This is a genomic window from Desemzia sp. FAM 23988 (assembly GCF_045528365.1).
Taxonomy (GTDB): Bacteria; Bacillota; Bacilli; order Lactobacillales; family Carnobacteriaceae; genus Desemzia.
The window spans coordinates 1-57671 of record NZ_JBGQQS010000016.1 but is presented as its reverse complement, the minus strand read 5'-3'; the positions used below and the strand labels follow the sequence as shown (position 1 = coordinate 57671).

Sequence of the window (57671 nt, the reverse complement as noted above, 5' to 3'; positions counted from 1 at the left end):
AGCACAAAATACAACTGTCCCGCAAATGAAAATGTTCCTGACCCGTTTAGGTTTTGGGTCAAAAATGATTGTCAACGGCGATGTAACGCAAATAGATTTGCCGCGAGGAACGATGAGCGGTTTAGTACATGCTGAAAGAGTTTTGAAATCCGTTAAAGGCATCCATTTTTCTTACTTTGATGCTTCAGATGTCGTACGCCATCCTGTGGTTGCAAGCATTATAGCGGCATACAGTGAAGAGAAAAATGAATCTTTATTAAATCAAGACAACAAGAAATAACCACAACTGGAGGAGAATACACATGATGAGAGCGTTCACTGCACTGCGAAAAAAAGTAGGGAAGTTTTTTGTGCCTTTAATCATGCTGTTATTTTCCTCTATTTTATTTCTATTGATGTATAGCGGTATTCAACCGGCCATATTGGATATCCAGTTGTACCAAGTAGCCGATAATACCATTCGAGCAAATGCAACAGTAGAAGATACTGCACAAACAGAAGCCAATCAGAAGGTTGCAGAAGATAATGTAGCACCGGTCTACAGTTTTAATTCAGAAATACAAAAAGTCCAATTGTCAAAAGTACAGATTCTATTTGTGACGATTGAAGAAGTGCAAAAAGAAGCCAACAAAATGTATACTCAAGAAGTGGAAAGCTCCCAAGCTGCTAATCCTGAAGATACAGATGGAGAGACACCAAATACTCCAACTGTAGAACCGCTAACTGCAGAAGAAAAATACGCTTTGTTTGAAAATAAAACAAACAATTTAGAACAAGAAACGCAAGAATTCATCTCAGCATTGCCGCAATGGGCGATTACTTCATTGTTAGAGGCTCCGGCGGGTACGTTGAAGACATTAAATGACTCTTTGACAACAGTCGTTTCTGATAAAATGGCTGCACCGATTCGTTTGGAAGAGATGAACCAAGTGATAGAAGATGCGCAGGATAGTCTTCAATACGTGGAATTAGATAATACATACCAAAGAATTGCTAATTTGATATTAGAACATGCAATTATAGAAAATAATATTTATAATGAGCAAGCTACCGAACAAGCTCGTCAAGAAGCAGTTAGAAATGTTCAGCCGGTTATGATTTTGCAAGGACAAGTGATTGTTCAAGAAGGTCATGTAGTAGACAGTGCAGACATGCACCAATTGGAACTATTAGGCATGCTGGATGATGAACCTTCATACCATATGCTTTACAGCTTGCTGGTGCTATTGATAGCCCAATTATTAGGAATCTATGTAATCAGCAAAATAGAATCCCTTGCCTCTCAAGATTTTTCTAAGGTATTAGTACTATATAGCTTGGTGATTATCGCCAGTGTAGCGATCATGAAAGGATTGCAGCTGTTGCAATTAGCCGGTATCAACAATATCGCCTTTCTATACCCGGCAGCATTAGCACCTCTACTGATAAATGCCTTTTTGTCCCCTAGATTCGGCTATTTAGCAAATACCTTTTTACCCGCCTTTTCGATTTTTATTTACACGGGTTACAGAGGAACCACTACTGCATTGGTCATCGCTCTGATCTACGTATTGAGTGGATTGTTTGGAGCTTTGATAAGACAAGGAAAAGAACAAAGAATAGAGGGGAACTTACTTTGGTCAATGATTGTTGGAAATGGTATAGTGATGTTGTCCATGGTTTTTTACCTTAACCAGCCTATCTTTACCCTGCAGACCTTACTGATGGTGACGTATTCTGTATTAAGCGGCGTACTGGCATATGCATTAGCAACGATCTTGATTCCTTACATTGACGTCTATTATACAGATAATGCTGTTTTGACACTGACAGAATTATCCAATCCGAATCAACCATTGTTGAAATTGTTGCTGACGAAGACGCCTGGAACTTATCACCATAGTTTGATGGTGGCCAATCTCAGCTCAAATGCTGTCAGTGCTATAGGAGGAGATTCTCTATTTGCTCGAGTAGCTTCCTATTACCATGATGTAGGGAAGTTGACGCATCCGTTGTTTTTTGTGGAGAATCTGCCAAGTGGGATGGACAATCCACACAACTTGTTGACACCTTACGAAAGCAAGGAAATCATTTTTGGGCATGTTTCTGAAGGAATCAAAATATTGAAAGAGGCCAAACTGCCACAGTCCATTATTGATATTTGTGCGCAGCATCATGGGACGACTTTAATGAAATATTTTTACGCTCAGGCTAAAAAGGAAAACAGTGAGGTCAACGAAAGCGACTTTAGGTATCCAGGTCCTAAACCTCAAACAAAAGAAGCAGCCGTGATCAATATTGCAGATAGTGCAGAAGCAGCCTGTCGTTCCATGTCCAGACCAACTAAACAGTCAATCGAAGAATTTGTTCATGAATTGATCGTGGATCGAATAAAAGATGGACAATTTGATGAATGTGACATTACAATGAAAGAACTAAGGATCGTTGAAGCGGCTTTAGTAGACAATCTAGTGGGGACCTTCCATAGCAGGATCGAATACCCTAAAACAGAACCAACAAAATAAGGTCCAATAAACATTTTAAAGGAGTGGTGGTTATTCTATGGAATTAGATTTATTTGATGAAACCAATACCGTTGAAGAAGAACATAAAGAGTTGGTCAGTACGATTTTAGAATTTGCTGCAAAAAAACTTGCATTACCGGACAATACAGAAGTGTCTGTTACGTTCGTCACGAACCCCCGGATACAAGAGATCAATCGTGAATACCGAGATAAAGATCAACCTACAGATGTCATCAGCTTTGCATTGGAAGACGAAGTAGACGACGAACCGGAATTCTTTTTAGGAGATTTTGAAGGAATGATTCCTAAAAACATTGGAGACATTATTATTTCCATTGATCGAACGAAGGAACAAGCTGTTGAATATGGCCATTCATTCCAAAGAGAGTTAGGCTTCCTAGCGTTACATGGTTTTTTACATTTAAATGGGTATGACCATATGAATGAAGAAGATGAAAAAGAAATGTTTGGACTGCAAAAACAAATTTTAGAGGAGTATGGTCTTGGACGAGAATAAAAAAAGTACAAAAAACCGAAGATACCTTGATTCTTTTAAATATGCTTTTATGGGAGTCGTAACTGTATTTCGAGAAGAACGGAACATGCGGACGCATGTAACATTGGGTTTTTTAGTTCTTTTATTTAGTCTGTTTTGTAAACTTTCATCTGCAGAATGGTTTTGGATGTTTTTATGTGTCTTTTTAGTTTTTGTCATGGAAATATGGAATACAGTGATTGAAAATGTGGTAGACTTAGTTACCGATCATCAATATCATCCCATTGCAAAAAAAGCTAAAGACATGGCGGCGTCAGCAGTACTAGTGACTTCTTTATTTTCAGTTGTTGTTGGTAGCTATATTTTGTTGCCCAAGATACTGAGCTGGTTCTTTTAATAGAGTGAACAGATGTGTTGAAAATACTTATTCCCAAGGAGATAAAATTAAATGAAACCAAACGATACAGTTGTAGAAACTTTAATCGATAATGCAACAGCCATGTTAGATCGTGCCTACGTACCTTATTCAAACTTTCCAGTAGGGGCTGCACTTGTCACAAAAGATGGAGAATTTTTTTCAGGCTGCAATATTGAGAATGCCTCTTATGGATTAGCCAATTGTGCTGAACGAACAGCTATCTTTAAAGCTGTTTCAGAAGGAAAAAAAGAGTTTGATTATTTAGTAGTAACTGGAGATACTGATGGACCAATTTCGCCATGTGGGGCCTGTCGTCAAGTGATGGCAGAATTTTGTGAACCAGATATGCCGGTATTGCTGACCAATAAAAAAGGCAAACAATTAGCAACAACAGTTAAAGAGCTTCTGCCTGGAGCATTTCGATCGGAGGATATGGTTTAATATGGTTAAGAAAAATTATAAATCAGGGTTTGTATCTATTGTAGGACGCCCAAATGTAGGGAAATCAACATTTTTAAATCAAGTGGTAGGTCAAAAAATTGCGATTATGAGTGATAAAGCGCAAACGACAAGAAATAAAATCCAAGGGATCTATACCACTAAAGAAGAACAAATTATTTTTATCGATACCCCTGGGATTCATAAGCCAAGACATCGCTTAGGTGACTTCATGGTTGATTCAGCCTTGAGTTCTTTTAAAGGTGTAGAGGTCATTTTGTTTATGGTCAATGCGACAGAAAAACGCGGCCCAGGAGATAACTTCATCATTGATAAATTGCAAGAGAGCAAAACGCCTGTCTTTTTAGTCATCAATAAAATCGATGAAGTTCACCCAGATAAATTATTAACGATCATTGAAGATTACAGAACAACAATGGATTACGCTGAAATCGTGCCAATCTCTGCTAAAGAAGGAAACAATGTTCCGACTTTGTTGAAAGAAGTGACCAGCTACTTGCCTGAAGGACCTCAATTTTATCCTGAAGATCAAGTGACGGATCACCCTGAGTACTTTATCATTTCAGAATTGATTCGTGAAAAAGTCTTGCAATTGACTCGTGAAGAAGTACCGCATTCAGTAGCTGTTGTCGTGGAAAAGATCGAGCGCAGCGAAACCGATAAAGTTCAAGTTCACGCAGCAATCATCGTGGAACGTTCTACTCAAAAAGGAATCATTATCGGAAAAGGCGGTAAAATGCTGAAAGATATCGGGATTCGAGCTAGAAAAGATATTGAAATATTGCTGGGAGATAAAATTTATCTAGACTTATGGGTCAAAGTTCAAAAAGATTGGCGTGACCGTCAAACCAACTTGCAAGACTTTGGGTATCGTTCTGAAGATTACTAAAAATAGATGTCTATTTTATAACGTTGGTAAAAAAATGATTCTGAAATTTTCTAGAAAATAGTGGTTAAGAATTCTCATTTATGAGCCTAAACTTTCTACCCATGTTATAAGATGAAAGATTCTAAAATTCAGTTAAAAAGGAGTGGAGAAGTTGTCTCAAATTGAAGAATTTGAAGGCATTGTGCTATCTGTCAAAAAACATCGCGAAACAGATCACTTAGTTAAACTATTTACCGATCGTTTCGGTAAATTGATGTTTTTTAGCAGAGGGACAGGCAAGCGAAATAGTAAAATGAAAACTGCCATTCTCCCTTTTACAAAAGCCACTTATATTGGTGATGTTCGAGATACTGGTTTATGCTTTCTAAATGATGCCAAAGATCAAGAACAATACAAAAGTATGCAAACGGATATTTTCTTGAACGCGTATGCAACTTATTTATTGAGTTTGGTTGATGTAGCTTTAGAAGACAGGAAACCGGATGGTACGTTATACCACAAGCTATCAGCTAGTTTGAGAGAAATAGATGAAGGGTCAGACCCGGAAATCATTATGAATATTTTTGAGATTCAGTTGCTGCCTTATTTTGGGGTAGCACCTGAATTAAGAGGCTGCAGAGTGTGCGGCAATACAGATGGTCCATTTGATTATTCGTTGAATTATGGGGGATTGTTGTGTCAGCAACATTGGCATATGGACCAGCATCGGTACCATGCAAGTCAACGAAGCATCTACTTTATTCGTTTATTTTCAAGGATTTCATTAGACCAAATCGGCAATATCAGTGTAAAAGAAGAAACAAAAAAAGAAGTTCAATTTTTAATTGATCAAATCTATGATGATTCAGTAGGACTCAAGCTGAAAAGCAAAAGCTTTATCCAAAAAATGGGGAGTTGGAGCACTGTGCTCAAAGACTCGCGCAATCCTGAAAAAAATGATAGAAAAGATTGACAACCTCTCTAAAAAGAGGCTATTATAATAAAGAATTGAAGAAACAGCGATGAAGGAAAAAGTAAAAATTTGAATCTCTTATCTAAGCGAATTTGGGATAGTGTGAGCCAAATAAAGAGTGAATTTTGAAAGGCATCTGGAGCTGAAACCAACAAAGATGCTAGTAGCGGTTTAAACGATGCTAGAATTAGGGTGGAACCGCGGTTAATATATAATCGTCCCTATGCTTAACCAAGTCGTTGAGCATAGGGGCTTTTTTCTATTTCAAGACAAAAATGAGGAGTGGAAACAGATGAAAAAAGACAGTTTAACCTTTCAAGAAATCATTTTAACACTGCAAAAATATTGGTCTGATCAAGGCTGTATGTTAATGCAAGCGTATGATACAGAAAAAGGTGCCGGAACGATGAGCCCGTATACTTTTTTACGCGCAATAGGACCAGAACCATGGAATGCAGCTTATGTAGAACCTTCAAGAAGACCAGCTGATGGCCGTTACGGAGAAAACCCTAACCGTTTATTCCAACACCATCAATTCCAAGTTGTGATGAAGCCGTCACCTGAAAACATCCAAGAATTGTATTTGAAAAGTTTGAAATTATTAGGCATTAATCCGTTAGAACACGATATCCGTTTTGTAGAAGACAACTGGGAAAATCCTTCTATGGGGTGTGCCGGTTTAGGATGGGAAGTATGGTTAGACGGAATGGAAATCACTCAGTTCACTTATTTCCAACAAGTAGGCGGTTTGGAATGTAAACCTGTCACCAGTGAGATTACTTATGGTTTAGAACGCCTTGCTTCTTACATCCAAGAAGTGGATAGTGTATACGATATCGAATGGACAACAGGTGTAAAATATGGAGAGATCTTTATTCAACCAGAATACGAACATTCTCAATATGCTTTCAATCATAGCAACCAAGAAATGCTATTGAATTTCTTTGATGAGTATGAAAAAGAAGCCAAAAAACAAATTGAAGCAGGTTTGGTTCATCCAGCATACGATTACGTTCTAAAATGCAGCCACGCCTTCAATTTGCTGGATGCTAGAGGAGCAGTATCGGTTACCGAAAGAGCCGGCTACTTAGCGCGCATTCGTAATATGGCACGAGCAATCGCAAAAGCTTTTGTAAATGAACGCGAAAAACTAGGATTCCCATTATTAAAGAATGAAGAAATTCAATTGGAGGAGGCTGAATAATATGAGTCATAATGTATTGCTTGAAATCGGACTAGAAGAAATGCCCGCAAATGTAATCACTCAAAGTCGCATCCAATTGATGCAACGAATCGAAAAATTCTTGACTGAAAATCGTTTAGCTTTTGGTGAAGTCAAGTCATATGCTACTCCACGTCGCTTAGCTGTATTGATACATGAAGTTGTTGAAAAGCAAGAAGACGAAGAAGTAACCGCTAAAGGACCGGCAAAAAAAATCGCTTTAGATGAAAACGGAGATTGGTCCAAAGCTGCACAAGGATTCGTTCGAGGACAAGGCCTGACAACAGATGACATTTATTTAAAAGAAATCAAAGGTATCGAATACGTGCACGTGGATAAATTTATTCCTGGAAAAGCAGCTATGGACATTTTGGTGCATTTATCAGAAGTCATCACAGCTATGACATTCCCGGTCAGTATGCACTGGGCAGACTATTCATTAAAATACATCCGCCCGATTCATTGGATCGCTGCTTTAGCAGATGATCAAGTGATTCCGTTTAAAGTGTTGGATATCGAAACATCGAACACCAGCCGTGGTCACCGCTTCTTAGGAACCGATGTGGAATTTAAAGATGCATTAGATTATGAAGATGCACTTAAAAAAGAATTTGTCATTGCAAACAATGATGAAAGAAGTGCGCTGATTGTTGAACAAATTAATCAATTAGCAGTTGAACACCATTGGACTGTTCCGATGGATGAGGACCTTTTGGAAGAAGTAACCAATATTGTCGAATACCCGACAGCTTTTTATGGAACATTTGACGAAACTTACTTATCTTTACCAAATGAAGTGCTGATCACTTCTATGAAAGATCACCAACGCTATTTTTATGTGTTGGATGCAGAAAACAACTTGATGCCTTATTTCATTTCTGTTCGCAACGGAAATGCCGATCACATTGAGAACGTGGCTAAAGGAAATGAAAAAGTATTAGTCGCACGTTTGGATGACGCTAATTTCTTCTTTGAGGAAGATAAAAAATTGTCGATCGCTAGCTGTTTAGAAAAATTGAAATCTGTTACGTTCCATGAAAAAATAGGATCTATGTTCAGCAAAATGCAGCGTGTAGGATTATTTGCAGAAGTTATTGGTAAGCAAGTTGGGTTAACTGAACAAGAATTGACGGATTTAAATAGAGCAGCGGCTATCTATAAATTTGATTTAGTGACCAATATGGTAGATGAGTTCCCTGAATTGCAAGGAATTATGGGTGAGAAATATGCGGTGTTGTTTGGCGAAAACGCAGCAGTTGCCCAAGCAATCCGTGAACATTACCAACCGATCTCTAGTGAAGGAGAATTGCCTGTCAGCAACATTGGGGCAGTATTGGCTATTGCGGATAAATTAGATAGTGTGATGAGTTTGTTTGCTGCTGGAGTTATTCCAACAGGTTCAAATGATCCATTTGGTTTAAGAAGACAAGCTTACGGGATGATTCGTATTGTGGTAGATAAACAATGGACGTTCCCTGTTCGTACGATTTGGAACACGATTTTAACTCAATTAGAAGGAAGCACTTCATTGCTGTTAGAAGGATTCAAAAAAACGGATACAGAAGCACTTGTTTTTATCAAAGGAAGAGTGCGTCAATTGTTGAACGGTCTTCATTTGAGCCATGATGTCATTGATGCGGCATTGGATTCTACTCAAGATGACATCATTCAAATTATTGAAACAGCTCAAGTTTTAGCGAGCGAAAGTGCGAAAAAAGATTTCAAACCAACAATTGAAGCAATCTCCAGAGCATTGAATTTAGCCAGCAAAGCCAATGCAGAGGCTGTCATTAAACCGGAACGTTTTGAAACAACTTCTGAAAAGAACTTGTATGACAATGTTCTGTTGCTTAAAGACCGTTATGCCGAGTTGACGATCGCAGAAAAATACACAGCGTTAGCTGACTTAGCACCGATCATCAATGCTTTCTTTGATGAAAACATGGTCATGGCAGAAGATGCAGAGGTTAGAGACAACCGTTTGTCTATTCTTCACCGAATAGCGGACTTCACGTTATCTTTTGCCAGCTTAGATAAACTCGTGATAAAATAATGTTTCATTGTTACTCCATTAGGGATCTTCTTTCTTAGTGGAGTTCTTTTTTAAATGAAACAAGATTTTACACAGCATAGTGAGAAGGGGGGTTCTTTTGATGGAAGAATTAAAAATGAAACGGGTTTATGAAAAGTCAGCTCCTGATGACGGTTACCGTATTTTAGTGGATCGCATTTGGCCGAGGGGGGTAAAAAAAGCATACGCCGATATCGATGAATGGTGCAAAGAAATCACCCCCACGACTGAAGCCAGAAAAGCTTTTGGTCATGATCCTGACAAATTTGAGCCTTTCAAAATGCGATACCTTCAAGAACTAGAGGAGAATCCTCAGGCACCAGAATTTATTCAAAAAGTTCACGATTTACTTCGTCACCAGCCGGTAACGTTAGTGTATGCTGCAAAAAATGAAACATACAACCATGTAGTGATTTTGAAAGAATTCATTGAAAAAAAGGGATAGAAATAGGGGATACATTAGGGGGAAAACATGCTAAAACGCTTTTTTAATTATTATCGACCATACAAAAAATTGTTTACACTGGATTTTAGTTCAGCTGTAGTAGTCGCCGTATTGGAATTGGCTTTTCCATTAGTAGTCAGTGAAGTGACCGATACATTATTGCCTTCTGAAAATTGGCGTCTGATCGTTGCCTCGTCCATTGGTTTACTGCTTTTATATGTCATTACAACATTATTGCAGTATGTGGTCACTTATTATGGCCATAAATTAGGAACGAACATTGAAACAGATATGCGCAGAGATCTGTATTCTCATTTGCAACGGCAATCTTTTCGTTATTTCGACAACCGAGAGACCGGTCAGCTGATCACTCGATTGACTTCGGATCTATTTGAGATTGCTGAAGTAGCTCACCATGGTCCGGAAGATATTTTTATCACGATCTTTACCTTATCGGGTGCTTTTTACATGATGATGCAGATACATACGGATCTAGCAATCGCCACATTTATTTTAGTGCCATTTATCGCTATTGCATTAGCCTTTTTCAATAAAAAAATGACAAAAGTCAATACACGTATTTACAAGAATATGGGAGATTTTAGTGCCGGTATTGAGGCAGCTGTTGGAGGAATCCGTGTCGTTCAAGCTTTTGCAAATGAAGAATATGAAAGCAAACGCTTTGAAGGATTGAACCAGGCTTACCGACAATCGAAGCTGTTATTTTTTAAAATGCTGGGAATCAGCCACTCCTACAATTATTTATTGATTCGATTGATCAGTTTGTTTGCTTTGTTTTTTGGAGCTTATTATACAATCCAAGGAGAAATCAGTTACGGAGATTTTATCGGATTTATTTTATTGGCTAATGTATTTGTGCGTCCCATTGAAAAAGTCAATACGATGATAGAAAGCTACCCTAAAGGTATCGCTGGATTCAAGCGTTTTGCTGAAGAACTGGATCTGGAACCAGAGATCCACGACAAGCCTACTGCTGTTGAAACGTCTGGCTTAACGGGTAATGTTGAATATAAAGATGTGACTTTTAGTTATGAAGGGAATGCACCTGTTTTAGAGGCAATCGACTTGTCGATCCAAGCGGGTGAGACAGTAGCTTTTGTTGGTCCAAGTGGAGCAGGAAAGACAACGATCTGTAATCTCCTGCCTCGTTTTTACGAAATTGATTCCGGTAAAATCACCATCGATGGTTACGATATCCAAGAAGTGAAACTCCAATCCTTACGCGATCAAATCGGTGTCGTTCAGCAAGACGTATTCTTATTTCCAGGAACGATTCGTGAAAATATCCGTTATGGGAAACTAGATGCGACAGAAGAAGAAATACAACAGGCTGTTCAATTAGCTCATTTGGAAAAAGTCGTAGATAGTATGCCAGAAGGCTTAGACAGTATAGTGGGAGAGCGCGGAGTCAAACTTTCAGGAGGACAAAAGCAACGGTTGTCGATAGCGCGAATGTTTTTAAAAAATCCGCCTATTTTGATCCTTGATGAAGCGACTTCTGCATTAGATACGGAAACAGAGCAAGTGATTCAAGATTCACTGGAGTCATTAGCTAAAGGACGTACAACTTTGATTATTGCACACCGACTGGCAACTATTAAAAATGCTACTCGCATTGTGGTAGTGAATGAAGAGGGCATTGCAGAACAAGGAGACCATGACGAATTGATAAAATTAAATGGCGCCTACAAGAAATTGTATGACGCTCAATTTTCTTCATAGATTGGTGTTTAGAAAATAAAAGATTAGAACTCCCATTGTGATTTAGGGAGTTCTTTTTGTATAATGGAAGTATCAATTTAAAATGAACAAAGGGCGGATAATATGGATGCTAGTCAACGAAGAGAATCAATCATTGCAACATTAAAAAAAGAGCATACTCCTTTTAGTGCTTCCAAGTTGGCTAAACAATTTGGTGTCAGCAGACAAGTGGTTGTAGGTGATGTATCTTTATTACGTGCTGCGGGTGTGGACATTATTGCAACACCGAGAGGATATTTGCTCGACTCGGCAGCCAGGTCACAGAATCCCCATAAACAATTTATAGGGAAAATAGCCTGCCAACATACAGTGGACCAGACACAAGATGAATTGTATACAGTAGTGGACAATGGGGGAGAATTATTGGATGTGATCGTTGAGCATCCGATTTATGGCGAATTGGCTGGGAGATTAAATATCGCTTCACGGAAAGATGCAGACCGTTTTATGAGACGCATGTCGGAAACCGAAACAGGATTGCTTTCTGATCTAACGAATGGCATTCATTTGCATACCATCGCTTGTGAAGACCGAGAAACCTTTGAGAGCATCAAGCGCTTGTTACAAGAATTGAATATTGTATACCGCGGGTGATTTAGTATTGACATTTCAATCATAACTTATATAATTACCTTACAGGTGTCAAGACACATGTAAAAAAGTTGTATGAGGAGTATACACATGAAAACAAGAAAAAATATTTATCAATTGACATTATCTGCTATTTTAATTGCTATCGGGATTCTTATTCCCATGATCAGTCCTTTAAAACTGATTTTAGAACCAGCTTCATTCACATTAGCTAGTCACGTCCCGATTTTTATTGCGATGTTTATTTCACCTAGTGTAGCTGTTGCAGTGGCGCTTGGGACCACAGCAGGATTCTTTTTAGGAGGGTTTCCGATTGTGGTTACTTTAAGAGCCCTGACACATGTGATATTCGTGGCTATTGGATCGCAAATGCTGAAAAAAAGGCTCTCATTGATTCAGGAAAAGGGGCAATCTTTCTTATTTTCTTTCTTGATTGGAATCATCCATGCCGTAAGCGAAATCGCTGTCGTATCCTTGTTTTACTTTTCAGGGGGAATGACAGGCGGTTACTATGCTCAAGGGTTTATGACTTCAGTATTGCTGCTGGTAGGGGTAGGGACTGTCGTGCATAGTATGATCGACTTTTCCATTGCTCAAGTAATTTGGCTCGGATTGGAAAAAAGAACCAACGTTTCTAAAAAAATCTCTCACATTCAGTAGAATCAGTTAGGCTAAATAAACACAAATCAAAACAGTTGTCTCATAAGGACTACCCGAAGTGTTTTTTCTGTAGACACTTTGGTAGTTCAATTTGAGTTTTATCAGGTTTCATGCTACAATACATAATGTATTGTTGTGTATAATAATAGCTATGAAAAATTGAGTCGCACTTAATTATGGGTGCGACTCTTAGATACTTTTACTGTTTGTTTGACAAATAGATGTCTTGAATGGATCGAGGTGAATGATGTGGCAGTAAGAATTCCTGAAGAGACGATCAATGAGATTCGGCAAAAAACCAATATTACTGATGTGGTCAGTCAATACGTCCAATTAAAAAAGCAAGGAAAAAACTTATTTGGCTTTTGTCCATTTCATGAGGAACGAACACCTTCATTTTCAGTGACAGAAGAAAAGCAGATTTTCCATTGTTTTAGCTGTGGGCGAGGAGGAAATGTCTATTCTTTCTTAATGGAAGTAGATGGCTTATCTTTCCCGGAAGCAGTTGTCAAAACGGCTGAGTTGAGCAATATTCCTCTAGACGATGAATTGCTTCAACAACAAAGTCAGTATCATTCGGCTGGAGATTCAAAAAATGATCAACTCATTCAAATGCATGAAGAGAGTACAGAATTATTTCATCATATTTTATTAAATACTACAGCAGGTGAAGAAGCGTTAAACTATTTATTGGAACGTGGTCTAACCACTGAGACTATAGAAACCTTTAAGATCGGTTTTTTGCCAAAGGAACGAACGGTATTATTGCAGTATTTAAAAGGGAAAAATTATACAGATCAACAGTTGGAAGAATCCGGATTATTTATCACCCGTGAGAATGGCGACAAAATGGACCGTTTTTCCAATCGGATTTTATTTCCCGTTGAAAACCAGCAAGGGAAAGTGGTGGCTTTCTCAGGAAGGCTTTTTAAAGCTACGGAAAATCCTCATTTTACGGAACCTAAATATTTAAACAGTCCTGAAACAGCTTTATTCAACAAGCGCAGAGTATTGTTCAATTACAAGCGAGCCCGTTCTACGATTCGGAAAGAAAAAGAAGCGATTTTGTTTGAAGGTTTTATGGATGTTATTTCTGCTTATCAAGCAGGAGTCACCAATGCCATCGCTACAATGGGGACCAGTTTAACCAATGAACAGATCCATATGTTGGATCGGATCACGGATAAAATCATCATCGCTTATGATGGAGATAACGCTGGAATAGAAGCTACTAAACGAGCGGCAGTTCTCTTGAGTGAAGAAACTCATTTTGATGTGGAAATCATTAGTTTTCCAGAGGGATTGGATCCGGATGATTACATCAAGCAAAAAAGTTCTGAAGCCTTTGTGGAATTTATACGTCATGGGCGAGACACGTTGTTCAATTTTAAAATGCGGTATTATCGTCGTTCTCTTAATTTGAATAATGAGACCGAACGTTTAGGGTATATAGACAAGTTGTTAAAGGAACTATTGACGATTCCTTCAGCTATTGAGCGAGAAGTCTATTTAAAACAATTAGCTGAAGAATTCGATATCACTCTGGAGACACTTAAAGAACAGTTTCAACAAACTTTCTACACTTATCAAAGCAAAAAATCGCAGCACGCCCAATCGGAGCAACAGGACCCACCGCCAAGAAGGCAGCCTAATATCCCTTCGCAATTCCAAAAGCAGAGACGCATTATTGGGCCTGTGGAGCGCGCAGAACGATTATTGTTGAACCGGCTCCTTCATTTTGAAGCTGCCTGGGTCCAATTAAAAAGCGCAGCTGAGGACTTTCATTTCGTGCACGATGAGTATCAAATGTTATATGTGTTGTATGAAAGTTTTAAGGAACACACAGAAAACCAGGGAACTGTAGAAGCTTTTATGGACTTCGTCAAAGAACCTGAATTAAAAAATCAGTTAGTAGAACTGGAATTAATGTCTGTCAGTGATGAAATGAGTAATCAGGAAATCATTGATTGTGTAGACGTTATTACACGAAAATCTGAATTACACGATCAATTGAAAGAAAAACAGCAACAAATAAAAGAAGCTTCCCGACAAGGAAATCAAGACCAAATGCGCATATTGATGAAGGAAGTGGTCGATTTGTCTCGATTGTTGAAGAGCAAGTAGGTTGATTGAGTAAGGTTAGAGGATTTAAACCATTCAGTTGGAAAAGGGGAGGCATTTTTTGATGGCAGATAAACAAACTACAAGCAAACAAACGTATGAACAAGCTGTAAAAGCCTTGATCAAAGAGTACAAGATAAAAGGTACGATCAAATACGACGAATTATCCGATAAAATTGCAACACCTTATACGTTGGAAGCAAAAGACATGGATAAATTGATTCAACGTATTGAAGATGCAGGAATCGGTGTTGTCGGAGAAGATGGAAATCCTACTGAACGTCAATTGATCAAAGAGGAAGAAGAAGAAAAACCAGAAGATTTAACTGCTCCTCCCGGTGTGAAAATCAATGATCCTGTACGTATGTATTTGAAAGAAATCGGACGTGTGGATCTATTATCGGCTGATGAAGAAGTATCCTTGGCTAAGCGTATTGAAGAAGGAGACCCAGAGGCTAAACAAAGTTTGGCTGAAGCCAACTTGCGTTTGGTAGTTAGTATTGCAAAACGTTATGTAGGTCGTGGAATGCAATTCTTGGACTTGATTCAAGAAGGTAACATGGGCTTGATGAAAGCTGTTGAGAAGTTCGACTATACTAAAGGGTTTAAATTCTCTACGTATGCAACTTGGTGGATCAGACAAGCGATTACTCGCGCGATTGCTGACCAAGCCAGAACGATCCGTATCCCGGTTCATATGGTTGAAACCATCAACAAATTAGTGCGTATCCAACGACAATTATTGCAAGACTTAGGAAGAGATCCTACACCCGAAGAGATCGGTGCTGAAATGGACTTGCCGACTGAAAAAGTACGTGAAATCTTGAAAATTTCTCAAGAGCCTGTTTCGCTTGAAACACCAATTGGAGAAGAAGACGATTCTCACTTAGGCGATTTCATCGAAGACCACGATGCTACAAGTCCAGAAGACAATGCTTCTTATGAGTTATTGAAAGAACAATTGGAAGACGTATTAGATACTTTAACGGACCGTGAAGAAAATGTCTTGCGTCTGCGTTTTGGTTTAGATGATGGACGTACAAGAACATTGGAAGAAGTTGGTAAAGTATTTGGTGTGACCCGTGAACGGATCCGTCAAATCGAAGCGAAAGCTCTACGCAAACTTCGCCACCCAAGCAGATCGAAACAATTGAAAGATTTCTTGGAATAAAAGAATTAAACTTACAGACACTTGCCATTTGGGGAGTGTCTTTTTTTACGTTGTTGGTAGAGAAATTCCTTCCGGAATCGGGGTTGCTTGGTGAGAGTCATGGGAGCGCTTGGAGCCGCGGTCTCCAAGCTTGCAAGCTTTGTCATGGCTGTTGCTGCTTCAGCAGCTTTACAGACATGATACACTTGGGCGTATGCCCACAGCGCTTTCACATTGCATCTTAGACATGGCTACCAGCAACCCCGCTTCCTTCAGGAATTTCTAAGGATGAGTCTCTATGGGATTCTGTTTTCAAAGAAGTGTCATTATACTATCAGTCATGAATAAGTTATACTGTTTATGAACGTATGCGTCTTACCAAAGGGGCTGTTATGTTCAGTTCAAGGTATCAACTATAACACCTCGCGTTGGTTTAATAAGAAAATGAACAAGTCCTCCTGAATAAGAGATAAACAAAGCAAATTAGAAAAGCTTTCTTTCTCAAAATACGGGGAATGAAAATGAATAAGAATAGTGAAACCATCAAAAAACGTTTGTCCGAAAATGTAGAATTTAAACAAGTTTTTTGAAGAAGAACAGATAAAACTAGATTTAGCAGATCTTATGTTTGAGTTGAGAACGCAAACGGGTTTAAATCAGACAAACTTTGCAAAGAAGGTAAAAAATCACGTTCTACGATTGCTAGAATTGAAAGTGCTAGAGTGGAAACGTCACTTTCTACTATTGAAGATATAGCTCGTTCTTTGGATAAGAAAGTTGAAGTTAAAATTGTCGATAAAGGTAATGCATAAAATTTCAAAAGTAAACTAGTAGACATTTTTGCTCTTAAATGTTATTAAAATCATGAAGAATAAGAGTTCTTGATTTCACTATTAACATAATAAAAAACTCCTAGACTACTATTTTTGGTATTCTAGGAGTTTTGCTATATATAGTTATGTGAATGAGCTAAAATAATAGGAGAAAAGTTCAATGTTCTTGGAACAAAAAAAATATATATAAAGAAATGAGGAGACTTAATGAAAATAGTAGTACTTGCAGGGGGTATAAGCGAAGAAAGAAATGTCTCACTGTCTTCTGGCAGCCAAATAGCGAATGCTTTAATGAAAAAAGAGCATGAAGTATTGTTGATAGACCTAGCTCAAGATAATGAGGAAACTAGTGACTTTGATAGTGCTTATTCTTTAAATCATCAGGATGAATATTTATTTCAGGTATCTGAAGAAACGCCTAGTGTTTTTATGAAAAATACTCAAAAAGATACAGTGGGGAAAAATGTTCTCAACATCTGCAAAACAGCTGATATAGTTTTTATAGCTCTTCATGGTGGGATTGGTGAGAACGGTCAAATTCAAGCCTTATTTGATATTCATGGTATACGATATACTGGATCAGGATACAAGAGTAGTCTTCTCGCGATGGATAAAGTCATCTCGAAAGAACTGATGGCTTTTCATCATATTCCAACACCAAAATGGACAGTTATAAAAAAAATAAAGGATGCGAGCACGGTGACATTACCAGCAGTTGTGAAGCCAAACGATAGTGGATCGAGTATTGGAGTAGAGATTGTGTCTGATAAAAAAGAATTAAGCACGGCATTAAAATCAGCTTTTAACTATTCTCAAACTGTATTAGTAGAAGAAAGAATTATTGGTCGGGAGTTTTCGGTGGGAATCGTAGGGGAAAAAGCGTTGCCCGTTATAGAAGTGATACCTAAAGCTGGATTTTATGATTACAAAAATAAATACCAAGCCGGTTTTACAGAAGAAATTACGCCAGCACATTTAAATGAAGAATCAACAAAAACGATGCAAAAATTAGCTCTTCAAGTTCATCATCTTTTAGGACTAACGATCTATTCGAGAATTGATTTTATGATGGATGATAATGAAAATATCTATTTCATAGAAGCCAATTCACTTCCAGGCATGACACCTACCAGCTTGATTCCTCAAGAATCTGCAGCCGTGGGCATCAGCTATATAGATTTATGTGAAATGATTGTAAAAAATTCTTTAGCGAAATAGTTCTGTGTTTTTTGAAAGAAAATGAATGAAATAAATTGCTTATAGCATTCCCTTAGTGAGTTTGTATCTCAGTAAGGGAATGCTATTTTTTTAGAAATAATAACATGAATTATACAAAGTGCTCTATTTTATATGATACAATGATTAAAATAAGATGAATTTTGAATGATATAGAGATGCGGTATATGTCAGACTTAAATCGCAATTGCAGAAAGGAACTTAAACATGTTTACAAAAGAAGAAATCTATAAAGACATCCAAAAAATTATGAAGGAAGATTATGCGGGGTACATAGACAGCAAGCACCTAAATCATCCTGACCGATACACCATAACTAATGATATGAGTGATCAAGAATTTGAAGAAACCATTGAAGATTATTTATTGGATTTTAATGATGGTCATTTATGGTTTGGGGCTAGAAATACAGAAAGGCCTTATATCGGTTTTTCTGTAAGACGCTATAAGGATGCTTTGTACGTGACAAGTTCACCTGAAGAAAAGCGTCTTATGGAGAGGGATAAAATAACGCTGATTGATGGAATTAGTATCCCAGAACTAGCCATTACTTATGCAAAACGTTTAGAGGACAATGTACCTGAACGACAAAGATGGAATGCTGTTCTGACCAAAGCTACAACGATACAAGTTGAAAGAAATCATACATCATTTGTTGTAACTCTTGCTAGTTATGATAGACCACCTAGAGTACATGAATATTCTTTTAAACAAGTAGAACCAAATACTGCCTACATAAAACTCACGGATTTTGCACAAGAAGCTCCAATCCAAAAAATTATTCAAGACAATAAGGCAGCTTTGAAGACGAGCGAAAACTTGGTAATTGATGTCCGTGTGAATCATGGTGGAAATGACTTTTTTTATTTTTCTTTATTGGCTTATATGTTTGATAAAAAAGTAACCTTTACAGACTTGTTTGCAGAGGATGAAAACATGCTGACGAATTATACAGAACGAAATTATCAGCTATGGGTTCCAGAGCTAAAAGCCTATTTAATGCAAGAATTGGATGATGATACAAGAGATAGGGTAGAAGATGAAATAGAATTGTTTGAACAAAACAGACATAAAGGGTTAGTGGATGTTCCTGAAGATTCTGATGTCATAATTGAAGGGCGTTCGACTCCAGCAAACGTGTATGTCTTATCCGATTATTCTTGTGCCAGTTCAGGAGATACTTTTGTATCAAATGCTAAGAAATCTCCAAAGGTTACTGTTGTAGGGCGAGCGACTATGGGAATCATAGACTATATGAATGTGGTCACTGTAGATTACGGGGACTTTGAATTTGTTTATAGTATCTCCAAAATGAATCAAAAATATGCCACAAATGGGAGAGGAATTGCACCTGATATTTACATTCCATGGACACCGGAACATTTGACAGAAGATAAAGACTTGGCTTATGTACTTGAGTTGATTAAGAACAAAAATAAGGAAGTAGATGAAAATTGATGATTGATAATTTAGTGATTCGGCCAATTGAACAAAAAGATTTACCTCGCCTTTGGGAGCTGAGTTTTAAAGAAGAAGCGCCTGAATGGAAGAAATGGGACGCGCCTTATTACCCTCACCGTGCGATGGAATACGAAGAATTCTTACCGATGGGTGAAAAGTGGATGGGCCAAGATGATATGTGGGTTGTAGTACTGGAAGGAAACTTGATAGGAATCGTGATTTACTATTGGGAACACAAACCTTCTCTTTGGTTGGAAATGGGGATCATATTGTATTCTGGCAATCAGTGGGAAAAAGGCATCGGCACAGAAGTGATGCGTCGTTGGATAGATCGTTTGTTCGCGACCATGCCGCTAGTACGTGTCGGATACACTACTTGGTCTGGCAATAAACGCATGATTCGAGTAGGTGAAAAATTAGGCATGCAAATGGAAGCCCGAATACGTAAAGTCCGTTATTACGATGGAAAATATTACGACTCCATTCGCATGGGAATGTTAAGAGAAGAGTGGGAAGACTTGCTCGATACAAAATAATGGTGCCGGAAACAGCTGTGAGGAGGATTTTATGATTTTACATACAGATGTAAAGGGAAAAGGAGAACCCTTAGTGCTTTTCCATTCATTTGGCAATACTGGTTCTTCCATGTACGAAGAGGTGACACAGTTTTTTGTCGATAAAAACTATCAAGTCATACGCCCAGATTTAAGAGGTCATGGGGGATCAGAAGGAGAAATACAGCATTACTTTAGTTATGCTGCAGACGATGTGAAAGATACTCTAGATTCTTTTGGCATTGAAAAATGTCACATTGCAGGTGTTTCTTATGGTGGGATTGAAGTACTGTTGTTTGCGCAAAAGTATCCTGAATACGTGAAGTCACTAACGGTATCAGGTGTTTTTCCAATCAAACCAGAAGATTGGGACGAAAGTGAACAAGAAGAAGCTGACGGGCTAAAAAGTATCCGAGCCAATAAAGAAGTTGCTTTCGTATTAGATGAGATGCATGGCACTGGCGATTGGAGAAGACTATTTCAATCTGTGATTGATAATGAAGAGGCTTATCCATTTGATCAAATAAGAGATGTTTCAATTATAAGCGTCCCAATGTTGTGCATTTCTGGTGGTTCTTCTGAAAAAGAAATAGCTAACGCTCTAAATTTCAAGGAACTCAATCCTGAAATTCACATGTCGATCATTCCTTTTGCGGGGCATTTAGTTTCCGAAGACCAACCATTGATCTATTCACAGACACTTCATTGTTTTATTTGTGAAGTAGAGCGATTAGTGTCTCAAAACCATATTTACTAGGAGCTGCTGTACTGATGGATATCAAAATCAGAGTTAAAGACGATTCAACTATAACGGACGAAGAGTTACAAGATATTGAGATGTTGTTTAACAATGAATATACCGATAAGGACGACATTTGGGAAAGAGAGTCCCCATATGGTTTCTCTCCAGCAGATATGCGGATTATGGCTTATGAAAATAGCAAACTTGTTGGGCATATTGGTGCAGAAAAAAGATGGGTATCTGTTGGAGAAGGTAAAGTGAAAATTGCTGGTATCGGCGGGGTATTAGTGGATAAAGAGTATCGTAGTTTTGGAATAGCAACGCAACTAATGCACAGAATAATAGCGGATATGCAAAAGAATGAGTATGCTCATTTTGGGTACTTAGGTTGTAGGGAAGAAGTTGTCCAGTTCTATAGTTCATGCGGATTTGAAAGAATTGAACGGATTGAAACGGTGAAGAAAAACTTTTCCAATGAGGATATGACGAGAAGCGGTTTTCCTATTCTTATCTGCTCGATTACAAAAGATACGAGTGCATTTCCGACAGGGAATATTAACTTACATGGCACAGCATGGTAAGAATACAGATAAATGTTAGGATGCAAAAAAGATAAAGTGCTTAATTTTAATAAACCAAATATTCTGAAAACAAAAGTCTTAAGAGAAGTAAAGAGTTGAAATTTTCTGTGAGGAGGAATTTTTGTGAGTGTTAAAAGAGCGTCCTATTCTCTACTGATTACAGTATTACTGTTTGTAGGCATATTCGCTGTTTATCTAGAGAGTCCATTTAATCTAGGAATTTATTTTATGGGAATAGGAGTCTTGTGTTTGTTGATATTTTGTTCAATAACTCTAATCTTATTTGCAAAGAAAAATATCTTCATCAAATTAAACACCATTAGATTAGTAAGCTTATTGATTTTGACAGGTTACATATTCACTATTTTAATACTGGTATATATTTTTTGGATTTGGGCTGTTTTTATTGTGCCTTGGAGTTAGGAGGGAAATTAATTGTCAAAAAATATATTGTTAAAAGATGTCACTTTTCAGCACGACAAAATGACAGAGCCCATTTTTGATGGAATGAATATCAGTATCAATGAGGAGTGGAAGTTAGGGCTTCTCGGGAAAAATGGAAGCGGAAAAACAACTCTGCTGGACCTTTTACTAGGAAATTTGGATTACCGAGGAATTATTGAAACACCTTTGGAATTTACTTACTTCCCAAATTACCCAGAAAATGCAGGAAGTGAATTCACGATTGATCTATTGTTGAGCAGGAACCCAACTGTGGAGCAGTGGGAGATAGAAAAAGAGCTGCATGCTTTAGAATTATCCTATGACCTGTTGTATCAACCATTTGCTACTTTAAGTGGTGGAGAACAGGCGAAAATGATGTTACTGGAATTATTTTTAGATGAGCATAAATTTCCTTTGATTGATGAGCCGACCAATAACTTAGATTTGCATGGGCGAAATCTAGTTGCTCAATACCTAAATAAACAGAAAGGGTATATCGTCGTGAGTCATGATGAAGCCTTTCTGAATCAATTTGTAGACCATGTTTTGTCTATCAATAAACAAACGATCGAGTTGATTGCCGGAGATGTAGAAACATGGCGAACAGAGTTAACAAACGCAAATAATTTAGCTTTGGAAAGAAATGGCCAGCTGAAAAAAGAAATCACTCGCTTAAAAGACACTTCTAAACGGATGGCTGATTGGGGTAGCCAGAAAGAAAATGCGTCTAAAGATGCTTCTTCACGTAGATTAGCTGCTAAGCAAATGAAAAAATCAAAAGCGGTCCAAAAACGACGAGACAATAAAATAGACGAAAAATCTCAACTCATAGACAATGTTCAGAATATCAGGGAACTGGAAATGCATGTCTTGGTTCCTAAAAAGAGATTGATTACCATGAAAGATTTCTCAATTCTTCGGAATGGTGAACCTTTATTCCAGCCGATTAGTTTTGAACTTCTTCCAGGAGACCGATTATTCATAAAAGGGAACAATGGTGTTGGAAAATCGACGTTATTAGACTTTATATTGAACCCTTCAGATATGGCAACCGTTGGGACATATAAGATTCAGTTGCCTCCAAAAGTCTCTATTTTAGAACAGCGACTGTTAAGAAAAGAGGATTACTTTGGCTTTTTTGATGCATTAGACGGGACTCAACAAGAAGTATTGTGGAGAATTTTAAGTGAATTGGGATTGTCGAAATCCAAATTTAACGATTCTTCCAGTAAAGAGTGGAGCGAAGGTGAACTAAAGAAAATTAATATCGCTAAAAGTTTATTGATCCCTTCAGAAGTGTACGTCTGGGATGAAGGGACTAATTATTTAGATATAGATATTGTTTCTCAGTTGATTGATGCTATTCAGTTAAATGAGCCGACTATGTTGGCTGTAGACCATAATGAAAAGTTTGTTGAAGAAGCTGCTACAAAAGTACTCATTTTAGAAAAATGAATGGTTAATCAGAAAATAAAGTGATGATAAGGATGGGTTAGAAGAAACGTCAAGTATCCATTATTTTAGAGGAGAATAGTTTATGTTTATTCCGTATGAACCAAAATTTGGTGAAGAGATAGATAACTTATTAAAACAGGCTCCTTATTATTTGATTTGGGGAGAAAAAGCTTCCTTTACATTGCTAGCTCTAGAAGAAGATAGGATTGTGGGGGTGGGCAGTCTATGGAACAATTCAATTCATCCATATAGGGATTACATAAGTATTTATATCCATCCAGATTATCGAAAAAAAGGAATCGGGAAAGAACTTTTTGACCAGTTATTTCTTGCTTCAAATACTAAAAAGTTGCAAATAACCATTCAATCTACCGACCAACAAGCTTTAGATTTTTTAAATAAGTGTGGCTTTAAATTAGCTCGTAAGTGCTATACACCAGTACTAAAAGAGGCTAAACCTACTCATTCAGAAAATAATATGTTTATTCATGGAGAAATCGCCTCGTTTGGCATGGCATCTGAAGATAATCAAAAGGATACCTTAGAAATGCAGTTGAAAAACTATATCGATTTCCACCAAATGATTAATCCTTTGAGTGAAGAAATGACAATGACCAAGTGGAAAGAAATCATATTGGAAGACTTAAGTTTCACTCATTCTAAATTATTGATAGTAGATGGAGAAGTAATGGCTTATATCTTTTTCTACAACACAGAAAATAGTAATGAAATAGAAGTGGGGTACATTGGTGGGAAAGACATCCAGCAGATTGAAAGCTATCTGCCTTTTTACAAATGGACAATAGAGCAGATGATTGCTCAATACGAGATAATGAGCATTGAAGCTGATGATGTGGATCCCTATGCTTTTGCTGCATTGAATAATTTTCAGTATGATGCTAGTTTGTCATTGGATGCTTATATTTTGTAACTAAGCGGTGGTGTGACAATGATGAAGTAACGATTCATTATCCTACCACATATAACAGACTAACAGAACAACACGTTTTTAATATAGTTTCTATTAAAAATAAAGGATACATAAATAATTAAATTTAGAAAAGGAATGAGCTATTTGGACCGATCAGAAAAAGCTGTTTTTACGAATATGTGTATGATTCAGAATGATAAAGGACAAATATTGGTTCAAGATAGAAAAAGCTTGGATTGGCCTGGTTTGACTTTTCCTGGAGGACATGTTGAAAAAAATGAATCTTTTCACGATTCTGTTATCAGAGAAGTACAAGAAGAAACTGGTCTCATTATAAAAAATCCTATAATATGCGGTATTAAGCAGTTTCAAACGTATTCAGATGAAAGATATGTCGTACTATTCTATAGAACAGATACTTTTATAGGTGAACTAACCAGTTCAGATGAAGGGGAAGTTTTTTGGATAGATGAAAATGAATTGTTGAGTTCTCAAACAGCTACAGATTTTTTTGAAATGTATGAAATTTTTATAAATCCAAATCTATCAGAATTTTATTACGAATTCTATAACAACAATTGGGAAAAGAAGCTTTTATAATTTTTCACAAAAAATATAAATTAGAAAACTCAGTATATCAAGGAAATATAGCACTTAAATAAGAATATGAGGAATGAAATGAAAATAAGAACAGCCGTGATTGAAGACGCTAAGTAAATTGCGGTTGTATAGGTGGATGCTTGGAAAATGACCTATAAAAATTTGATTCTTGATGAGTTTTTAAATTAGATTACGTATATGAGCAGAATACAGATATGGAGAAATATCCTATCTACTGAAATTGTGTAGATTGCTGAAACTAATGATGAACAAAGTATTGGTTATTCAAATGGGGGAATTGAAAGAACAGGCAAATACCCATGATACCTCGTAGAATTATTCGGAATATTATACATTTTATAAGCATATTAGGAAAAAATGATTAGGACGAGAATTGTTTAAATCTGGCTTCATGGATCTATTAGAAAATGATATTCACTCTATGACGGTTGTAGTATTTGAAGGAAAGCATTCTCAATTATTCTATAAGGCGCTTGGAGAAGTCAATATAGATAAAGATGAGTTAGAAATATTTGAGGAAAATTTAAGGTAGTTCTTTATGGATGAAAAGAGACAAGAATATTAATATAAGCTTTGATGAGCTGCCGATTATGAAATGATCCCTACATTAGACTGGAGGTAAGCAATTTGAACAGAGTAAAATTATTATTACCAAGTATAGGGTATAAAGATGAAATTATGAACTATCGGAAAGAATTTATTGAGAATCAGGACAATCTTGATGGAACAAGCTATTTAATCAATCATGCAAACTTTGAAGAATGGCTTAGTTCGGTCAATAATATTTTTCAAAAAGACACTGTAAGGAAAGGTTCAGTATCTGCGACTACATTTATAGCCGTTTCTCAAGAAGGCAGTCTCATCGGTATGATGAGTATTAGACATCAGTTAAATGACTATTTATTTCATTTTGGTGGTCATATTGGTTATAGTGTTAGAAAATCAGAAAGACAAAAAGGTTTTGCTACTGAAATGTTAGCATTGGCTTTAATTGAATGTAAAAAGCTGAAAATCAATAGAGTACTGATCACATGTGACAAAGACAATCTAGCCTCAGCAAAGACTATTCTGAATAATGGCGGAATTTTAGAAAATGAATTACTTGAAGGAAAGAAAATCAAACAAAGGTATTGGATAAATTTGGACAATGATTAACTAGTTCTACCCCATACATATTTTAATATTCGGAGTGCCAAATTAATTCTGATAAAGTTCTATGACGTAAAAAAATATAAGGAGCAAAGTCCATTTATGAATAAGGCAATATTTTGGGACCTATTAGGTACTTTAGGCGGAAATAGTCATTCTTTACTAAATATTGACTTCAAGTTCTTTGATCAAGCTATACCCGCATTACAAAAAGCTGCTCAAAAAGATTTTTTAAATATCATCATTACGAATCAAAGTCATATTTCTCATGGACGAATGACGCTTGAAGAATATAATGGTTCCTTAAAGAAGCTAGTAAACGAATTAGAAGATCACAACATTAAGATAACTGAAGTGTATACCTGTCCACATGCCAAAATAGACAACTGCAACTGCAAGAAACCTCAGCCTTTATTTGTAAATGAAGCTGTTAAAAAACATGATTTAGACCGATGAGAATGCTATATAGTTGGAGATTCTGGTAAAAATGATATGATGCTGGCAAAAAATGCCGATATGAAAAGTGTATTAGTCTTGACTGGTGTGGGAATCGAAAGCTTGAGCAAAAAGAGACACTTATGGAGCAAAGCGAAACCGACTCATATTGCAGAGGATTGTTTAGATGCTGTAGATAAAATAGTTTCCTATTCATAGTAACCTTATGAAAAAGGAAGGAACATTATAGTCAAACAATCGATAAAAAATTTAAATGAAAGGAAGAGATAGATGAATAACTTGAAGTACCGACCAACAAATTATGTAAAGGGAAAATGGCTTATTTTTATCTTTTCTATTCTTTTATTTTTAACGGCTTGTCAACAGAAAGAAGCTTCCTCCCAAATGGAAGTAGCCGAAGAAGTGCCAGAAAAAAGCCAAGTTATTGAAAATGAATATGCTTTTAGCAAACTTTTTGGATACATACGTTTTTTTCACCCAAGTGATGAAGCAAGCCAAGTGAATTGGAATGATTTTGCTGTTTATGGAGCAGATGAAGTCCTTGGTGCAACAAATAATGAAGAATTAAGAGAAACACTAGAACAATTGTATCTACCAATTGCTCCAACTGCAGTTTTTTATAATCCTTCTTCAGAGGACATCCCATCAATCGATTCTCCCGTAAGCGAACGTATTGCATGGCAACACAAAGGGTTAGGAATAGAAGATTTGATGCCCTCCATTTACAACAGTGAACGAGTGCATGCGAAAGTAGATAATGACGAACAAATATTAAGCGATAATGCCTTATTTGAGGAATATCCCGCAGAAAATGATGTAATGAATGTTCAGTTAACAGATGAACTGGCTGTTGTTGTTCCTTTGACACTGGGAATCGAAAGAATAGAAGGAGAAGCGATAAACAACATTGCGCTTGAAGACATGCGGACGATTGGATCTACCGAAGAAAGCCGGAAAGCTTTTTCTCGTCTGGAAAGTGAGCTGTCTCTTCTCTCAGAAAACCTAGAGGATAAACACGTTCAATTTGCTGCAACAACTATCACGTGGAATAATTTACAGCATTTCTCTCCAAACTCCCATGTAGTTGATACAAAATGGGAAGAACTACTCATGCCAACACTCGATGAAACTTATGAAGCTGATTCAAAAGAAGGGTATATGAATGTCTTAATGAGTTTGCTGGAAAAAACGGGAGACGGTCATGCCAACATTAGTGATACTCGTTTTCCACATACGAATTCATTTGTTTTAGAGCCAGGAGAGATATGGCCATTTCAAGCAGATGTGGTAAATGGGGAAGTTATTGTGACTGCAACGGATGCTGAGTCGCAACTTGAAGAAGGAGATCAGTTACTTACCATTGGGAGTACAGATGTAAACAGTTGGATAGAAGAGATCCAAGAAACCATTCCAGGGTCATCCCAATTAAAAGAATATCGCGCTCTTCAATACATTCGTGAGTTACCTGGAGAAAAAGTGACAATTGAACGGGACGGAACCGAACACACTTATACAGACGTTGAAAAGAGTAGAACATCAATAGATGAATTTTACCGTGAAGAACCCATAAAAGAATTGGAAGAAAACATTTGGTATGTAAATCTTAATCAACCAGTTTTAGATGAATTAAATGAAAACTTAACAACCTTACAAGCTGCAGAAGGGATTATCTTTGATTTACGCGGTTATCCGTATTCCTTTGCTGAAGCACAAGAAGTAATCCAGTTATTGACGGATGAACCATTAATAGGCCCAATATTCCGCTTTCATGCAGCAATTTATCCAGATAGAGAATCACCTATTTTAATTGATGAGCCAACTGGATTTGAAGCCAGTGAAAGAAAGTTGGACAGCGAAATCGTCTTCTTAAGTTATTCTGGGTCAATGAGTATGCCGGAATATTTCTTGAAATACGTCAAAAATAATCAATTAGGAACTATCATAGGTGAGCCAACAGCTGGATCGGACGGCAATATGTATACGTACTCTATTCCTGGAAGATTATTCGGCGGAATTACGATGGTCGAAGTCCTCAATCTTGACGAGTCACAAACCCATTTAGTTGGAGTAGAGCCGGATATTTACGTTAACAGAACTCGAGAAGGCGTTAAAAAGGGGGAAGATGAATTTATTAGTGAAGCTATTGAGTATATTCATTCAAAACGTAGTATCCCCAAGCAATAGTGTATGGAAATGGAATTACTAAGGGCTTTTTAGTTCTACAAAAGGACTATCAAAATTATAAACTACCAGTCTAGTAGTGAAAATGTATTTTATCTATCATTGAAAACTGTATCGGTACAAAAAGCTGACAGCTTGTTTCCAAATCATATTTAAGAAGGTAGAAGAAATGTTGCTAAAGATATGAATTATTAAACCGAATAAAGAAATTAACACTCTAAAAATTGATTGGAGAAAAGCATGAAACTAATCAAAAAAAGCTTATTTGCACTCGTTGTTCTATGCCTAATGATAGCTGCCTTTTTTGGCATACTATTGTTTCTTGATTCGGAGCAAGGACTTGCAGCAGTTGGAGTAGCGCTTTTACTAGCAGGTGCTGTTATCTTTTTTTCTGTAGTAGGAATTTTTCAACCACGCTGGTATCCAGTTAAAAGTCGCACTTCTAATAGCTTAGCAATTATCGCCACTTTAGTCTTTTCTGTAACAACACTCATACTAGCAGGGTTAAATATGGGATTATACCAAGTGGAAGAGTACATCACAGAAGGCAAGACATTGAGTGTACAACAAAAACTTACCTACTATAAGCAATTTACTGGTACAGAAGCCGAAGAGACCGTAAATTTGGAAGAACTCTCTAGACAAGAAATAGGAACTCTGACATTTTACTATGAAGAAGGCGAAGAAATACAAGAAACTATTGATCAAGCAGTAGAAGTTATCCAACAAAACCAGACAGAACTACAAAATTTTGTAGGGGGTGAAGCGCAAAAGCCAGTTGGTGTAGTCTTTTATTCAGCAACAGATCAAGCATTCCAAACCGAGGATACTGGTTGGGGCAAAGATGGCTTTTACTCAACTGATACTCATCTCATTCATCTGCCTCTTCCTTTAGATAAAACTGTTTTAATCCATGAGTACACACATCATTTGATTCAAACAGTGAAAGAGGAACAACAGATATTTCCTCTAGCCATACCCGTTTGGCTGGAGGAAGGTACTGCTTCTTACTTGGCTGAAAAGAACCATGAAATACTGAGCGAATTCATTTCTCAAACAGAATACATCAGTTTCCGAGAACTCGAAAGTCAAGGTGGGTGGGAAAGTTACCAGAGAGACGCTTATGATCCCTACTTCCAAAGCAGAGGTTTTGTTCAGTATTTGGTGCAAAAAGAAGGAGAGAATATCATTCAGCGGATGTTTCGGAATATCAGTACATCTTCCTCATTCGATGAAGCCTTGCAACAGGAAACCGGGAAAAACTTAGAAGAATATGAAGAAGCTTTTTTCAACGATTTTAAACTCCTTCCGACGTTGATGAAAAAAGCCGATGCACAAGATATTCAAGAGAGGAATTCAGAAAAAGCAGCAGAAACTTTGCTAACTGTAATGGAAATTGTGCCTAATATGGAGTTAGACGCTCACAGGCTGGCCCAATATTATATGTTACTAGGGAATTACGAATTGGCAGTCGAATACCGGGAAAAGAATATTCAATATCAGGAGGCTTCTACAGGCATTCCTTCTTCTGCTAGTTATATTTATTTAGCGCACAGTCTGCTTTATACCGATATAGATGGTGCAGTTGAAGCGGCAGAAAGAAGTGTGGCTTACGCAGAAGATGGTTATTCAGAGGAATTTAATCAACAAGTGCTCAATGAATTGTTATTCCTACAAGAAAGTATAGAGTACAGCAATCCCTATAAAGGATACCTGGCTATTTTACAAGGTGAGTATATGAGAAACTCTACAATTACGACTCGTGAAAAAAGAAATCTCATTAATATGGCTTTGGAAAAGTATCCGCATATAGAATCTGTTGAAAAAGAAGAGCTAATTGCACTGAAGCATCAATTAGAATAGCAAGTACATTAATATGATGGTAAGTGTCTTGTTGAAGATTTGTTCCTGCAGTTGAATCAGAGAATGAAAAAAGCTTAGTAAGGTCAACTAAATAGAATCCCAGAAAGATACTTGAATGAGACAACAAGTATTCTTCTGAAATTCTATTGTTTGCTCTTAAAGAGCGAGTTAAATTAGTAAGAGTCTGTATGTAACATCTTTATTTTTAGAGGAGGGGAACTGTGTACGTTATACCAGTTGCCGTCTTTCTTTTAAATACTGGTTCAATCTTTTCTTGAGAAAATCCCGTTCTTGATCATTGAAGGACTCATTTAAAGGAAAATAAACAAACAGCCCGGTATGGTTCAAAATACGGTGCTGAAGAAATAAATTAAAACGAATGGCAGCAGTAAAGACCTTTTTGTTTTTCGTCAATGGTTTACGAGTTTTCAAGAGGATTTCTTTAACAAAAGGAGCAAATGAAAGAATAAGAATATAACCATCCTTAAAAGGAACAGTATAGACAATGTCTTGTTCAGCATAAGTTACTTGAATTGAGGTTCTTTTACCTGGATGCTGAACAGTTAGATTAAAGTGGTGATTTTCCGGGTCTACGTCAACTGCCATAATGGTTTCCAGATTGATAATTTCTTTAGAAGGATACTTTAGTGCACGTTCATTCATCACCCAGACCACGTAAAAAAAGATAAAACGGAAGATGAAGTAGATAAGTAGGAGAGCAGTAAAAATAGTCAGCAAAGAAGAAGTGAACGAGGACAAGGTTTCAGAGGTTAAATGAAAAAAAGGCCGGACAGTTTCATAAATAGATTCATAGGTTTTGATGGTGTCCATTGCAACGATCAATAGTAAAAACAGTCGATACGACAAATAAGCCATCAGCAAAGAAAATGCTCCAGCCATCCATGTTTTAATATGTAGCCAAGGTTTACTTGGTCGGACAAGCTTAGCTAACTCTTTGCGGGTGTTCTTGTCTAGTCGATAAGTAATATTATGATGGTTCATGGTTGTCCTTCTTTCTTATTTTCTAAAAGAGATACAGTAAAATAGCCGCTATAGTACCAATTATCAAAAGTTAAAGTGATATTCTAACTTTTGGAGGTCTGTATATTCCACTGCTTTTAAAGGTGGAATCAAAGTAGTAATATTTATTAAAATGTTTTTTTGAAAAAATTAATTTTGAGTTTTTTTAATTTAGAAACATCGTGAGACAAAGTATAAATACCCATTAATTCGATAGCAAATCCAATCCCATAACATAATCCGTACAAAAAGTCCGGAATATTTAATGCATAATGGTTAAAGATCAACATTGTCCCAATGACAAAAGAACCAATACTTATCATAATAGAACCATAAAGTTTGTTTAGTTTTTTCACGAAACTACCTCCTAACAAGATTAATATTGAATATTTTGTGATTTAAAGAATACATTAGAATAATTATAGCATAAAAATTATCGGTAAATGTATTTCAGTCATGTCTATCTTTTTCTGTAAAACACCCTACATTATTTTTAGCACCTTTAGTTGTTCTCAAACTGAGTAGACTTTTCTGAAGAGCTCAGCTACGCTTCATATTGCATACTGATCAGTCAGTATCATGCTAATCAAATAATTTGCTGAATCCATGTTATTTATAGTAGAAATGGGATTCTCTGTAAAGAATTCTTATAAACAGTTAAAGTAAAATATGTCTGTTAAAAGGAGTTTTTTTTTCTGGAAAAGATATCACTATATTTAGTTCAAGATCAAAAGGAATTATCAAAGATTCTTGATATTCAAAAAAAGGCATTTAAAGAGCTATATTTGAAGTATAGAGACATAGAAATATCCCCTTATAAAGAATCTATTGAGGATATTGAAAAAAGATTTGCTATGGATGGTAGTCTCTATTATTTTATTGAAGTAGGCTCTACTATAATTGGCTTTATTAGAATTGTAACTAATCCCAATGAAACAAAAGCAAGAATCTCACCACTTGCTATTTTACCTGAATTTGAAAATAAAGGTTATGGTAAACAGGCAATGACTGAAATTGAAAACTTGTTTCCCGGTATAAAGGAGTGGAATTTAGATACTATAAAAGAAGAAATCAAGTTGATTAGGTTTTATTTGAATTTAGGCTATGTAGATTTGAAAAAAGTAGAAAGAATGAACGAGAATATGCATATATCATTTTTTAGAAAAATTTTTGAATAGTAAAGTTTAACTAACAAACAAAAAAGTATATAGGAGAGTGAAAATATGGAAGCAATATTAGTTATTGACGTTCAAAATGCTATTGTAGATTTTAAAGATTTTCAGGAAGATAGATTAAATCTAAAACAAGAAAAGACTTTTAAAAAACTTTTAAAAGATGTATAATTAATTATATAAAGGAGAGGGTTTAAATGGGCATGAGAATACTAGATATCCCAACATCTTCTATTTCTGAAGTGAAACGGGCACCTATGGACATCTTTCAAAAAGCTGATAAAGAAGCTGCAGGTGTTTATATCTTTAATCGAGAAAAAGTAGCAGGAGTTATGCTGACACAAAAACAATATGAAACACTAAATAAAGAGGTTGATGAGTTATACGATCAAATTGCTGATTTAATCGCTGAAAAAAGATTGCTGAATGAGAAAGTAGCTCTCTATTCTGATAGTGAAGTTCGTGGAGCAATCGCAGCTGAAATACCTGCTATCGATGAAGAAGATGGGTGGGAGTAACATTTGTATCAGATAGAATGGACAGAATACTCAAGAGATGATTATGATAAGCTTGATGGAAGCCAAAAGATTTTTGTTGATAAAAAGCTCTTAATCGCATTAAAATGTATGGTATGGATGCTGGACAACCGTTACACGGCGCTCTAGCTAAATGTAATAAATTGGAAATAAAAAAATGGGAGTTAGAGTTATTTTTATAGAGTTTCAAGGTAAAATGGAAGTAGTTCAAGTAGTTGTCATTGGAAGAAGAGATAAAAATCCGTCTATAAAACTGCTGAAAGTCGTATAAACCAATTAAAATAAGACCTCTAACACAATAATAAAAAGTGTTAGAGGTCTTATTTAGTTGAAACACATAATTTTATGCACTTTTTATTAGATAACGATACGTAAAGTTAATTTTGTTATAGACATTCAAAATTAGGATGAACCATAGTATCATGGTAAAAATTAGAGTGTAAGGGTTTTACAGTTATGTTAAAATAAAATAACAAGTGAAAAAAAGAAATCATTTTTAGCGCAAGAATAAAAATGAATTTTACATAAACGAATAGGTGGTTGACTCATGAAAAAAATAATCAACTCAGTTACTAGATTTATTTTAACCATCATGTTTTTCTACCATATTAATCAGGTGGTAAGCTTTTACTTTGATTCTATGATACCAACTCCTGAAGAAATGAGAGGCGCGATTTTAATTTACTTTGTAATTTTTATAGTGGAAATCGTATTAGCTAATTTATTTACCTACTTTGTGTTTCGAGTGGCAAAGAGTGAAGCTGAATAAAAGAATAGTAGTTTTTAAAGCTAATGTAAAAAGGAACTTTATAGAGAATTTCAAAAGCGTACCTAAATATGCGGCATTTTATAATATTACAAATACAATAGACAATACATTTTTGAAACTGAAATCAATTGTATGTCACCTATAGTTGCTGCAGTTCATAAAAATAATCTCTCGAGAATCCTTTATCATATAAAAGGAACGATACACTAAGACTCGATTTACTTTGTCATTAGTTAGAATGGAATCTAAAAAGAACCAAAAATGATACCCACATCCTACATAAAATCTTAATACAGAGTAAATATTCATCGAGGAGGATTTAAGATGAAACTTTTGAAATTTAGTGATCTCATTTTTTATATTGCTCTGACTAGTCTAGTCGTCTATGATTTCTTTCCGGATGCTATTTTGCCAAATATAGTTCCTGGAAAATGGATCTTTTGGCTCATAATAGGTTTAATTATACTTTCGTTAATTTTTAAATATTTACATGATCCAGATAAAAAAGAGTCAACAGCCGAACAAATTTTTGTATTGCTTTACTTTCTTAGCCTAATCGTGGTACTCACGCTTTTAGGAGGCACTTCTACTTCAGGTCTAGGTCTGAATGATATAGGAGTTTGGATAGCTACTGTTATTGCAATTTGGAAAATAGTTACTAGTATTCGAAAGCGAAAAACCGATACAGCGTAAAGGTTGTACAGAAATACATAATGAGAAAGCAGTTAAAATATGGACTATTACGATCAACATATGCACACTCATTTTTCATTTGATTCAAAAGAAAAGTTCGAAAATTACCTTGAATTATCTAACAAGTTTGTAGTAACGACGGAACATTTAGATTTTCATAATCCAATAACTATTTTTCAACATAATTACCCAAATTATTCTGCTTATAGTAAAAAAATCGAAGAATTGAACCTGCGCTATAACGATCGGCTCTTAAAAGGAATTGAAGTTGGCTATACCCAAGCAGATAGTGAATCCATTAAAGAACACTTATCTTCTCAAGAATATGACCTTGTATTGCTGAGTGTGCATCAAAACGGGAAGTATGATTTTATGGAAGACGCTGTCTTAGACTATTCCTTAGAGGACACGATGGAAGAATATTTTCAATTGATGTTAACAGCTGTCGAAGATTTCTCTCAGGCCAATGTGTTGGCTCATTTTGAATATGGTTTAAGACGGTATGATGTAACTGTAGACGATTTAAGAAAAGTCGAACCATTGTTGAAGAAAATATTCAAGAAAGCTATTGAAAATAATCTAGCTTTTGAACTGAATGGAAAGAGTATGTTCAAATACAACAATACTCATTTGTATGAATATGGGATTGATTTGTACAAGTCATTAGGCGGAAAATACTTTACAGTTGAATCAGATGCGCATGTAGCACAATATTATGAGTACCATTTTAAAGAAATATTTGAAGTATTGAAGCAGCATGGTATTGAACAGTTAACCGTTTATCAAAAAGACAAACCCATTTTAGTAAAACGACCTTAGTACAGTCAGGAGAATGCAAATGGAAGAATTATTACAGCGGTTAGCTCATCAGATTAACCATACAGATAAAAAGACCCTTATTCGTATATCAGGACATGGGGCTTCCGGAAAGACAACCTTTGCAAATAAATTAATCAGTTTGGTAGATGCTAAAGTGAACTACATCAATACTGACCCTTACATCATTACTGAAGTCAGAAAATATACTACGATAAATTATGCATATCATCACCAGCAATATACGTATAAAATGACGGCTTGCCATCCAACTGCTCATAATGTATTAGCGTTGGAAAGAGACATCAATATGATTCAACAAGGATTAGATTTTTATACGATTGGAACTCATTACATAGAAAGTACTTTAGTGTCTGCGAAGAACCAAGTTACCATTGTAGAAGGAATGAGTGCAGCATTTTTAAAGCCATATTTATTTGATTTATCCGTCTATCTCTACACAGATGCTGAAACGGAGCTTATAAGAAGAGGGGTTCGGGATGTTTCTGAAAGAGGCGCTACTATGAATCGCTTGAATGATTCGCACAAACAGCGAAGGATTCAATATGAGTTGTTTATGCATCCATATCATGAACAATTTGACATTGTGGTAAAAAATTCTAATGATGCCTGTACGATAGAAAAATACGACTATCAGTAGCTGTTAAGGAGCAAAGAATATGCATTCTAAATTAATTATCATACGCGGAAATTCCGGAAGTGGGAAAACAACTATCGCGAAGAATCTGCAAACTCATTTAGGACCAGGAACGCTGGTAATTTCTCAAGACGTTATCCGTCGAGATATGTTAAAGGTTGCAGATCGAGAAGGAAATCTCTCAATCGATTTGATTCGTCAAATAGCAGAATTCGGCAAAAGCAAGTGTGAATTTGTGATTGTAGAAGGAATTCTGGATAAAGGCCGCTACGGAGATATGTTGCGCGGACTGATCCGGTTTTATGATCAACAGGCAGCTATCTTTTATTTTGATCTGCCATTTGAAGAAACGGTCAAACGGCATCTCAATCGTCCCAAAAATTTAGAGTTTGGAGAGGATTCCTTACGTGCATGGTGGATGCCGCGGGATTTTCTTGAAGAAGACAACGAAATCATATTGACTAGTGAGATGACGCAAGAAGATGTCTTAGAAATAATTTTAAGTCAGATACAGTGAACTAAAAAGGGGAAGTGTCAGATGATTGAATTCGTGCCTATCAACGAGGAGAATTTTAAAGATGTGATCAATCTAGAAGTTGCAGAGAGTCAAAGTCGTTTTGTTGCTCCTAATGTTCGTTCATTGGCGGAGTGTTATTTGTACCGCAATAACAATGATGTTTTTCCTTATGCCATACAAGATAGAGAAAAAGTCGTAGGTTTTCTATTGTTGGATACCGACGAAAATGAAAACGAAATCATGATTTGGCGAATGATGATTGGAAAACAATATCAAGGTAAAGGCTACGGACGAGAAACGATAAAAAAAGTCGTTCAAATGAGCAAAGAGCAAAATAAATACACTATTTTAATTGCAGATTACATTAAAGGGAACGAGGTAATGGGAGAATTATTGCGTTCAGAAGGGTTTAAAGACCATTCTTTCAATAAAGAAGATAACGAATATGTTTTGCATTACGAACTAAAGGACAATGCAGTTAAACTATAAGCATTCGAAATTCTATGATTATTGTCAAAAGTATATACAAAAAATATTGAGGCGGTTGGAGTATGAAAGCATTATTAGTCATTGATGTTCAAAATGTAATTGTGGAATTTAAGGATTTTCAGGAAGAATTGAATAACATAGAGGGAATTATTCAGGATTTTAAAACAGAAGGTGCTCCTGTAATTTTTATACGAAACATAGAAGATGATGAAACTAGTTCTTTCTATAAAGAGGCTCCAAGCTCAGAATTGCATCATTCCTTAAAAAAGTATGTAGACATAATTATTGAAAAGAAGACACCTAGTGCTTTTTTCCAAACTGAACTCAGTGATCGATTAGAACAACTAGGAGTTGATCATCTTTTTATCACGGGATTCAATACGGAGTTTTGTTGTCAGTTTACTGCAATAGCAGCCTATGACAGGGGTTATAAGGTCACCTTTATTGAAGATGCAACAGGGACAGTGAATGACGAAGTTACCTATGAGATGAACGGCTTGGATGTAAGAGATTTCGTAGGATCTGTGTTGCATTGGTCGAATGTTATTGAAGTATTAGATGTAGAAGAATACAGCGAAAAATATCAAACAAGCACTAGTTAACTATTTTATGATAGAGAGAATGAGGGATTAATTTATGCAAGCAAAAGAACTATGGAGCCATTTTGTTGCGGCTCATCCTGAACACGAGAATGCACGTTATGAGGCATGGAGTTTTGGAGTTGATCCAGCTGACTTGGCAGAACTGACTTTACAAGGCTTTAAAACGGCTACTACATCAGGGCATGAATTATATGAAATAGATAATGAAGCATTGCCAACGGAAAATGAGTTTAACGTCATTTTAGATGGCAGTGATCATGCGATTTGCATTACTAAAACAACGAAAGTTTACGTGACGCCTTTTAATGAAGTTTCAGAGCAACATGCTTTCAAAGAAGGTGAAGGCGATCGCACTTTAACTTATTGGAGAAGAATCCACACAGATTTCTTTTTAGAAGAATACGGCAACAATAATCTGGTATTTGATGACGAAGCTTTGGTAGTATGTGAAGAATTTAAAGTTGTTTATAAAGCTGAAAAGGTTAGTTAATTAAATTTGATAAGAGGAGTGGGAACATGTCAGTGACTATTAAACGCAAGACGGGTACTTTAGGTATGGGGGCGAAATTCTCAGTGAAAGTGAATGGAGAAAAGGTCACAACAATTGCTCATGAAGAAGCCATAGAACTGGATATTAAAGACGAGAATGCGTCATTAAGAGTGTCTCAATTTGGGTCGCACAGCAATCAAATCCAAGTGAAAGATGGGGACGTAGTGGAAGTCACCACAACCCGATTGGCTTATCTGGCATTTCTTATCCCTTTTATTTTTATTATTGTCAGCAATATTATAGAAAATGTCTATTATGCAACAAATACTTTTGTACTGATGGTGTTATTGATGTTAGTCATCTTATTTACGTTTAATTGTTATCGTTTAAAGGTAATTAATCGTAAGACTACCCGTCAGTCTTTCTAAAGCGAAATGAAGTCTTCGGTGGATTAGGATCACTGGTACCAAATAGATGAAAAGATATCTCTCGATTAAGTTTATGTGCTATGATCACAGGAACATTGGTATTTTTATTGAACGCAGCAATAGCTGGACTGTGTATCTAAACTATAAAAACGTCAAATCTATTCGTTAATAGGTTTGGCTTTTTTGTATGGTAATATTGATAGTATAGATGGATGATTATATACATATCCAGAAAGTATTCGTATAAAAAGGAATGATCAGCAAAAAATGTTGTACATATTTACAAAAAAACAGAGAGTAACTTTTTAAACAGCTTCAATTATTGTCAGCTTGTTTAGTTTAGCATGGGATGTTACAGAAACAAGTGCCGTAAGTATATTGTTGCTTATCCTAGCTATCATCAGTATAATCAGCCAAATTATATTGATAAAAACGAGGCGTTACAAAATTTAGAATATAGGAGGTTTAGTATGTGGTATGAAGAAATAGTTGATCAGTTAGAAGAATTACGGGATCCGGTTCGTGCAGTTCAAATGGAAGCTTATATGCGGAATCAATTTCCGTTTTTAGGGATTGCTGCTGCACCACGAAAAGCCGTTTACCAAAAAGAGTTTCGACAAGCTTTAAAAGAAAAGAAAATCGACTTTGATTTCGTAGAATTTTGCTTTTCAAAAGCAGAAAGAGAATTCCATTATGCTGGGGTTGATTACTTATTAATCATTCAATCGATTTTGATACCTCAGCATTTGCCAAAAATCAAGGAATACATTCAAACGAAGTCATGGTGGGACACCGTGGATGGACTTGATGGAGTAGTAGGGTCTCTAGTACTGCGCTATCCAGAATTAAAAGAAACAATGACTGAGTGGAGCTTGGAAGACAATATATGGATACGCAGAGTGGCTATTGATCATCAACTCCTCTTCAAAGAAAAAACAGATACAGACTTATTGGCTGCCATTATTAAAAATAACTTAAATGATACCGAGTTCTTCATCAATAAAGCGATTGGATGGAGCCTGCGCGACTATAGCAAGACTAACCCTGATTGGGTAGGGCAATTTATTCAAGAAAATCGTTCATCTATGGCTACATTGAGCATTCGTGAAGGCAGCAAGTATATAGGATAAAAATTAGGTGTCTGCTCCAAATAGAAGAAAAGCTATTTGTCAATTAGATCGATGCGCCAGGAATACCGGAATATTGATAGCTCTAGTGATTTGAAGTTAACTTATGCAGAAGCTGATCTGTTAATGTAACAAGTTTGACTGTTGATTCAGTACTGTTCGGTAATTGTTGAAGTAGAAACCAGCTACTCTCAAAAAAATATTTGTAAATAATTTAAGTATTTCAGGAAGCTAAAATTATACATAAAAACCTATGATACACTTAAACTAATTAAATTTGTTATTTTAAAAAGGAGGCGGAAATTATGTTAGAAGTAGTATTTAGCGAAAGTGAAAAAGGTGGGATTCTGCAAGCAAAAGCGATTCATGGAGATTCAAAAGAAATAGTAAATATTGGTTTCTTTCTCGCAATGGGTGATATAACAGGAGCGATTAATGGCAAAGAGCGCCAAGATGTTTATGATCAAACACTTGGAAGACATTCCTCTGATAGTAATAAAGAGTACTTTTTTGCTGAGCAAAAGAATGATATGGACATTTTACTATCAGCTGCAAAAGCTGGAGAAACTATACGGATTTGGAAAAGCCATGTGCCTTATTCAATGTGCGGATTTTACTATATTTGCAATCTTTTGAAAGAGATAGATTGTCCAATAAACACAGTCATTCTACCTGAGTATATACATGATACTGATCAAACAGTAACGTCATATAATAATTGGGGTGAAATCGAACCTGAAAAAATTTATGGTTTAATGACGTTTGAAAAATCACTTTCAGCTTTAGAAAAAAGAGCAGCCAGTGACTGTTGGGAAGCACTGAAAAAAGAAAATGCTCTACTTCGAGCAATCGTAAACGGAAAGGTAATTTCTGTACCGGAGCATTTTTATGATTTTATTATCTTTCAAAACCTTCCCAATACTGAATTTAGGCAAGGAGAACTGATAGCTAAATTAATGACGGAATATGATTTAAATGTAACAGATAGTTGGTATGCATTACGTATTGATAAACTGATTCAGGAAGATAAGCTGACAATTATAAAAAATAGTGAAAATATTCACGAAAGAATTCTTAAAAGGACCGATTAATACAATAATATGAGTTCTAATATAATCAACAAAAAGGAGTGAATCCTCATGAGTGATAGAGATCAGCAGATCAGACAAAATAAAAACAGCACTATTAGCAGCTCTATGAATGCACGGGTAAATACAGGTCAGAATCATACTGGAGGCAGCACGAATAACTCTGATGAGAGAGTAGAGGAACATAGTTCATTTCTTAAAATATTTCTTTTTTATGTGTTAACAGGGGTTTTCGCTGCTTTATATATATTATTTGGGTTATGGGCTTTCCAAGATTATTTTTATAATGAAGGACTAAATGAAATCCTACCTTCACTAGCGTTGCTAATTTTCTCACTAGTTTTAGGAAGTTTAAGCTCAAAAGTTATTTTAAAGATATTCAGCAAATCTAAATAGCTAATAGATACCACAACTATAAAATGTAAGATTGTTGCATTAGGTATGAGGATAAAATTCTCAGTTAATCAGTTAAAGTGAATGGAGAAAAGAACACAAAAAATAGTTATGAAAAAATCATAGAGTTGGATATTAAAGATGATAATTCGTTATTGAGAGTATCACAATTTGTGTCGTGAAGTAATAAAATCGAAGTGAAAGACGTAGATATAGTAGAAATTATAACAACAAAATACCTTTACATTGCAATGATTATATTTATTGTTTTCATGAAGATTATATAAATTAAAACAAAGAAATGAGTTGAAAATATCAATATAAATTTAGATTTAGGAACCCTTTGGGAAATGTTGTCAGCGATGGGAACAGTAGGAGCGGTCGTTGTTTCATTATGGCTTGCTAGAGACGCGAGAAAAACAAGGTTATACCTAGATTGTGCAATGACGGATGAAGAACAAGATCAAGAATGGGTTCATGTTATCGAAATTAAGAATGTAGGAAATACTTCTACTCAAATTATTTCTGAAGGTATCACTCCTTTTAAGATAAAAAGATTTCATGAATCATTTATGAGTAGTACCTACATAGGGGGTGATCCTCAAGGTTACTTAATTGGAGTTGATTCTGGTAAAAAAATGCGAATTATCATTGATAATGTTAAATTCAAGAAAGTATGGAAAAAATGTTATGCTAAATTTAAGAAGAAAAAGTTCTATATATATGTAAGTGATCACACGGGAAGAGCTCATTACCAGACAATATATTATACTTTAGAGGATATTGATGAGATTTGATATGAAATCAAAGACAGTTAAAAAAACTGAGTTTAGTTAAGGTACCCCTTGAAATGAAATCGCTTTTTTAGTGTTATGATATACTTATTATTTAATTAGGAGGACTAAAAGTATGGAGCAAATGTCATTTGAATCACCAACAGATTATTATGATGAAAGGATTGTAACGATAGATGAACAAATTTGTCAATTAATCAATCAACGGAAAGAGTTATCAAATAATAATCCTGGATTTCCGACTAAACAATATATTGCAGACTGGTCAAAAAAGTACCATTTTTATGAAAGCTTTCTAGATAGCGTTTTTGCAAATTTCTTTTACGAAGATGTGCATAAACCAGTTGTAGAACCAAAAGGTTTTCGTAAAAATGTCCCGATTTTAAAGTCTTTTGAAAGAGAAGACGATTTTTACTCAATAACTTTCATGCGTCAGTATGAGAATGCAAGTATTGTCCATTTAAATATTGATGGCAACTCTACTAATGACATCTCCGAATGGCAACAGCGAGAAGATAGCCATTTTGAACTTTCAATTAAAGGAGCAGACGTTCAGTATGATTGTCGAAACGAAGGAGGTGGAGGTTCTATGGGGAATCAAACCTTTAGATTCCTTGTATCTCCTGCGTTACCTGATGATACATCTAAATATAAATTAGTCTTTAAAGAATATAAAGCGCCATTTCAAAAGGAAACTGGTTTTGAATTTGTTGTATAAACGGAAAGTAAATTCATTATCCTAAAATTCTTATTCGACTAAAGGTACTTTAGTTGAATAAGAAACAGATCAAAGTCGATTGAAAGAATCGACTTTTTTTGTTGGTCAATTCATATATTGATGGACTTTATTGTCCAAGCTTTAACATAGTCCACTTTAAGCATTAACAACAGTGACCAAAAATTGATACAATTTAATACATATTTAGGTGCTTTTCGATAAAATAAAAAAGCGATCTTGTTCTTATGCATTTAAAAAGTATAAGAACAAGATCGCTTTTATTTTCTATCGTTTATAGACCAACTGTAAGAGAAGAACCTATTTGACTATATTTTATCATTCCTCCATAAATAGATTAAGTACAAAGAAATACTGATAAAAAAGACAGAGTAGAAGACTCTTAAATCGTAGTAAGTGTAATTGATTCCAAATCCATTCGCAAATAAATATAAATATAGAATTACACCGAATAATAAAAGAATCGGGTAGACCTTTTTCTTTTTACGGCTCAATTTTAATCAGCCTCTCTCATAAAAAGTTTTTTTAAGTCTTCTGATTTATATTCATTATACTTTAAATATTATGCATTTATTAAACTATATTGTTAAAGTCTAAAAAATTGAATCCTTGTTTTTATTAACCTATTTACTTTAAAATTCAAAGGTAGTCAAGTTTATATCTTAGCTATATGTGTTTTGGGAAAGATAATTACAATAAAATAAGTATGCTAAAAACATTAAAAATATCCAGAGTCTAAACATTAATCTAAGCAGACCTAGTTCTGGTTCATTTATCTAAAACTGTTAAATGGAAATATTTCATTAAAAATGCTGCACTTATAAAGAATATAACTATAGTGATTATACTAAGCGTACGGAACATTGAACTAGAAATTAAATTAGTAGAAAATATACAAATGGTGGGTAAAAAAAGATTTACCTTTGCCCATCTAGTGCTTGTTATTTCAACAGTTTCACCATCACTAACTTCTACTACATTACTTTTACCGCTTGTTTGTGAGACTAACAATTCTGCTCTATCTTCTGTGAAGAAAACTTCTATTTGTTGTTCATTCGCGACTTTAGTAACTTTTTCACCGTTTATTTTGACTACGATTGCTGATCCTGATCCAAACCAACCAGTATTACGTTTAATGGATACTGACATGTTTATTCCTCCTTCTATAAGACTTGCGTAGCACAATAAATTGATTCTATTATATAAAAGCATAACAAAAAAAAGACTAAAAGCATGTTTAACAGAAAACACTTTTATCTAACTTTGAGTATCTAAGGCTTGCTGATGAATAATGAACATTTAATAACTGTGATGCAATAAATAGTAGCCAGTTTCTGTTCTATTTATTGATATAATAAACACAAAGTGACTACAAAAAAATGCGACGTATTGTAACATCTTGATTTAATAGGGGTGGTAGGAATCATAGCTTGAAATTTAGCTATAAAATTTTATAGTTAGATGTAACCAAGAGGAGGAAAATAGAAAATATGAAGATCGGAGAAAAATTAAAAGAAGGAAGAATGAGAAAGGAGATGACTCAAGAAGATGTAGCCGAAATACTGCATGTGTCTAGATCAACTATATCTAGTTGGGAAGTAAATAGGACTTATCCCGATTTAGAGATGCTAGTCGCTTTAAGTGATTTGTACGATATTTCTCTTGACGTTATTCTTAGGGAGGACAACCAAATAGTAGAAAACATTGTAAAGGAAACAAAAAACAGCAAAAAAAGAAAAGGTTGGATTATAGTCTTGTTATTGGTCTTTATTCCAATTACCTTGTTTTTAGGGTATCAATTGTGGAATGCAAGCTTAGTGGTTACACCTAATCAGATAGAAAACGTAACGGTTAAGAAAAATGGACTACAATTAAACTCCGAAAGCCAAATATTTGTTACTTTCAAACCTGATAGTTTTCAAGAGTATAGCGGCTATTGGATAGAAACTACCGGAGCAGACAACATTATATCACTTCAAGTCTATGAAAGTTATACTTTATCAAGTAACAACCGTGAGGCGATAACCATACCTGTAAATCTTGATATTCTAGAGGACTATCCAGAAGAAGTTGAAACAATTGAAATAAGAGGTTTCAATTCTTCAGATATAAAAACAATTTACGTAAAGACTGAGTAAACTTTGGACAGAGGCATGACATTTTACTTGTACATAAACCAAGAGCAGCCAAAAGAAAATAAAGTCTTTTGGCTGCTCTAGTTTTTTTTATTCTGTTTATAGAAATAAATTAGAGGGGAAAACTCAAGATAAATATAAATTGAAACTATAATCAAGAATTATATCCAAGTATGAATGTGATAAATAGAATATAGAGGGAAACCAATGTAATGATGATGCCTAAAAACAAACTGACTACAGCAGAAAGTTTGTTTTGTTTTCGTATTTTGATTCCACTAACTATGAGAAGTAATCCACCCAATAAAAATATGGCTTCTACTAACAATATGGGCCATTTAAATTCTATCATTGTTTGTATAAATTGCATAATGTGCCTCCTTCATTATTAACATACTATCTAATAGTTTAGTTCATTTTACGACGGTAAGCTAGGAAAGACTGTTTGTATTTTAATAAGATAATAAAAAATATAGTTTATTCAATCTCTGCATAAATAATGGGTATTTCTCCATCAGACGAAACTTTGCTTGTTCCTCTGTATTTATCTTCCTTGTTTTCCCATTCAATATAATAATCATCGTTCTCCTTTTTTGTTGAAATGGTTTTAGCCGTTCCTAAGTGATTACTGTATTCTTCAACAATCAACTTTTCAGATTCAGTTTTAGAGATAGAAGAACACCCAGCTAATAGAAAAAGAAACATGAGGCAAAATAGTAAAATATATTTTTTCATAAAATGAATTCCTTGTTTAAATTTTCTAGTCAATAGAGGTTGGTTCAGAGTATAGCTGGAACCATTGTACGTAATATTAAATATCAACATCAATTCCAATAGAAGAGTCATTGCAATCATCAATCATCGTTTACAGATAAATCGAATGAGTCTTATGTAAGTACATAAACAAATGTATTTTCTTCGTTGACTTTCATCAGAACTTTTTTATTCGTATATTTTGTGTTTTGTTGCTTGTTGATAGATTGTTTCAATGAAGATATGTAAAAGTCATCTCCAGTTTCAGAATTCTGATTTTCTAAGGCTGCTTCAAGCTTTTCAATAGTCATCTCCATTACAGAATCTCTGTAGTCTTCTGTGTAGGTAAGTTCATACACTTCATCTAAATATAAAAGAGAACGATTGACGCATTCAGCTATAATTTCCCATTCTGGCGTAAGAAATTCTTCAAGATATTCATTTTTTTCGTTTACTAGTCCAAATCGTTGATAAAGTACTCCAGATCTTTGGAAATCTTCTGTTAGAATTCGAGTCTCATTGTCAGCTTGGCCTAATACGGTCTGAGTATGCCACATAATTTCATTTCCGATATTAACAAAAATACCTTCACTATTAATCTTACTGTTATTTTTTCCTATATCTTGTGATGCTGAATACAAATATCTAGCATTTTCAAGTTTTTTTATGTTTTGGCTCGCTTCCTCAATAGTAGACAAAGTTTGTTTTTTTCGTCTGCCTCTATTTGTCCGGCACAACCTGTTAAAAACAAGGTAAATGTAACAGAAACCAATCCTATATTTTTTATCCTTTTCATGTGAGTTCCTTTAAAATAAATAGTCAATTTGTGCTACTTAAAAAAAAAACAATTAAAGTATCGGGCAAGGAAAGAAAGCAGGAGTATTATTTAATTATATAACCTTCGTTCTAATGTCTTATACAGTATAACATTCTATAACAGAAAGCGCTCTACAAAACAGGGGTATTTTCAATAACATCGCAAGAAAATTTTAATTGATTTCTAATCTTGTTAATTCTATAATTTACTGTGTAACATAAAAAAACGAATGTTTTAAAAAAGAAGGCAATAGAATGAATGAGAAAAATATCAAGACAGAGCTAAAAAAGAAAAATATTTCTTACATTAATCTAGTTGAAGGAACAAGAAGACTTTTGAAAGAGGATGCTTTTGATGAAGAGAACTCAACAAGTTGGAAAGATACTCTTTTATTAATCGTAACCTTTTTCTTATACACTTTATTTGGATAATACGAAAAGATATATTGGATTAGAAATTGAAGCCTTTCGAAATGACTAAACAGCCGTTTAGATACAAAAGTTAATAATGAAGAGATAGAATTTTTAAAAATTTCTATTTCTCATATTTACAGAGCTTTAAGAGAAGTAATTACTGAGATGGTCAGATTAGAGCACTTTCCAATGCTTCTCTCAAGTTTCGAATGTTTATATGGTACTAACACTTTGGAAGAATTGCTCGAATGGAAAAAGTTATTTGAGTCTTATAATAGAAGTGTTCTTCAAGTAGTTAGTTTAGAAACTATCGGATCAATTTTTAAAGGTAATACATCTTTATTGCCAACCTTAGAAAATTTTTCTTTTTTAGAAAAAATCGATCAAGCTAAAGAATATTGGAGCTCGTCTGATGAAAGTAACCTTTCCGAAGTATTGATCAGTGGGGAAATAACAGTTGTAGAAATCGTTGAGGATTTTCAATAGAATTGTATATATTAATGAAGAATAGTCCTGAGAAAATCAACTACTAAAAAAGAAAGAAACTCTTTCAATATTACTTATGAGCTGCTTTCTCTTTAAAGGTACCAGTCGAATTCTTGCCGTTCTTTTAACTCCAGATCAATATTTTTTTCGTTCATGGCCTCTTCAAATGCACTAATCGAATCAAAACGAGACACATCTTGCGTATCTCTCTCTACTATTAGATAATAAAATTCAGAGTCAGAAGAAAGTTGATCAACTCTACATGAAGCAACAATATAATTCTCATCCCAATTTACCATATGAAGTGAATCCGTATAATCTATGTAATCTCCATCATGATTATCATAACGCAATATGGAATAATAGTAGGACATAGATTCTACCGCATAATAGTCGTCAATTCGTATTTGATGCGCTGTCATAGAAGTACCAGATTGACGATAGCTATTATTTGGATTGTGTATGTCTTCGTCTAAAATATTCCAAATAAAAATAAAGACTATACATATAAGGGCAAGTATACCTATACTGAGAAAGATTTTTTTGAATTTTTTCATGATGCATCTGTATCCTTTCTTTTATAAACTATACGCTAAAATAAAGCTGTCTTTACCACCTGTATACAAAAATTTTAACATAGAGTATTTTTTAAAGCGCTCATAACCTCATTTTTTAAATAAAACTTAGATATTTAAATTTAAAAGATATCAACTCGGGAGAATTATAATGGAACCTATATTTGTTAACAAACTAATCAAGAGAATTAAGAAAAACTTGAAGAACAGGAAATGGCTTATTTATGGAGCTGCTTTTGCCTATTTACTTAATTTGTTATGGAATTTATTGAATTAGTCTAGTAAGGACTTTTAAGAGTCGGGACTTTAAGAAAGAGGGCGTGTCTAAGTTATGTACTTAAATAATTATGCCAAAATCATTGTCAATATAGGCATTGCAGTTGAAAAAGGGGAATTGGTAAAAATTAACTTTTCTCCTGAGCATTTGCCTTTAGTTCGTGAAATAACAAAAGAAGCGTACAAAAGTGGAGCACAATATGTCGTACTTGATTTACGAGATTCGGAAATCGAAAAGAATCAAGCACGCTATCTAGAGGATGAATTTTTAGAAGCTTTTCCAAAGTCCATTGTCAAAAATGAGCTGAATTATGCGTATGCTGGCTATTCGACTATCACAATAGTGGCTCCTAGATTTTCTGGTGGGGAATCAGAAGAGATAAAAAGAGCTTCAATCATCAATAGAGCCAAATTGATGGCGATGAGTCCGCGGCGAACTTATGGGATGGAGAATCACAATAAATGGGTAGTAGTGAATGCTCCGACAAAAGAATGGGCACTTCAAGTGTTTCCAGAAACATCTCCAAATGAAGCGGTAGAGCTGCTATGGAATTACATTTACGACGCCACTAAATCAAATACACCGGATCCTGTATCTGCTTGGAAACAACATGATGCTGCTTTGAAAAATAAAGCTGAAAAGCTGAATAATTTTAGATTTTCAGCCATCCGATATGTAAGTGATAAAACCGATTTAACTGTTTCACTAGTTAAGAATCATGTGTGGTTAGGTGGTTCAGAACAGACTAAGGATGGGAAGTTATTTATGTCGAATATTCCTGTTGAAGAAGTTTGGACGATGCCCAATAAATATGAAGCAAATGGGTATGTAACTATTACAAAACCACTTATTTTAGCAGGAAAGACTATTCAAGATTTAAGGTTATTCTTTGAGAATGGGAAAGTTACAAGTATCGAGCCAAAAGACCAAGTCGTGCTGGATTTGCTTGATACTGACGAAGGAGCTGGAATGTTGGGTGAGGTTGCACTTGTTCCGGAAAGCTCCAGTATTGCTCAAACAGGCATCACTTTTAAAAGCTCCTTATTTGATGAAAATGCAGCTTGCCATATTGCACTGGGGCAAGCCTATCTAAATAATATTTCAACAGCTACTGATGAAAATTTTGAGGAGTTAGGTATGAACAAGTCAGCGATTCATGAGGACATTATGATTGGTGATAGCTCGATGAATGTGTATGGATTAGTAAACGATGGGGAGACTCTTATCATGAGAAATGGCGAGTGGCAAATCTAATACAATATTTGCTTATATTCTGTGATTAGTAGAGCCAATTTTTATACCAAAGGTTATTTCACTCTTGGTATAATATAGACAGGTTCGTACAAAAATAAAGTATGGTTTATCACCTTATTTGTCATTATGATAATCTCTACTAACTCTGCATATTAAATCAAGTAAAAAGGATGTGTCGTTTACAAATGTATACTAATATGTTAAAATGTATACATAAATAAAAGGGGGCGATAAAAATGGCTAACATTCGAGTGGATGATCATTTAAAAGACGAAGCAGATAAAATGTTTGATGATGTTGGTATGAATACTGCTATTGCGGTAAAAATATTTTTGACACGTTTCGTTAAAACTGGTAAATTCCCTTTCGAAATTGAAACAATTGAAAATGAACCTAATAATGAAACTATTACAGCCTTTCAGGAAACTGAAAGTATATTGAAAAATGATATTGAAAAAAATGACGAGTCTTTAACAGATTATTTTTCTCGCATGAAAAAAGAAGTTATATTGGAAGATAATAATGCTGAACTATAGAACAACTAAGAGATTCGATAAAGATTTCAAAAAAATTAATCAAGCAAGGAAAGAAAATTGATAATCTAGAAAAAGCAATGACTCTTCTCGTCGAAGAAAAAGAGTTAGGAGAAGAATATAAGTTGCATCCTTTGGAACCAAGAAACCAAAGTCCAAAACGTTGGGATATCCATATTGGTGGTAGAAATAGCGACTGGGTTTTAATTTTCTATTACGATAAGTCTTCAAGCACAATTATATTTGAACGTACAGGAAGTCATTCTGACATCTTTAAATAGAAAAAAAGCAAAACAATAAATAGAAAGAGTAGCTGAAGTCATTATGATTCAACTGCTCTTTTTCGTTGTTAATAGCCAAATGTTGAGACAGCGAACTGCTCTAAAATACTGGTATTAACTTTTTCCTTATGTCAACTCTACTAATACATTTATGCCCACTAGCGATACTTATTATGAGCATTTTTGGAGGAAAAAGCAATGCTAGAATAGATAAACCAATATAGTGAATAAAATAAAAAACGAACGTATTTTATATAGCTATTTGATAAAAATTAGAGTATATTGGATTTAATATAAGTGTTTTATGTCAGTAAAATAAATTTTTTCAATTGAGAAAGCAAAATATTCACCTAAAAACGTGGTTTGAAACATACTTATTATAAAATAATGCTTAATAACTTTTATTTCAAATTAAGGAGGTTTTGGAAATGGTGTTGCATGTTGTAAAAAACAGAATTGCCATTTAGAGTGGGTTGGTATTTTTACCCATTGAATAAATTACGAATATTTTACAGTCTTACTACTATGAATTCAGGAGCCAATTACTATGAAACGAAAAAATGTAATCGTTCTATTTTTAGTCGCTGTAGCGTTTTTTACATTAGGCCGCTTTTCTACTTACACTTTTTATGAACCAGGTCTAGTTTTGAGGGGAAATTACCAATCTAGTGAAGGACCAGGCGCTACTGGGACAGGTTATGAATTAATTTTTCAAGAAGGAAAGTTTTATGAACATACTAATAATCAGTATGTTGATACTGGAGAATGCCATAAAATTATGGATAACGTATATGCATTAAAAAGTGAATCAAAAGATGTTTATATTACCTTACTAGAGGATGACAGTTTCTATTTTCAATCTGAACCTGGTGTAGAAGACACTATGCACCATATGATCTCTATCTCTAAGGATCCAACATTCTATCCTGATCACGAGGGCTATGAATAGATTCATTTTATAGTAATTATTGTGTTATGATTACGTTAATATCTTTTAAATTAAGATGTTAATTAGTAAATCTGAATAATTTTTCTATTTGGGTTTTAAAGAATAGGAGAGGATGGAGTGTTTTTATCTTTTTTGCTTGTTGTTGGAGCAGTGACAATACCAATTTGGGGAATCGTTTTTTGCCTCAATCTCGTTTCTATCATAGAAAAAATTAAGTACAGGCGAGATTGTACAAAAAATAAAGCATGGTTTACTATCTCATTTGTTATTATAATTACTGTCATTACATATGCTGCAGTTAGTTAGGTCAAACATTGTAGGTCTATTGAAATTAAGCATAGCATCATATATTTTGCGCTTTGCCTATTTCTAGAATTCTATAGTAAGCGATATTAAATAGTGAGTTTGTTGTTGTCATTTATTTAAATTTATAGCATAGGAGAGAGGCGGAGAAAAAATGAAAAAAAGCTATTTGTTAGTTGGTTCAGTAGGATTTATTTTATTGAGTTACTTAGGGAGCTTGTTGCTGGATTATTCTTTTTATGAAGTAACCAAATGGATCGCCGCAGCCTTAACTATTGGAGCAATCATTTTATCGGGTGCTTTAGCAAGTGGGGATCGAGTACGGTCTAACTACGCTACCAATCAAGAGAAAACAAAAATAAATATTTTTACAGGGTGGAATTTGTTAATAGCGGCATTGCCATTTTACTTAGTCATGATATACATCGAGCTGTTTTAAGATCCAAGAATAAAAAAAGAGTAAAGTATTTTTTTATTATGTGATGAGTGATGATTTGTCAGATAAAATGAAAGTTATTTACCTTATTAGTTCTTCTTAAAAACAATAGAATACAAAAATGCCTGTAAGTTGGCTTGTTATAGCCAACTTATAGGCATTTTTTATCCTATTTTACTTCTTTTTTATCTTTATACGATAAGAAAGGCACTCATCCAAAGTCGTTAGCTCTTGATACATACCTGTTTCGAAATTCATTGCTCCACCTGGATAGTAAGCTACGATTTGAAAACCAGCTTTTTCGCATAATGCATGAATTTGATCTGGAGAATAGCAAGCTAGAGATTGCGTATAAGATTGCTCTGGATGAGCAGTAGACCACCAAGTGTCGGTCATTCGCTGCTTCGAATGATCATAGCCATACTTTCGCTTAATATTTTGACCGCTTAATGGATACATCTCGATACCACTAATTTTCTCCCAATACAGAGGTTGGTAAATGTCGATTAAAGCACAACCATCTTCAGTCATCCACTCGTTGATCCGCTGAAGCAGATGGAGTTGTTCAGTGTCTGTTCCTACACCAAATCCATCAAGATATAAGACAGCATCAAACTGTTTACATAAACTTACCTTATAAAAATCAGCACACATGACTTCAACATTTTTATGCGCATGAAGAGTCGCATACTGACTAATTTCCTCTACCAATTCAATAGTGGTCACTTTTTTCCCGAGACGAGCCATTTCGTTTGCTACTTCGCCACGGCCAGCGCCTAATTCCAACACCGTGTCAAAAGGCCTGCCGACTTGTTCATGAATCAGAGAAGCGACTTCCTTGAAATAGGCCTCCTCTGGTTGATTATCGCCTGAATGAATCATTTCAAATTGCTCTTTATAAAATTCCTTTTCCCAATTAGATTGCATATTTTTCCTCCTCGTTATTCTTTTGAATTACAAAGAGTTCTTCAAGTTTCTGATACCCATAATAGAGCACCTCCTAATTCCTAATAGTCTTATTATAACCTAAAATAAATGAAATGTTATTTAAAAATAATTGATTTCACTATTAAGTAATAGATATTTTACAGATAAGGAATTTATAAATTACCTTTAGAAGTGAAAAGATGAAAAATAAAGTTCGTGAAATTCTCGAAGAATAGCGTATATTCCAAAAAGAACTAAGAATATTCAAAATGATTGCCTTGGAGTCAACTTTAAGGTTCATAATAAACATATAAACTGATAAAAAGTGGGAGTGATTCCTCCTGTTCAACGTAATAATAGTGGTTATCGAGATTACGCTACAAATGATTTAAACTGGATTTACTTAGTTAAAAGCTTATTTAAGCCTGATTTTTCTATTGAATCATTGACTGAATTTTCTACGTTAGTTCAGCTTCGTGAAAAAAAATGTGGAAGAAGCGCAAAAAAATATTTAGGAGATCGGTTACAAAAACTTGATAATAAAATAACCGAGTATGAGGTACGAAATTTATTAGAGTATAAAATCAACACTTATGATGAAGGAACCATTTGATAGCCTTTTAGCAACTAGTGGTTGCTATGATGTAAACCGTTGCGTTCTATTCATACCAGTAGTTTAGATAGATAATAGATTTGTCGACTTTAAGAGGATAGCGAGTATAAAAAATAATTAGTTTACTATATACTTTAGCAGAAAAAGGTTTATATTAAATATTAAGAAGAGAATGTTATTTTTTCTTCAATTGGTATCGCAGAATTAACCCTCATTGAAAGGAGGTGAAAATGAAGTGCTGACATCTATCTTAGAAGACCCACTGTACTTACAATTAGCTTTTGCGGGATGTATAGCATTAGCTATTTTGACATTACCCCTGAAAGATATTATCAGTGTCGGGTTTTACGACATCAGTGATTTCTTTGTCACAGGCATGATTACTTTTTTCATTACATACGGGGTTCTAGTGAGTAATCTTACAACAGTTTCTATTTGGCTGTTTGCGGGTATCTTTTTTGCTGTTATGATTGCCATTATGCTTATGAATATTCTCGTTATACTGCCTTTTAAGAGACGCGCAGAAAATTCAACCATTACCTCGATCCATGAATTAGAGGGGAAAGAAGCGAAAGTATCCGTTCCGATTACACTAAATGGAACAGGGGAAGTCATCGTCTCTACTGGTTTTACGAGAGTCAATAAAATGGCTAAAATCTATGATAATGCTGACGGCATAACCGACATTCCAAAAAATAAAAACGTATTGATTATGGACGTCAAAGACAACATTCTTTATGTAATACCCTATACAAACAGCATTAAAACCATTGGTAAACCAACACCAACATGGAATGAGAAACAAAAAAAATAACCGCTCCATCAAAAACTGATACGAGAAAGTAGGAATTTACACATGGATTCAACCTTATTCGGAACCATTGGCGCAGTTGTCATTGCAGTCATTTTATTAGTAGCATTAGTCAGTCGTTACCGTACAGCTTCTCCAGCAGAAGCCTTAATTATCAGTGGTACAGCATTAGGCAGTAAGAACGTGTATGTTGACCCAAATACGGGCAATAAAATGAAAATCGTTAGCGGAGGCGGAACTTTCGTTTGGCCAATCATTCAATCCGTTCATAAATTATCATTGCTGTCGTCTAAATTAGACGTTCGTACACCGGAAGTGTATACCGAAGAAGGTGTTCCAGTCGCAGTTGACGGAACCGTTATTATTAAAATCGGATCCACATCAGAAGATATCGCAACCGCTGCGGAACAATATCTGGGTAAATCAACCGAGCAATTGGAAAGCGAAGCAAGAGAAGTCCTAGAAGGACATTTACGCTCGATTTTAGGACGTATGACTGTGGAAGATATTTATCAAAACCGGGATAAATTCAACCAAAATGTCCAAGATGAAGCCTCTGGCGATTTAGCTAAAATGGGATTGGTTATCTTATCGTTTACGGTAAAAGAAGTAACGGACAAAAACGGTTACCTAGACTCATTAGGTCAAGGACGTATTGCCGAAGTTAAACGAGATGCAGATATCAAAACAGCAAATGCGGATAAAGAAACACGTATTCAACGCGCATTAGCTGAACAATTGTCTCAAGAAGCTGAATTGCAACGCCAAACAGAGATTGCACAAGCTGAAAAAGTGAAAAGTCTGCGCATATCTGAGTATGGAAGAGAACAAAATATCGCTAAAGCCGAAGCTGAAAGTGCATATGACTTAAAGAAAGCTGAATTAAGAAAACAAGTTATCATTGAAGAGGGTAACGCTCAAATTATTGAACGTGAAAAGCAAATCGAATTGCAAGAAAAAGAGACCATTAAACAAGAACGCGAATACGATGCAACTGTCCGTAAAAAAGCCGATGCTGAACGTTACTCTGTTGAGCAACGTGCGGAAGCTGACAAAAACAGAGCCATCGCTGAATCTGAAGCGAGAGCCAAAGAAATCGAATTAAACGGTATGGCTCAAGCGGAAAGTATTCGTTTAATCGGTAAAGCTGAAGCCGATAGCAAGACAGCATGGGCCGAAGCCTTGAAACAATATGGTGATGAAGCCATTGCAACCTTGCTAATTGAAGCTTATCCTGCAATTGTTCGGGCTGCAGCTGAACCATTAAGCAACATTGACAAGATCACAGTGGTAGACAGCGGAAACGGAAATGGAGCATCAGCTATTACCAAAACAGCCTTAAACACATTAACCGCTTCTCAAGAAGCTTTTAAAGATGCAACAGGCTTAGACATCAACAATCTAATAAACTCATTTGCTGGAACAAAGAATGTGGGTCGTCAAATCAACAATCTAAACGACACATTAAGTCAAACAAGTCCCGCGGCTGAAGAACCGATCATCACAGATAGTGTAGAATAAAAACCTAACGTTCGGAGCTCAATATGTTTATTGGCTGGTTTTTACTGAGACATTGACTTGATAAAATTTTCCTGCAGTCTCCAACCAAACTTTGAATCATTTTTTTAAAGTTTGGTTGGTTATTTTTGTTCGATAAAAAATTACGCGTATGATAACGTAAACTAAAAGGAGTTGATTATTTGTCGAAGATAACTAGAAGTATTGTGACTGGAATTGCAGTTTTTATTGTTGTATTTATTCAGGACGTATTTTTCAATCCAATAAGTTCCAATGCTATGTTAAATTTTCTTATTAGCTTTGTGGTTATATTCATAACTATTTTACTTGTTGATATTATAGGCGGAAATATAAGCAATAAAAAAGCTAATGAACAGCATAATAAAAAACTATAGAAATCCAGTTCAAACATTCGTTTGTTCATTGTGTGAAAAATCACTTCATTTTAAAAAATTGGCGCCTCATTTACAAAGGAGCAAAAATTTTTTGAAGAAATTACTAACTATATATATCTTAAAAAATTCATATTTAGAGGGATTACCCATTTCTAGATATGACAAGGAGAATCCACATGCAGTTTCCATTGAATATTGTCGTTGCAGTCGTAATCTCTGCAATATACGTTTTAATCTCTTTTGCCATTAAATTATCGAGTAAATACAAAAAGCAGTTTCGTATTTACTCTGTTGTAGTCAATTTAATCTTTATCGCATTCCTATTGGGCTTTTCTATATTTTTCAAAACATCTTTGCCTAATCAAGGAATAAACATTTACTATAACGGTTTAGCTACATTATATTTTTTGTTATTTATCCCATTGGGAGTAGTTTTGATACTGCTGTTTAGAAAATTAATAATGAACGCAGATATCTATTTAGTTTTTTTAAAATATGTGATAATCATTGGAGCTATCGTTATATTGACAGGAATAATTGCTCTAGGATATCCCCTTTTTATCTTAACTTTTTACGGTTTCTCTCCTTAATCTGCATTTGTCTTCAAGTTGCATGTAGTTATTTGACGCTTTTTATAATTTAGCTTTAGTATTTCATTTGTCAATCTATGAAATGTTAACTATAGTTGTGGAAAATTTAGAGTAGAAACAAATCGCTTAATATTAGATATGAGAGTGCTCCCGGATTTTATGGTGCTAGGAATAGTGAATGATATCTAAGTTGATGAACCAGTTATAAATATGATGAAGATGGTTCAGTTGCAGTATGCAGTAGCTTATAAAAAAATATTAAAATAGCAAGAGTAGCACGCCTAATTTTTTATAGATGGTGAGTTTCGGAGTATACTTATAGTTGTTGCTACATGTGTTCTAACTGGTGCCATTAACATTGGTCTTTACAAAGCGAATGCTTATATAACTGGGACGATTGGACTCAGTGTAGAAATGAATGGGTAGGAGTTTATGTAAGACCAGGATACGATGCAACAAGAAAAGTGGTTATACCTAAACACAAAATTAATTAATTGTATAGATTAGGAGGAATTTATGCTTAATCATTATAAAGAATTTTCCAATAAACACCCTTATGCTCATGTCATACTAGTAATGGTATTTTCTAGCTGTATTGGTATATCAATAGAATATCTCGTAAATAAAAGCTTTATCGGTGGAGGATTATATACCGCTATAGCACTAACTTTAATTGAACTTTTTAGAGTCAGAGGAAGAAATAAAGAAAAAAATTAGTTTTTTAATTGTGATTTAACGTATTAGTCAGCATAGTCTCAAACAATGCAAATAGCTCCTCCACAATAAAAGTGGCGGAGCTATTTGGATTACTTATTTAGAAGAATGCTACTAAAAGGTCATTTTCATGATTCTTGTACCGATTTATTTTTAAAAAAATCATATATAATTAATGTCTACTGAATAATAAACTATGCTTATTCTGCTGCCTTTTACAACTAATGATTGATATAATAGATGCAAGGGTTTTTATAGGATGTTAAACAAAACCTTGCACTTTTACTGAAATGAGG

64 protein-coding genes and 2 pseudogenes (1 of these 66 running past the window's edge) are annotated in these 57671 nt (G+C 35.1%); 59 read left to right on the top strand and 7 right to left on the bottom strand.

The genetic code is table 11. The features are described from left to right. The 29 genes and pseudogenes from ACEN4L_RS09600 to ACEN4L_RS09460 form a co-directional block, all read left to right on the top strand. Positions 1 to 280, top strand: the 3' portion of a protein-coding gene (locus ACEN4L_RS09600) for a PhoH family protein (RefSeq protein ID WP_407096772.1). Its footprint begins 716 nt before the window's first position; only the last 280 of its 996 coding nucleotides appear in the window; its start codon lies beyond the left edge, outside the window; the stop codon is at positions 278 to 280. Positions 281 to 302: 22 nt separating this feature from the next. Continuing rightward, entirely contained in the window at positions 303 to 2504 is a 2202-nt protein-coding gene (locus tag ACEN4L_RS09595) for an HD family phosphohydrolase (RefSeq protein ID WP_407096773.1), read from the top strand. Positions 2505 to 2541: 37 nt separating this feature from the next. Further along, on the top strand, positions 2542 to 3021 hold the full coding sequence (ybeY, locus tag ACEN4L_RS09590) for an rRNA maturation RNase YbeY (protein WP_407096774.1): 480 nt from the start codon (positions 2542 to 2544) through the stop codon (positions 3019 to 3021). Then, positions 3002 to 3397: a diacylglycerol kinase family protein gene (locus tag ACEN4L_RS09585; RefSeq protein ID WP_407096775.1), complete on the top strand. Its 396-nt coding sequence runs from the start codon at positions 3002 to 3004 to the stop codon at positions 3395 to 3397. The genes ybeY and ACEN4L_RS09585 overlap by 20 nt, the downstream gene beginning before the upstream one ends. Before the next feature lie 51 nt (positions 3398 to 3448). Continuing rightward, on the top strand, positions 3449 to 3859 hold the full coding sequence (locus ACEN4L_RS09580) for a cytidine deaminase (protein WP_407096776.1): 411 nt from the start codon (positions 3449 to 3451) through the stop codon (positions 3857 to 3859). Between the two features lies 1 nt (position 3860). Then, positions 3861 to 4766, top strand: coding sequence for a GTPase Era (era, locus tag ACEN4L_RS09575; protein ID WP_407096777.1), 906 nt, complete (start codon positions 3861 to 3863; stop codon positions 4764 to 4766). 151 nt (positions 4767 to 4917) lie between these two features. Then, on the top strand, positions 4918 to 5718 hold the full coding sequence (gene recO / locus ACEN4L_RS09570; RefSeq protein WP_407096778.1) for a DNA repair protein RecO: 801 nt from the start codon (positions 4918 to 4920) through the stop codon (positions 5716 to 5718). 292 nt (positions 5719 to 6010) lie between these two features. Further along, positions 6011 to 6922: a glycine--tRNA ligase subunit alpha gene (gene glyQ / locus ACEN4L_RS09565; RefSeq protein WP_407096779.1), complete on the top strand. Its 912-nt coding sequence runs from the start codon at positions 6011 to 6013 to the stop codon at positions 6920 to 6922. A gap of 1 nt (position 6923) precedes the next feature. Next, a complete protein-coding gene (glyS, locus tag ACEN4L_RS09560) occupies positions 6924 to 8993 on the top strand; it encodes a glycine--tRNA ligase subunit beta (protein WP_407096780.1) in 2070 nt (689 codons plus the stop codon). A 100-nt stretch (positions 8994 to 9093) separates the two neighbouring features. Continuing rightward, positions 9094 to 9456 (top strand): DUF488 domain-containing protein, encoded by a 363-nt coding sequence (locus ACEN4L_RS09555; protein ID WP_407096781.1) that lies wholly within the window; start codon positions 9094 to 9096, stop codon positions 9454 to 9456. Between the two features lie 27 nt (positions 9457 to 9483). Further along, the gene (locus ACEN4L_RS09550; RefSeq protein WP_407096782.1) at positions 9484 to 11199 is read left to right on the top strand and encodes an ABC transporter ATP-binding protein; all 1716 of its coding nucleotides are present in this window, start codon (positions 9484 to 9486) and stop codon (positions 11197 to 11199) included. Positions 11200 to 11301: 102 nt separating this feature from the next. Next, entirely contained in the window at positions 11302 to 11832 is a 531-nt protein-coding gene (locus tag ACEN4L_RS09545; protein WP_407096783.1) for a transcription repressor NadR, read from the top strand. Between the two features lie 87 nt (positions 11833 to 11919). Next, positions 11920 to 12489 carry a hypothetical protein gene (locus ACEN4L_RS09540; protein WP_407096784.1) on the top strand — a complete coding sequence of 190 codons (570 nt, stop codon included), beginning with the start codon at positions 11920 to 11922 and terminating at the stop codon, positions 12487 to 12489. A gap of 249 nt (positions 12490 to 12738) precedes the next feature. Further along, complete coding sequence (dnaG, locus tag ACEN4L_RS09535) at positions 12739 to 14613, top strand: DNA primase (protein ID WP_407096785.1); 1875 nt, start codon at positions 12739 to 12741, stop codon at positions 14611 to 14613. Between the two features lie 61 nt (positions 14614 to 14674). After that, positions 14675 to 15781: an RNA polymerase sigma factor RpoD gene (gene rpoD, locus ACEN4L_RS09530; RefSeq protein ID WP_407096786.1), complete on the top strand. Its 1107-nt coding sequence runs from the start codon at positions 14675 to 14677 to the stop codon at positions 15779 to 15781. Between the two features lie 635 nt (positions 15782 to 16416). Beyond that, positions 16417 to 16572: pseudogene (locus tag ACEN4L_RS09525) on the top strand (helix-turn-helix domain-containing protein); the annotation flags it as partial. Between the two features lie 228 nt (positions 16573 to 16800). Then, positions 16801 to 17811: a D-alanine--D-alanine ligase gene (locus ACEN4L_RS09520; RefSeq protein ID WP_407096787.1), complete on the top strand. Its 1011-nt coding sequence runs from the start codon at positions 16801 to 16803 to the stop codon at positions 17809 to 17811. A gap of 225 nt (positions 17812 to 18036) precedes the next feature. After that, the gene (locus tag ACEN4L_RS09515) at positions 18037 to 19287 is read left to right on the top strand and encodes a S41 family peptidase (protein WP_407096788.1); all 1251 of its coding nucleotides are present in this window, start codon (positions 18037 to 18039) and stop codon (positions 19285 to 19287) included. After that, the gene (locus ACEN4L_RS09510) at positions 19287 to 19826 is read left to right on the top strand and encodes a GNAT family N-acetyltransferase (protein WP_407096789.1); all 540 of its coding nucleotides are present in this window, start codon (positions 19287 to 19289) and stop codon (positions 19824 to 19826) included. The genes ACEN4L_RS09515 and ACEN4L_RS09510 overlap by 1 nt, the downstream gene beginning before the upstream one ends. 31 nt (positions 19827 to 19857) lie before the next feature. Next, positions 19858 to 20601, top strand: coding sequence for an alpha/beta fold hydrolase (locus ACEN4L_RS09505; RefSeq protein WP_407096790.1), 744 nt, complete (start codon positions 19858 to 19860; stop codon positions 20599 to 20601). 14 nt (positions 20602 to 20615) lie between these two features. Continuing rightward, positions 20616 to 21167: a GNAT family N-acetyltransferase gene (locus tag ACEN4L_RS09500; RefSeq protein WP_407096791.1), complete on the top strand. Its 552-nt coding sequence runs from the start codon at positions 20616 to 20618 to the stop codon at positions 21165 to 21167. A gap of 435 nt (positions 21168 to 21602) precedes the next feature. After that, positions 21603 to 23066, top strand: coding sequence for an ATP-binding cassette domain-containing protein (locus ACEN4L_RS09495; protein ID WP_407096792.1), 1464 nt, complete (start codon positions 21603 to 21605; stop codon positions 23064 to 23066). Between the two features lie 82 nt (positions 23067 to 23148). Continuing rightward, on the top strand, positions 23149 to 23997 hold the full coding sequence (locus tag ACEN4L_RS09490) for a GNAT family N-acetyltransferase (protein WP_407096793.1): 849 nt from the start codon (positions 23149 to 23151) through the stop codon (positions 23995 to 23997). A gap of 144 nt (positions 23998 to 24141) precedes the next feature. Further along, positions 24142 to 24597: an 8-oxo-dGTP diphosphatase gene (locus ACEN4L_RS09485; protein ID WP_407096794.1), complete on the top strand. Its 456-nt coding sequence runs from the start codon at positions 24142 to 24144 to the stop codon at positions 24595 to 24597. 648 nt (positions 24598 to 25245) lie between these two features. After that, positions 25246 to 25773, top strand: coding sequence for a GNAT family N-acetyltransferase (locus tag ACEN4L_RS09480; protein WP_407096795.1), 528 nt, complete (start codon positions 25246 to 25248; stop codon positions 25771 to 25773). 96 nt (positions 25774 to 25869) lie between these two features. Continuing rightward, on the top strand, positions 25870 to 26223 hold the full coding sequence (locus ACEN4L_RS09475) for a hypothetical protein (protein ID WP_407096796.1): 354 nt from the start codon (positions 25870 to 25872) through the stop codon (positions 26221 to 26223). A 9-nt stretch (positions 26224 to 26232) separates the two neighbouring features. Beyond that, positions 26233 to 26421, top strand: coding sequence for an HAD hydrolase-like protein (locus ACEN4L_RS09470; protein ID WP_407096834.1), 189 nt, complete (start codon positions 26233 to 26235; stop codon positions 26419 to 26421). A gap of 72 nt (positions 26422 to 26493) precedes the next feature. Next, on the top strand, positions 26494 to 28407 hold the full coding sequence (locus ACEN4L_RS09465) for a S41 family peptidase (protein WP_407096797.1): 1914 nt from the start codon (positions 26494 to 26496) through the stop codon (positions 28405 to 28407). Between the two features lie 237 nt (positions 28408 to 28644). Next, the gene (locus ACEN4L_RS09460; protein ID WP_407096798.1) at positions 28645 to 30267 is read left to right on the top strand and encodes a peptidase MA family metallohydrolase; all 1623 of its coding nucleotides are present in this window, start codon (positions 28645 to 28647) and stop codon (positions 30265 to 30267) included. Positions 30268 to 30495: 228 nt separating this feature from the next. Here the strand turns inward: ACEN4L_RS09460 and ACEN4L_RS09455 are convergent, their stop codons facing one another. Next, positions 30496 to 31269, bottom strand: coding sequence for a hypothetical protein (locus ACEN4L_RS09455; protein WP_407096799.1), 774 nt, complete (start codon positions 31267 to 31269; stop codon positions 30496 to 30498). Between the two features lie 146 nt (positions 31270 to 31415). After that, positions 31416 to 31643 carry a hypothetical protein gene (locus ACEN4L_RS09450; RefSeq protein ID WP_407096800.1) on the bottom strand — a complete coding sequence of 76 codons (228 nt, stop codon included), beginning with the start codon at positions 31641 to 31643 and terminating at the stop codon, positions 31416 to 31418. A 429-nt stretch (positions 31644 to 32072) separates the two neighbouring features. On the opposite strand from ACEN4L_RS09450, the gene ACEN4L_RS09445 reads away from it, so the two are divergent. The 16 genes from ACEN4L_RS09445 to ACEN4L_RS09370 all read left to right on the top strand — a co-directional run bounded on the left by ACEN4L_RS09445 (position 32073) and on the right by ACEN4L_RS09370 (position 42577). Then, positions 32073 to 32465, top strand: a complete 393-nt coding sequence (locus tag ACEN4L_RS09445) for a GNAT family N-acetyltransferase (protein WP_407096801.1) — start codon at positions 32073 to 32075, stop codon at positions 32463 to 32465. A gap of 191 nt (positions 32466 to 32656) precedes the next feature. Then, positions 32657 to 32977 (top strand): type II toxin-antitoxin system Phd/YefM family antitoxin, encoded by a 321-nt coding sequence (locus ACEN4L_RS09440; protein ID WP_407096802.1) that lies wholly within the window; start codon positions 32657 to 32659, stop codon positions 32975 to 32977. 565 nt (positions 32978 to 33542) lie between these two features. Next, positions 33543 to 33764, top strand: coding sequence for a hypothetical protein (locus ACEN4L_RS09435; RefSeq protein ID WP_407096803.1), 222 nt, complete (start codon positions 33543 to 33545; stop codon positions 33762 to 33764). A 324-nt stretch (positions 33765 to 34088) separates the two neighbouring features. After that, positions 34089 to 34457, top strand: coding sequence for a hypothetical protein (locus tag ACEN4L_RS09430; RefSeq protein WP_407096804.1), 369 nt, complete (start codon positions 34089 to 34091; stop codon positions 34455 to 34457). A gap of 39 nt (positions 34458 to 34496) precedes the next feature. Further along, entirely contained in the window at positions 34497 to 35276 is a 780-nt protein-coding gene (locus ACEN4L_RS09425; protein ID WP_407096805.1) for a PHP domain-containing protein, read from the top strand. A gap of 19 nt (positions 35277 to 35295) precedes the next feature. After that, on the top strand, positions 35296 to 35934 hold the full coding sequence (locus tag ACEN4L_RS09420) for a uridine kinase (RefSeq protein WP_407096806.1): 639 nt from the start codon (positions 35296 to 35298) through the stop codon (positions 35932 to 35934). A gap of 19 nt (positions 35935 to 35953) precedes the next feature. Continuing rightward, positions 35954 to 36448: a kinase gene (locus tag ACEN4L_RS09415; protein ID WP_407096807.1), complete on the top strand. Its 495-nt coding sequence runs from the start codon at positions 35954 to 35956 to the stop codon at positions 36446 to 36448. A 21-nt stretch (positions 36449 to 36469) separates the two neighbouring features. Beyond that, positions 36470 to 36937 carry a GNAT family N-acetyltransferase gene (locus ACEN4L_RS09410; RefSeq protein WP_407096808.1) on the top strand — a complete coding sequence of 156 codons (468 nt, stop codon included), beginning with the start codon at positions 36470 to 36472 and terminating at the stop codon, positions 36935 to 36937. Positions 36938 to 36999: 62 nt separating this feature from the next. Further along, a complete protein-coding gene (locus ACEN4L_RS09405; protein WP_407096809.1) occupies positions 37000 to 37539 on the top strand; it encodes a cysteine hydrolase family protein in 540 nt (179 codons plus the stop codon). 34 nt (positions 37540 to 37573) lie between these two features. Further along, a complete protein-coding gene (locus ACEN4L_RS09400) occupies positions 37574 to 38029 on the top strand; it encodes an ASCH domain-containing protein (protein WP_407096810.1) in 456 nt (151 codons plus the stop codon). A gap of 26 nt (positions 38030 to 38055) precedes the next feature. Further along, complete coding sequence (locus ACEN4L_RS09395; RefSeq protein WP_407096811.1) at positions 38056 to 38457, top strand: hypothetical protein; 402 nt, start codon at positions 38056 to 38058, stop codon at positions 38455 to 38457. 470 nt (positions 38458 to 38927) lie between these two features. Then, entirely contained in the window at positions 38928 to 39587 is a 660-nt protein-coding gene (locus tag ACEN4L_RS09390) for a DNA alkylation repair protein (RefSeq protein WP_407096812.1), read from the top strand. A 302-nt stretch (positions 39588 to 39889) separates the two neighbouring features. Beyond that, a complete protein-coding gene (locus tag ACEN4L_RS09385; protein WP_407096813.1) occupies positions 39890 to 40675 on the top strand; it encodes a DUF3658 domain-containing protein in 786 nt (261 codons plus the stop codon). A 48-nt stretch (positions 40676 to 40723) separates the two neighbouring features. Then, on the top strand, positions 40724 to 41068 hold the full coding sequence (locus ACEN4L_RS09380; protein ID WP_407096814.1) for a hypothetical protein: 345 nt from the start codon (positions 40724 to 40726) through the stop codon (positions 41066 to 41068). A gap of 359 nt (positions 41069 to 41427) precedes the next feature. Next, positions 41428 to 41862: a hypothetical protein gene (locus ACEN4L_RS09375; protein WP_407096815.1), complete on the top strand. Its 435-nt coding sequence runs from the start codon at positions 41428 to 41430 to the stop codon at positions 41860 to 41862. Between the two features lie 112 nt (positions 41863 to 41974). Continuing rightward, positions 41975 to 42577, top strand: a complete 603-nt coding sequence (locus tag ACEN4L_RS09370) for a hypothetical protein (protein ID WP_407096816.1) — start codon at positions 41975 to 41977, stop codon at positions 42575 to 42577. Positions 42578 to 43363: 786 nt separating this feature from the next. On the opposite strand, the gene ACEN4L_RS09365 is transcribed toward ACEN4L_RS09370, so the two are convergent. Then, on the bottom strand, positions 43364 to 43744 hold the full coding sequence (locus tag ACEN4L_RS09365) for a hypothetical protein (protein WP_407096817.1): 381 nt from the start codon (positions 43742 to 43744) through the stop codon (positions 43364 to 43366). Positions 43745 to 44085: 341 nt separating this feature from the next. Between ACEN4L_RS09365 and ACEN4L_RS09360 the strand changes: the two genes are divergently transcribed. Further along, positions 44086 to 44733, top strand: coding sequence for a helix-turn-helix transcriptional regulator (locus ACEN4L_RS09360; RefSeq protein WP_407096818.1), 648 nt, complete (start codon positions 44086 to 44088; stop codon positions 44731 to 44733). A 474-nt stretch (positions 44734 to 45207) separates the two neighbouring features. Here the strand turns inward: ACEN4L_RS09360 and ACEN4L_RS09355 are convergent, their stop codons facing one another. Both ACEN4L_RS09355 and ACEN4L_RS09350 read right to left on the bottom strand, forming a co-directional pair. Then, positions 45208 to 45465 carry a hypothetical protein gene (locus ACEN4L_RS09355; protein WP_407096819.1) on the bottom strand — a complete coding sequence of 86 codons (258 nt, stop codon included), beginning with the start codon at positions 45463 to 45465 and terminating at the stop codon, positions 45208 to 45210. A 152-nt stretch (positions 45466 to 45617) separates the two neighbouring features. Then, positions 45618 to 46181 (bottom strand): hypothetical protein, encoded by a 564-nt coding sequence (locus ACEN4L_RS09350; RefSeq protein WP_407096820.1) that lies wholly within the window; start codon positions 46179 to 46181, stop codon positions 45618 to 45620. A 373-nt stretch (positions 46182 to 46554) separates the two neighbouring features. On the opposite strand from ACEN4L_RS09350, the gene ACEN4L_RS09345 reads away from it, so the two are divergent. Then, on the top strand, positions 46555 to 46731 hold the full coding sequence (locus ACEN4L_RS09345; RefSeq protein ID WP_407096821.1) for a hypothetical protein: 177 nt from the start codon (positions 46555 to 46557) through the stop codon (positions 46729 to 46731). Positions 46732 to 46809: 78 nt separating this feature from the next. Next, a pseudogene (locus ACEN4L_RS09340) lies at positions 46810 to 47199 on the top strand (DUF2441 domain-containing protein); the annotation flags it as partial. A gap of 92 nt (positions 47200 to 47291) precedes the next feature. Here ACEN4L_RS09340 and ACEN4L_RS09335 read toward each other — a convergent pair. Next, positions 47292 to 47756, bottom strand: a complete 465-nt coding sequence (locus tag ACEN4L_RS09335) for a hypothetical protein (RefSeq protein ID WP_407096822.1) — start codon at positions 47754 to 47756, stop codon at positions 47292 to 47294. A 349-nt stretch (positions 47757 to 48105) separates the two neighbouring features. Here ACEN4L_RS09335 and ACEN4L_RS09330 point away from each other — a divergent pair, with 349 nt between their 5' ends. The 5 genes from ACEN4L_RS09330 to ACEN4L_RS09310 all read left to right on the top strand — a co-directional run bounded on the left by ACEN4L_RS09330 (position 48106) and on the right by ACEN4L_RS09310 (position 51810). Further along, positions 48106 to 49305, top strand: a complete 1200-nt coding sequence (locus tag ACEN4L_RS09330; protein WP_407096823.1) for an aminopeptidase — start codon at positions 48106 to 48108, stop codon at positions 49303 to 49305. Between the two features lie 236 nt (positions 49306 to 49541). After that, entirely contained in the window at positions 49542 to 49841 is a 300-nt protein-coding gene (locus ACEN4L_RS09325; protein WP_407096824.1) for a type II toxin-antitoxin system RelB/DinJ family antitoxin, read from the top strand. Beyond that, positions 49838 to 50119 carry a type II toxin-antitoxin system YafQ family toxin gene (locus ACEN4L_RS09320; protein ID WP_407123608.1) on the top strand — a complete coding sequence of 94 codons (282 nt, stop codon included), beginning with the start codon at positions 49838 to 49840 and terminating at the stop codon, positions 50117 to 50119. The genes ACEN4L_RS09325 and ACEN4L_RS09320 overlap by 4 nt, the downstream gene beginning before the upstream one ends. Positions 50120 to 50666: 547 nt before the next feature. Continuing rightward, positions 50667 to 51068 carry a hypothetical protein gene (locus ACEN4L_RS09315; RefSeq protein ID WP_407096825.1) on the top strand — a complete coding sequence of 134 codons (402 nt, stop codon included), beginning with the start codon at positions 50667 to 50669 and terminating at the stop codon, positions 51066 to 51068. A gap of 457 nt (positions 51069 to 51525) precedes the next feature. After that, positions 51526 to 51810 (top strand): DUF5316 family protein, encoded by a 285-nt coding sequence (locus ACEN4L_RS09310; RefSeq protein ID WP_407096826.1) that lies wholly within the window; start codon positions 51526 to 51528, stop codon positions 51808 to 51810. 171 nt (positions 51811 to 51981) lie between these two features. Here the strand turns inward: ACEN4L_RS09310 and ACEN4L_RS09305 are convergent, their stop codons facing one another. Next, the gene (locus ACEN4L_RS09305) at positions 51982 to 52734 is read right to left on the bottom strand and encodes a class I SAM-dependent methyltransferase (protein ID WP_407096827.1); all 753 of its coding nucleotides are present in this window, start codon (positions 52732 to 52734) and stop codon (positions 51982 to 51984) included. Between the two features lie 331 nt (positions 52735 to 53065). On the opposite strand from ACEN4L_RS09305, the gene ACEN4L_RS09300 reads away from it, so the two are divergent. From ACEN4L_RS09300 to ACEN4L_RS09275, 6 genes are all read left to right on the top strand, one after another. Then, positions 53066 to 53347, top strand: coding sequence for a hypothetical protein (locus ACEN4L_RS09300; RefSeq protein ID WP_407096828.1), 282 nt, complete (start codon positions 53066 to 53068; stop codon positions 53345 to 53347). 235 nt (positions 53348 to 53582) lie between these two features. After that, the gene (locus ACEN4L_RS09295; protein WP_407096829.1) at positions 53583 to 54161 is read left to right on the top strand and encodes a hypothetical protein; all 579 of its coding nucleotides are present in this window, start codon (positions 53583 to 53585) and stop codon (positions 54159 to 54161) included. Positions 54162 to 54203: 42 nt separating this feature from the next. Further along, the gene (locus tag ACEN4L_RS09290) at positions 54204 to 55679 is read left to right on the top strand and encodes a flotillin family protein (protein ID WP_407096830.1); all 1476 of its coding nucleotides are present in this window, start codon (positions 54204 to 54206) and stop codon (positions 55677 to 55679) included. Between the two features lie 179 nt (positions 55680 to 55858). Continuing rightward, positions 55859 to 56071: a hypothetical protein gene (locus tag ACEN4L_RS09285; RefSeq protein ID WP_407096831.1), complete on the top strand. Its 213-nt coding sequence runs from the start codon at positions 55859 to 55861 to the stop codon at positions 56069 to 56071. Between the two features lie 176 nt (positions 56072 to 56247). Beyond that, entirely contained in the window at positions 56248 to 56661 is a 414-nt protein-coding gene (locus ACEN4L_RS09280; RefSeq protein ID WP_407096832.1) for a hypothetical protein, read from the top strand. A 516-nt stretch (positions 56662 to 57177) separates the two neighbouring features. After that, a complete protein-coding gene (locus ACEN4L_RS09275) occupies positions 57178 to 57378 on the top strand; it encodes a hypothetical protein (protein WP_407096833.1) in 201 nt (66 codons plus the stop codon). Positions 57379 to 57671: the final 293 nt, after the last annotated feature.

Bases quoted from the DNA above. Each gene is read 5' to 3' on its own strand.
- ACEN4L_RS09595 (WP_407096773.1), top strand. From the start codon at position 303: ATGATGAGAGCGTTCACTGCACTGCGAAAAAAAGTAGGGAAGTTTTTT.
- ybeY (WP_407096774.1), top strand. From the start codon at position 2,542: ATGGAATTAGATTTATTTGATGAAACCAATACCGTTGAAGAAGAACAT.
- ACEN4L_RS09585 (WP_407096775.1), top strand. From the start codon at position 3,002: ATGGTCTTGGACGAGAATAAAAAAAGTACAAAAAACCGAAGATACCTT.
- ACEN4L_RS09580 (WP_407096776.1), top strand. From the start codon at position 3,449: ATGAAACCAAACGATACAGTTGTAGAAACTTTAATCGATAATGCAACA.
- era (WP_407096777.1), top strand. From the start codon at position 3,861: ATGGTTAAGAAAAATTATAAATCAGGGTTTGTATCTATTGTAGGACGC.
- glyQ (WP_407096779.1), top strand. From the start codon at position 6,011: ATGAAAAAAGACAGTTTAACCTTTCAAGAAATCATTTTAACACTGCAA.
- glyS (WP_407096780.1), top strand. From the start codon at position 6,924: ATGAGTCATAATGTATTGCTTGAAATCGGACTAGAAGAAATGCCCGCA.
- ACEN4L_RS09555 (WP_407096781.1), top strand. From the start codon at position 9,094: ATGGAAGAATTAAAAATGAAACGGGTTTATGAAAAGTCAGCTCCTGAT.
- ACEN4L_RS09550 (WP_407096782.1), top strand. From the start codon at position 9,484: ATGCTAAAACGCTTTTTTAATTATTATCGACCATACAAAAAATTGTTT.
- ACEN4L_RS09545 (WP_407096783.1), top strand. From the start codon at position 11,302: ATGGATGCTAGTCAACGAAGAGAATCAATCATTGCAACATTAAAAAAA.
- ACEN4L_RS09540 (WP_407096784.1), top strand. From the start codon at position 11,920: ATGAAAACAAGAAAAAATATTTATCAATTGACATTATCTGCTATTTTA.
- rpoD (WP_407096786.1), top strand. From the start codon at position 14,675: ATGGCAGATAAACAAACTACAAGCAAACAAACGTATGAACAAGCTGTA.
- ACEN4L_RS09520 (WP_407096787.1), top strand. From the start codon at position 16,801: ATGAAAATAGTAGTACTTGCAGGGGGTATAAGCGAAGAAAGAAATGTC.
- ACEN4L_RS09515 (WP_407096788.1), top strand. From the start codon at position 18,037: ATGTTTACAAAAGAAGAAATCTATAAAGACATCCAAAAAATTATGAAG.
- ACEN4L_RS09510 (WP_407096789.1), top strand. From the start codon at position 19,287: ATGATTGATAATTTAGTGATTCGGCCAATTGAACAAAAAGATTTACCT.
- ACEN4L_RS09505 (WP_407096790.1), top strand. From the start codon at position 19,858: ATGATTTTACATACAGATGTAAAGGGAAAAGGAGAACCCTTAGTGCTT.
- ACEN4L_RS09500 (WP_407096791.1), top strand. From the start codon at position 20,616: ATGGATATCAAAATCAGAGTTAAAGACGATTCAACTATAACGGACGAA.
- ACEN4L_RS09490 (WP_407096793.1), top strand. From the start codon at position 23,149: ATGTTTATTCCGTATGAACCAAAATTTGGTGAAGAGATAGATAACTTA.
- ACEN4L_RS09475 (WP_407096796.1), top strand. From the start codon at position 25,870: ATGAATAAGGCAATATTTTGGGACCTATTAGGTACTTTAGGCGGAAAT.
- ACEN4L_RS09465 (WP_407096797.1), top strand. From the start codon at position 26,494: ATGAATAACTTGAAGTACCGACCAACAAATTATGTAAAGGGAAAATGG.
- ACEN4L_RS09460 (WP_407096798.1), top strand. From the start codon at position 28,645: ATGAAACTAATCAAAAAAAGCTTATTTGCACTCGTTGTTCTATGCCTA.
- ACEN4L_RS09455 (WP_407096799.1), bottom strand. From the start codon at position 31,269: ATGAACCATCATAATATTACTTATCGACTAGACAAGAACACCCGCAAA.
- ACEN4L_RS09440 (WP_407096802.1), top strand. From the start codon at position 32,657: ATGGGCATGAGAATACTAGATATCCCAACATCTTCTATTTCTGAAGTG.
- ACEN4L_RS09435 (WP_407096803.1), top strand. From the start codon at position 33,543: ATGAAAAAAATAATCAACTCAGTTACTAGATTTATTTTAACCATCATG.
- ACEN4L_RS09430 (WP_407096804.1), top strand. From the start codon at position 34,089: ATGAAACTTTTGAAATTTAGTGATCTCATTTTTTATATTGCTCTGACT.
- ACEN4L_RS09425 (WP_407096805.1), top strand. From the start codon at position 34,497: ATGGACTATTACGATCAACATATGCACACTCATTTTTCATTTGATTCA.
- ACEN4L_RS09420 (WP_407096806.1), top strand. From the start codon at position 35,296: ATGGAAGAATTATTACAGCGGTTAGCTCATCAGATTAACCATACAGAT.
- ACEN4L_RS09415 (WP_407096807.1), top strand. From the start codon at position 35,954: ATGCATTCTAAATTAATTATCATACGCGGAAATTCCGGAAGTGGGAAA.
- ACEN4L_RS09410 (WP_407096808.1), top strand. From the start codon at position 36,470: ATGATTGAATTCGTGCCTATCAACGAGGAGAATTTTAAAGATGTGATC.
- ACEN4L_RS09405 (WP_407096809.1), top strand. From the start codon at position 37,000: ATGAAAGCATTATTAGTCATTGATGTTCAAAATGTAATTGTGGAATTT.
- ACEN4L_RS09400 (WP_407096810.1), top strand. From the start codon at position 37,574: ATGCAAGCAAAAGAACTATGGAGCCATTTTGTTGCGGCTCATCCTGAA.
- ACEN4L_RS09395 (WP_407096811.1), top strand. From the start codon at position 38,056: ATGTCAGTGACTATTAAACGCAAGACGGGTACTTTAGGTATGGGGGCG.
- ACEN4L_RS09390 (WP_407096812.1), top strand. From the start codon at position 38,928: ATGTGGTATGAAGAAATAGTTGATCAGTTAGAAGAATTACGGGATCCG.
- ACEN4L_RS09385 (WP_407096813.1), top strand. From the start codon at position 39,890: ATGTTAGAAGTAGTATTTAGCGAAAGTGAAAAAGGTGGGATTCTGCAA.
- ACEN4L_RS09380 (WP_407096814.1), top strand. From the start codon at position 40,724: ATGAGTGATAGAGATCAGCAGATCAGACAAAATAAAAACAGCACTATT.
- ACEN4L_RS09375 (WP_407096815.1), top strand. From the start codon at position 41,428: ATGGGAACAGTAGGAGCGGTCGTTGTTTCATTATGGCTTGCTAGAGAC.
- ACEN4L_RS09370 (WP_407096816.1), top strand. From the start codon at position 41,975: ATGGAGCAAATGTCATTTGAATCACCAACAGATTATTATGATGAAAGG.
- ACEN4L_RS09365 (WP_407096817.1), bottom strand. From the start codon at position 43,744: ATGTCAGTATCCATTAAACGTAATACTGGTTGGTTTGGATCAGGATCA.
- ACEN4L_RS09360 (WP_407096818.1), top strand. From the start codon at position 44,086: ATGAAGATCGGAGAAAAATTAAAAGAAGGAAGAATGAGAAAGGAGATG.
- ACEN4L_RS09355 (WP_407096819.1), bottom strand. From the start codon at position 45,465: ATGAAAAAATATATTTTACTATTTTGCCTCATGTTTCTTTTTCTATTA.
- ACEN4L_RS09345 (WP_407096821.1), top strand. From the start codon at position 46,555: ATGAATGAGAAAAATATCAAGACAGAGCTAAAAAAGAAAAATATTTCT.
- ACEN4L_RS09335 (WP_407096822.1), bottom strand. From the start codon at position 47,756: ATGAAAAAATTCAAAAAAATCTTTCTCAGTATAGGTATACTTGCCCTT.
- ACEN4L_RS09330 (WP_407096823.1), top strand. From the start codon at position 48,106: ATGTACTTAAATAATTATGCCAAAATCATTGTCAATATAGGCATTGCA.
- ACEN4L_RS09325 (WP_407096824.1), top strand. From the start codon at position 49,542: ATGGCTAACATTCGAGTGGATGATCATTTAAAAGACGAAGCAGATAAA.
- ACEN4L_RS09315 (WP_407096825.1), top strand. From the start codon at position 50,667: ATGAAACGAAAAAATGTAATCGTTCTATTTTTAGTCGCTGTAGCGTTT.
- ACEN4L_RS09310 (WP_407096826.1), top strand. From the start codon at position 51,526: ATGAAAAAAAGCTATTTGTTAGTTGGTTCAGTAGGATTTATTTTATTG.
- ACEN4L_RS09305 (WP_407096827.1), bottom strand. From the start codon at position 52,734: ATGCAATCTAATTGGGAAAAGGAATTTTATAAAGAGCAATTTGAAATG.
- ACEN4L_RS09290 (WP_407096830.1), top strand. From the start codon at position 54,204: ATGGATTCAACCTTATTCGGAACCATTGGCGCAGTTGTCATTGCAGTC.
- ACEN4L_RS09280 (WP_407096832.1), top strand. From the start codon at position 56,248: ATGCAGTTTCCATTGAATATTGTCGTTGCAGTCGTAATCTCTGCAATA.
- ACEN4L_RS09275 (WP_407096833.1), top strand. From the start codon at position 57,178: ATGCTTAATCATTATAAAGAATTTTCCAATAAACACCCTTATGCTCAT.